45 protein-coding genes (2 of these 45 only partly in view) are annotated in these 57671 nt (G+C 37.8%); 22 read left to right on the forward strand and 23 right to left on the reverse strand.

The genetic code is table 11. The features are described 5' to 3' along the window. Window positions 1-1042, reverse strand: partial view of a DUF2339 domain-containing protein gene (locus tag QNI22_RS28420; RefSeq protein WP_314516126.1) — the start only. 1313 nt of this gene lie to the left of the window's left edge; the window shows 1042 of its 2355 coding nt (coding positions 1-1042); it begins with the start codon at window positions 1040-1042; its stop codon lies off the left edge, out of view. A 208-nt stretch (window positions 1043-1250) separates the two neighbouring features. On the opposite strand from QNI22_RS28420, the gene QNI22_RS28425 reads away from it, so the two are divergent. Both QNI22_RS28425 and QNI22_RS28430 read left to right on the forward strand, forming a co-directional pair. Further along, entirely contained in the window at window positions 1251-1979 is a 729-nt protein-coding gene (locus QNI22_RS28425) for a PrsW family intramembrane metalloprotease (RefSeq protein ID WP_313977112.1), read from the forward strand. 122 nt (window positions 1980-2101) lie between these two features. Further along, window positions 2102-2896 carry a lysophospholipid acyltransferase family protein gene (locus QNI22_RS28430; protein WP_314516130.1) on the forward strand — a complete coding sequence of 265 codons (795 nt, stop codon included), beginning with the start codon at window positions 2102-2104 and terminating at the stop codon, window positions 2894-2896. Between the two features lie 9 nt (window positions 2897-2905). On the opposite strand, the gene QNI22_RS28435 is transcribed toward QNI22_RS28430, so the two are convergent. Both QNI22_RS28435 and QNI22_RS28440 read right to left on the reverse strand, forming a co-directional pair. Continuing rightward, window positions 2906-3868 carry an aldose 1-epimerase gene (locus QNI22_RS28435; RefSeq protein WP_314516132.1) on the reverse strand — a complete coding sequence of 321 codons (963 nt, stop codon included), beginning with the start codon at window positions 3866-3868 and terminating at the stop codon, window positions 2906-2908. Window positions 3869-3954: 86 nt separating this feature from the next. Further along, window positions 3955-4722 (reverse strand): WecB/TagA/CpsF family glycosyltransferase, encoded by a 768-nt coding sequence (locus QNI22_RS28440; protein WP_314516133.1) that lies wholly within the window; start codon window positions 4720-4722, stop codon window positions 3955-3957. A 149-nt stretch (window positions 4723-4871) separates the two neighbouring features. Between QNI22_RS28440 and QNI22_RS28445 the strand changes: the two genes are divergently transcribed. The 3 genes from QNI22_RS28445 to QNI22_RS28455 all read left to right on the forward strand — a co-directional run bounded on the left by QNI22_RS28445 (window position 4872) and on the right by QNI22_RS28455 (window position 7773). Further along, entirely contained in the window at window positions 4872-5642 is a 771-nt protein-coding gene (locus QNI22_RS28445) for a YdcF family protein (protein ID WP_314516135.1), read from the forward strand. A 210-nt stretch (window positions 5643-5852) separates the two neighbouring features. Further along, on the forward strand, window positions 5853-6617 hold the full coding sequence (locus QNI22_RS28450) for an SDR family NAD(P)-dependent oxidoreductase (RefSeq protein ID WP_314516138.1): 765 nt from the start codon (window positions 5853-5855) through the stop codon (window positions 6615-6617). A gap of 184 nt (window positions 6618-6801) precedes the next feature. Further along, the gene (locus QNI22_RS28455; protein WP_314516139.1) at window positions 6802-7773 is read left to right on the forward strand and encodes a DUF4349 domain-containing protein; all 972 of its coding nucleotides are present in this window, start codon (window positions 6802-6804) and stop codon (window positions 7771-7773) included. Window positions 7774-7845: 72 nt separating this feature from the next. Here the strand turns inward: QNI22_RS28455 and QNI22_RS28460 are convergent, their stop codons facing one another. Together QNI22_RS28460 and gltB are read right to left on the reverse strand one after the other, a co-directional pair. Beyond that, window positions 7846-9348 (reverse strand): glutamate synthase subunit beta, encoded by a 1503-nt coding sequence (locus QNI22_RS28460; protein WP_314516141.1) that lies wholly within the window; start codon window positions 9346-9348, stop codon window positions 7846-7848. 116 nt (window positions 9349-9464) lie between these two features. After that, a complete protein-coding gene (gltB, locus tag QNI22_RS28465) occupies window positions 9465-14039 on the reverse strand; it encodes a glutamate synthase large subunit (RefSeq protein WP_314516266.1) in 4575 nt (1524 codons plus the stop codon). A gap of 1062 nt (window positions 14040-15101) precedes the next feature. On the opposite strand from gltB, the gene QNI22_RS28470 reads away from it, so the two are divergent. From QNI22_RS28470 to QNI22_RS28505, 8 genes are all read left to right on the forward strand, one after another. Continuing rightward, window positions 15102-16298 carry an outer membrane beta-barrel protein gene (locus QNI22_RS28470; RefSeq protein ID WP_314516142.1) on the forward strand — a complete coding sequence of 399 codons (1197 nt, stop codon included), beginning with the start codon at window positions 15102-15104 and terminating at the stop codon, window positions 16296-16298. Window positions 16299-16310: 12 nt separating this feature from the next. Then, window positions 16311-16904: a DUF4468 domain-containing protein gene (locus QNI22_RS28475; RefSeq protein ID WP_314516144.1), complete on the forward strand. Its 594-nt coding sequence runs from the start codon at window positions 16311-16313 to the stop codon at window positions 16902-16904. A gap of 294 nt (window positions 16905-17198) precedes the next feature. Beyond that, window positions 17199-18560, forward strand: coding sequence for an ammonium transporter (locus QNI22_RS28480; protein ID WP_314516147.1), 1362 nt, complete (start codon window positions 17199-17201; stop codon window positions 18558-18560). Between the two features lie 493 nt (window positions 18561-19053). Next, entirely contained in the window at window positions 19054-19791 is a 738-nt protein-coding gene (locus tag QNI22_RS28485; RefSeq protein WP_314516150.1) for a spheroidene monooxygenase, read from the forward strand. A gap of 26 nt (window positions 19792-19817) precedes the next feature. Next, window positions 19818-21350, forward strand: coding sequence for an FG-GAP repeat domain-containing protein (locus QNI22_RS28490; RefSeq protein ID WP_314516152.1), 1533 nt, complete (start codon window positions 19818-19820; stop codon window positions 21348-21350). A gap of 95 nt (window positions 21351-21445) precedes the next feature. Further along, window positions 21446-22099 carry a DedA family protein gene (locus QNI22_RS28495; protein WP_314516153.1) on the forward strand — a complete coding sequence of 218 codons (654 nt, stop codon included), beginning with the start codon at window positions 21446-21448 and terminating at the stop codon, window positions 22097-22099. 18 nt (window positions 22100-22117) lie between these two features. After that, the gene (locus QNI22_RS28500; protein ID WP_314516156.1) at window positions 22118-22882 is read left to right on the forward strand and encodes a shikimate dehydrogenase family protein; all 765 of its coding nucleotides are present in this window, start codon (window positions 22118-22120) and stop codon (window positions 22880-22882) included. Between the two features lie 129 nt (window positions 22883-23011). Then, window positions 23012-23920 (forward strand): glycosyltransferase family 2 protein, encoded by a 909-nt coding sequence (locus QNI22_RS28505; RefSeq protein ID WP_314516158.1) that lies wholly within the window; start codon window positions 23012-23014, stop codon window positions 23918-23920. Between the two features lies 1 nt (window position 23921). Here QNI22_RS28505 and pgeF read toward each other — a convergent pair whose 3' ends face one another. The 3 genes from pgeF to QNI22_RS28520 form a co-directional block, all read right to left on the reverse strand. Continuing rightward, entirely contained in the window at window positions 23922-24689 is a 768-nt protein-coding gene (gene pgeF, locus QNI22_RS28510; protein WP_314516160.1) for a peptidoglycan editing factor PgeF, read from the reverse strand. Window positions 24690-24759: 70 nt separating this feature from the next. Next, entirely contained in the window at window positions 24760-25476 is a 717-nt protein-coding gene (locus QNI22_RS28515; protein WP_314516163.1) for a LytR/AlgR family response regulator transcription factor, read from the reverse strand. Next, window positions 25473-26624, reverse strand: a complete 1152-nt coding sequence (locus tag QNI22_RS28520) for a sensor histidine kinase (protein WP_314516166.1) — start codon at window positions 26622-26624, stop codon at window positions 25473-25475. The genes QNI22_RS28515 and QNI22_RS28520 overlap by 4 nt, the downstream gene beginning before the upstream one ends. Window positions 26625-26885: 261 nt before the next feature. On the opposite strand from QNI22_RS28520, the gene QNI22_RS28525 reads away from it, so the two are divergent. Beyond that, on the forward strand, window positions 26886-27200 hold the full coding sequence (locus tag QNI22_RS28525) for a hypothetical protein (RefSeq protein WP_314516167.1): 315 nt from the start codon (window positions 26886-26888) through the stop codon (window positions 27198-27200). A gap of 80 nt (window positions 27201-27280) precedes the next feature. On the opposite strand, the gene gcvP is transcribed toward QNI22_RS28525, so the two are convergent. Beyond that, window positions 27281-30184 carry an aminomethyl-transferring glycine dehydrogenase gene (gcvP, locus tag QNI22_RS28530; RefSeq protein ID WP_314516170.1) on the reverse strand — a complete coding sequence of 968 codons (2904 nt, stop codon included), beginning with the start codon at window positions 30182-30184 and terminating at the stop codon, window positions 27281-27283. Window positions 30185-30576: 392 nt separating this feature from the next. On the opposite strand from gcvP, the gene QNI22_RS28535 reads away from it, so the two are divergent. The 3 genes from QNI22_RS28535 (at window position 30577) to QNI22_RS28545 (ending at window position 34379) form a co-directional block, all read left to right on the forward strand. Continuing rightward, a complete protein-coding gene (locus QNI22_RS28535) occupies window positions 30577-32163 on the forward strand; it encodes a M28 family peptidase (RefSeq protein WP_314516172.1) in 1587 nt (528 codons plus the stop codon). A 101-nt stretch (window positions 32164-32264) separates the two neighbouring features. Then, entirely contained in the window at window positions 32265-33068 is an 804-nt protein-coding gene (locus QNI22_RS28540; protein ID WP_314516175.1) for a tetratricopeptide repeat protein, read from the forward strand. Window positions 33069-33314: 246 nt separating this feature from the next. Continuing rightward, window positions 33315-34379, forward strand: coding sequence for a branched-chain amino acid aminotransferase (locus QNI22_RS28545; protein ID WP_314516177.1), 1065 nt, complete (start codon window positions 33315-33317; stop codon window positions 34377-34379). A 79-nt stretch (window positions 34380-34458) separates the two neighbouring features. On the opposite strand, the gene QNI22_RS28550 is transcribed toward QNI22_RS28545, so the two are convergent. From QNI22_RS28550 to QNI22_RS28595, 10 genes are all read right to left on the reverse strand, one after another. Then, window positions 34459-35277, reverse strand: a complete 819-nt coding sequence (locus QNI22_RS28550) for an ATP-binding cassette domain-containing protein (RefSeq protein WP_314516180.1) — start codon at window positions 35275-35277, stop codon at window positions 34459-34461. 43 nt (window positions 35278-35320) lie between these two features. Then, window positions 35321-36109, reverse strand: coding sequence for an ABC transporter permease (locus tag QNI22_RS28555; RefSeq protein WP_314516182.1), 789 nt, complete (start codon window positions 36107-36109; stop codon window positions 35321-35323). Window positions 36110-36231: 122 nt separating this feature from the next. Further along, on the reverse strand, window positions 36232-38019 hold the full coding sequence (locus tag QNI22_RS28560; protein ID WP_314516185.1) for an OmpA family protein: 1788 nt from the start codon (window positions 38017-38019) through the stop codon (window positions 36232-36234). Between the two features lie 134 nt (window positions 38020-38153). Next, a complete protein-coding gene (locus tag QNI22_RS28565) occupies window positions 38154-39185 on the reverse strand; it encodes a Ppx/GppA phosphatase family protein (protein WP_313976890.1) in 1032 nt (343 codons plus the stop codon). 119 nt (window positions 39186-39304) lie between these two features. After that, entirely contained in the window at window positions 39305-40324 is a 1020-nt protein-coding gene (locus QNI22_RS28570; RefSeq protein WP_314516189.1) for a hypothetical protein, read from the reverse strand. A gap of 137 nt (window positions 40325-40461) precedes the next feature. Beyond that, on the reverse strand, window positions 40462-41133 hold the full coding sequence (locus QNI22_RS28575) for a sister chromatid cohesion protein PDS5 (protein ID WP_314516191.1): 672 nt from the start codon (window positions 41131-41133) through the stop codon (window positions 40462-40464). A gap of 310 nt (window positions 41134-41443) precedes the next feature. Beyond that, a complete protein-coding gene (locus QNI22_RS28580; protein WP_314516193.1) occupies window positions 41444-41884 on the reverse strand; it encodes a PaaI family thioesterase in 441 nt (146 codons plus the stop codon). 38 nt (window positions 41885-41922) lie between these two features. Further along, window positions 41923-42483, reverse strand: a complete 561-nt coding sequence (locus tag QNI22_RS28585; protein WP_314516196.1) for a GNAT family N-acetyltransferase — start codon at window positions 42481-42483, stop codon at window positions 41923-41925. A 29-nt stretch (window positions 42484-42512) separates the two neighbouring features. Then, window positions 42513-43034, reverse strand: coding sequence for a hypothetical protein (locus tag QNI22_RS28590; protein ID WP_314516198.1), 522 nt, complete (start codon window positions 43032-43034; stop codon window positions 42513-42515). Window positions 43035-43342: 308 nt separating this feature from the next. Continuing rightward, a complete protein-coding gene (locus QNI22_RS28595; RefSeq protein WP_314516201.1) occupies window positions 43343-44305 on the reverse strand; it encodes a hydroxypyruvate isomerase family protein in 963 nt (320 codons plus the stop codon). Between the two features lie 297 nt (window positions 44306-44602). Here QNI22_RS28595 and QNI22_RS28600 point away from each other — a divergent pair, with 297 nt between their 5' ends. The 4 genes from QNI22_RS28600 to QNI22_RS28615 all read left to right on the forward strand — a co-directional run bounded on the left by QNI22_RS28600 (window position 44603) and on the right by QNI22_RS28615 (window position 50020). Then, window positions 44603-45556, forward strand: coding sequence for a PhoH family protein (locus tag QNI22_RS28600; RefSeq protein WP_314516204.1), 954 nt, complete (start codon window positions 44603-44605; stop codon window positions 45554-45556). A gap of 127 nt (window positions 45557-45683) precedes the next feature. Continuing rightward, window positions 45684-47006, forward strand: coding sequence for a M43 family zinc metalloprotease (locus QNI22_RS28605; RefSeq protein WP_314516205.1), 1323 nt, complete (start codon window positions 45684-45686; stop codon window positions 47004-47006). A gap of 262 nt (window positions 47007-47268) precedes the next feature. Beyond that, window positions 47269-48369, forward strand: coding sequence for a vWA domain-containing protein (locus QNI22_RS28610; protein ID WP_314516209.1), 1101 nt, complete (start codon window positions 47269-47271; stop codon window positions 48367-48369). Window positions 48370-48463: 94 nt separating this feature from the next. Continuing rightward, complete coding sequence (locus QNI22_RS28615; RefSeq protein ID WP_314516211.1) at window positions 48464-50020, forward strand: sigma 54-interacting transcriptional regulator; 1557 nt, start codon at window positions 48464-48466, stop codon at window positions 50018-50020. A gap of 61 nt (window positions 50021-50081) precedes the next feature. Here QNI22_RS28615 and QNI22_RS28620 read toward each other — a convergent pair whose 3' ends face one another. The 4 genes from QNI22_RS28620 to QNI22_RS28635 form a co-directional block, all read right to left on the reverse strand. Beyond that, entirely contained in the window at window positions 50082-50702 is a 621-nt protein-coding gene (locus QNI22_RS28620; RefSeq protein WP_314516214.1) for a sterol desaturase family protein, read from the reverse strand. Between the two features lie 138 nt (window positions 50703-50840). Continuing rightward, window positions 50841-51995 carry an N-acetyl-alpha-D-glucosaminyl L-malate synthase BshA gene (gene bshA, locus QNI22_RS28625; RefSeq protein ID WP_314516216.1) on the reverse strand — a complete coding sequence of 385 codons (1155 nt, stop codon included), beginning with the start codon at window positions 51993-51995 and terminating at the stop codon, window positions 50841-50843. A 996-nt stretch (window positions 51996-52991) separates the two neighbouring features. Then, the gene (locus QNI22_RS28630; RefSeq protein ID WP_314516219.1) at window positions 52992-53282 is read right to left on the reverse strand and encodes an Rdx family protein; all 291 of its coding nucleotides are present in this window, start codon (window positions 53280-53282) and stop codon (window positions 52992-52994) included. 11 nt (window positions 53283-53293) lie between these two features. After that, window positions 53294-56305, reverse strand: a complete 3012-nt coding sequence (locus QNI22_RS28635) for a serine hydrolase domain-containing protein (protein WP_314516221.1) — start codon at window positions 56303-56305, stop codon at window positions 53294-53296. 587 nt (window positions 56306-56892) lie between these two features. Here QNI22_RS28635 and mutL point away from each other — a divergent pair. Continuing rightward, window positions 56893-57671, forward strand: the start of a protein-coding gene (gene mutL, locus QNI22_RS28640) for a DNA mismatch repair endonuclease MutL (protein WP_314516223.1). Its footprint extends 1138 nt past the window's final position; the window shows 779 of its 1917 coding nt (coding positions 1-779); the start codon lies at window positions 56893-56895; its stop codon lies off the right edge, out of view.

Genomic DNA, 57671 nt, shown 5'->3' on the forward strand with positions numbered 1-57671 from the left:
AGATCAGTGTATTTGTGACAATAAAGAAGGAATTAGACTGTGGTATATTTTGATAAGGCAGTTGATAAAATACAAAGACTGCATAGAATATAAGAAAGAACATGCCTGGAAATCCAAGCGCTATAGCCAGATGTCTGTCAGGTGTAAAGGAAACGGCAAACCAGGTAATCACTATAATCCATGTGATGGCAAAGGCGGTTGTATTCATCCAGGACCATTTCTTGAAATAGGCTACAAATGCTACACCAATATTGACCATACCCATATACGTAAACAAAATCGCCACCTTGCCTGAGTTCTGACTGAGGAGCATAGGTACGGCATAGGCACCTACCAGACCAATAACACCTATTACCTGCTGATTATATAGAGTGGCAGCATATACAGTGAAAAATGTAATGGCTACCATCAGGGCAAATGCTAGTGCATGTGGAAGCAGTGCATAAAAATCGTAGGCAAAATAGGTAGTGAAATACAGCGTAGCTACGCCTCCACTTAATAAAACTGCACTATAAGCTGAGTATTTATTCTTCAGGCGATATGACAATCCTAAAAGGGCTAATCCGGCGAGATAGCCACCTGTAATGCGTCCAATAGGACCAACCATGTTATTGTCAATGGCATATTTTACAAAAATACCCAATCCGATAACCAGGATCAGTATCCCAATTTTATTGATGAGGTTCCCACCAATAAATGCTTCCAGACTTTCTTTTGATTGTTTGGGTGAGTTCTGAGATTGTTCCGGTGTGATACGGGGTTTGCTGTTAGGTGCCGTGATCTGCATTAAGGGAATAGCTTCAGGCTCGGTTTCTTTTTGAGTAAAGCGTGGTTCTTCTTCCAGGTTCTCCGGAGAGATCTCTAAAACAGGCGTTTTGTCCTCTACATGAGAAATTGGCTTTGTTCCATCTTGTAGACTTTGACTGATAAGGCTGGAAATATCTTTCTTTAAAAGTGCAATTTCTATCTGTTGTTGTGTCGCTACCTGGGTTAGTTTTTCCAGTCGTGATAGTAGTTGTGCTATCTTTTCTTCCTGATTCATAAGATGTATTGTATAATCAAAGTCAGATTATTCAAGTGGATATATTCAAAAAGACTTGGTTCTCAGAAGTAGTTTGCGGAAATTTTATTATTTTCATGTAATTTACCTAAAAAAACAGGAAGTCTTTTGTCCTGACAGACAAGAACAAATCTTTAGTACGCTAATATGGTATTCCTGTGTACATTTGCAGAAGTTACTTTCTACTCACATGACATTCATTTTGCTGGCATTAGCCATAGCGCCCGGATTGGCAATTGCGATCTTTATTTATGAGAAAGATAAGCTGGATAAAGAGCCATTACATTTGTTGGTAAAAACATTTGTTCTGGGTGTAGTAAGTGCATTGGTAGCTACCTTCATTCAGGCCTTTTTAGGACAGTTGCTGGGCTGGAATCTAGACGATATAAAAGATATTCCGGATACCTTCTCTAAAGCACTTCTAGTAGGTTTTACAGAAGAATGGTGTAAATATATGTGCTTGGTGTTTTTTGCCTATCGCAAAAAAGAGTTCAATGAACCTTTTGATGGAATTACTTATGGAGTAATGATTGCAATGGGTTTTGCTACATTTGAGAATATATTCTATGTAATAGAAGGTGGTTTTGAAGTTGCAATACTCAGAATGTTTACTGCTGTGCCTGCTCACGCTACTTTTGCCGTTGCTATGGGCTATTTTGTAGGCGCTGCAAAATTCAAGCATAATTATAACATCGGGTTATATAAAATGATAGGTTTAGCTAGTGCAACGTTATTACATGCTTCGTATGACTTTTTCTTCTTTGTCGAAAGCTATCCGATCATGGCTTTTGGAGGAATAATTTCTCTGCTTATTGGAATCTGGTTATCCATTCGTGCCATTCGTTTGCATAATTATAACTCACCATTTAATCACCAGCGGCATCCTGTAGAATCAGAAAAGCAGGAAGTCAATAGTTAACTAAACAACTTTAGCTTTTTGATAGATAGTATAAATCGTTTGTTAAATTTATCAGATGTGTCACCGATCGTCTCTTTAATGGGGTACAGGCTCTGTAACCATTTTTCCTCTAATAGCATACTATGGATTTTCTCAAAAGAGCAGTATTGAAAATATATCTTTTCTGGGCAGTTGCCACATTCTGTATTATTATGACACTCTCACTACCACTGGTTGTATTGCCATTTGTTTTGGGAGAGAAGCTGGGAGGACGTATATCTTATATTTTTCTAAAACTCTGGGGATATGGGTTCGGTCTTACCAGCTTTATCCGTTTTAAGACCATTAATCGCCATAAAATAGATCAGTCACAGCCATATATATATGTAGCCAATCATAATTCTTATTTGGATTCACCTGCATTTGTAACTGCCATACCAGGACAATGCCGTCCTTTAGGCAAAGCAGAAATGAAGAAGATTCCTGTTTTTGGATGGCTTTATCCGTATGTTGTAGTTGTAGTAGATCGAAGTAGTGTTGCCAGTCGCATTAAAAGTATGAATGCTCTGAAGGATAAGCTGAGACAGGGAATTTCTGTCTTTATATTTCCGGAAGGAAGTATGAACACTACAGACCAGCCTATGCTTCCTTTTTATGATGGTGCTTTCCGGCTGGCAATAGAAACACAGACGCCAGTACTTCCAATGGTAATTCTGAATAGCCGTAATTTATTACCCAGAATAAAATTTGAACTTCGTCCAGGTACTATTACAACTGTTTTTTTGGAACCTGTGCCTGTTGAGGGATTAACAATGAAGGACGTGGCTGTCTTAAAAGAAAGAGTTTATTGCCAGATGAAAGAAGCACTGGATTATTATAATGCTTATGGTGCAGAGGAGGATAATATTTTTCTGGAACCTAAAACATCTTTTGGATAGTCTGTATGTTTATTGTAAATGAACAGCAACATCACCTATCCACTCTCTACCAGGTTCTAGCACCAGTAAACCAATTTCGTTATTGAATACATTTGCCATACAGGTTTGTGGCTCTATAGCAATGCTGTTGCGATGTGAAGGGGTGAATACCTGTGTATAATTAAATCCGTGATGGCGGGATTGAGTAAGGCAGATTGTCAGATTTTGTAATTCATCATGGAGCAACGTCTTTGCCGATCCTTTGTATTGACCTCCTGTGAACCCATGATCAAACTGTTTGCCAGCTATCTGGTTTCCTCCTTTCTGAAATGCTGCTGCGGTAAATCCCTGCATTTGTTTGATTTTGCCTGTAGGGACAACAAACGCATCCAGTTCATAGTATTTTTTAGAAGGTAAAATAATTCGTAACTGATCTACTCGTGATCCGGTTTTGAAATAAGGATGCCATCCAAATCCCATAGGCATATTGGTTGGTCCTGTATTCTGGACACGAATGTCCATCCGGAATACATGATTAGAAAGAAGGGTATATTTTACAGTTAAGGTATAAGGGAATGGATAGCCTGTAAGTTGTCCTGTATAAGTGTATGCAAGTTCCAGAATGGCTCTGTCATTTTTGATATCTGTACGTATAATCTGAAAGGACTTATCTGCTACCAGACCATGTAAGGCACTCTTACGCATCAGTTCATTAATGGGTAGCTGATAGGCTTTTCCATCAAATGTATATATCCCATCTTTGATCCTGCCTGGAAAAGGAAACAGAAGAGAACTCTTATACCACATATTTCCGGGAAGGTCTTCTTCTGTAACACCATCAATAATAGAATAAGCATGGTCATTTAATGACAGTACGAGTTCCTGAATAAGTCCTCCATATTCAGGAAGTACAGCAATGGTTTCATTTGTTTGCTCATTCTTTAACAAATATCGCGTATATCCGGCAAAAGTATCCGTATGAATCGAAAACACTGATCTAGAATTTAATGTCAAAAAATTAGTGCACTCACAGATTTATTTTCTAGTGCAAAAGACAATAGAGCTTAGAGCCAAATTATTTATTTTTTAGCCATAATCTGCTTACTCAGAAGCCATATATAGGTGCTGTTTGTGACAAAGTAGCGTTTAAACATTCGTTTGGGTTCCTGGGCTAGTCTGTATAACCATTCAAGTGCTAGTTTTTGCATCCAGAAAGGAGCCCGTTTTCTTACCCCTGCATATACATCAAACGCGCCTCCTACACCCAGCAATACGGCATTGATCTTCTTATAGTTTTGAGACATCCAGGTCTCCTGTTTAGGACAACCTAGGGCTACCATAACCAGATTGGCACCAGAATCGTTAATCATTTGTGCATATTTCTCATTATTAGCTGCATTAAGAGATCCGAAAGGAGGGGAGAACATGCCCGCAATACGTAAATTGGGGTGATCTTTCTCGATTCGTTTTCTCATCGCGTCCAATGTTTCATTGGTTGTTCCAAAAAAATAAATAGACAATCCTTCTTTTTCACAATCAGCAATCAAAGAGGGTAACATGTCCATACCTGCTACTCTTTCCTGAGACACACCATATAATGATTTGAATGCTTTAGCCAGAGGTACTCCATCAGGAGCCACAATGTTTGCATTATTTACTATCTCTGCAAACGCAGGTGACCAATGCCCTTCAATGGTCATATGCACATTGGCATAGCATACATAGGAAGGTGTATGACTGCTTCCCAGGTCCAGAATTTCCCGGGTTGTTTCATCATAAGATAATTGGCTTACATCCAAGCTTATGATTCTTTTGCGATTGGCAGAAACGGTAACAGATGTGGTCATAGCTACTGAAGTATGGAATAATGTACGGTAAATTAAAGCAGACGTTCAATTTTTAATATACAGGCTCAGAAATAGATCAATACACGTTTTTACAATTAAAAATATAGTATTTTGCCAGAAAATCTATATTTCCATCTGAAAGGTTATACATGTTCTTCGTTCTATCCAAAAGTTTATTTTATATTTTAATGCCCATCACCTGGATTGTAGGTTTATTTCTCTACAGTTTTTGGACAAAGGTACCTCGACTAAAAAATCGAGCCATAAAAATAGCGTTTATTTTATTAATCCTATTTACCAACAATCTGATCGTTAATGAAGCTATACGTGCCTGGGAAATTTCTGTTACACCAATAGCAGATTTGGCACCTCATGATGTAGCTGTTGTTCTTACAGGCGTAACTGATACAGAGCGTGAGCCTCAGGATCGGGTCTATTTTGCCAAAGGAGCAGATCGTATTTTGCATCCTTTGCAATTGTACAAGATCGGAAAAATAAAATATTTCCTTATTAGTGGAGGCTCTGGTCAATTGGTAAACCGGAACAAGAATGAAAGTGAAGCAGAAGAATTGGCTTCCATACTAAAATTAGCCGGTGTGCCAGACAGCGTTGTTGTACTTGAAAATAAATCTCGTAATACACATGAAAATGCATTGTTTTCTGCAAAAGTGCTGGAAAAACGGTTCCCTGGTAAATCATATTTACTGGTAACTTCCGCTTTTCATATGAGACGTGCTAAGGGTTGTTTTGAGAAAGCCAATGTTCCTGTAACTGTATTTACTACTGACTTTTATAGCTCAGGACGTAAGTGGACTCCTGATTATTGGTTATTGCCTTCTGAAAGTGCTTTGGGAAAATGGTCAACGCTGTGGCATGAATGGATTGGATATATAAGTTATTGGGGAGCTGGTTATCTTTAACCATTGTAATGAGTAAAAAACGCTTATCAGAGTTCTGATACGTTTGGAGAGTAATCAGAGCTCTGATAAATTCTGTAACACCATCAGATTTCTTGTAGTTTGAGAAACTGTTCAGAGTTTTGATTGTCTTTTGTTTGATTGCATTGATGTAGTGCGCGTGTTTTGAGGATAAGTATCAGAAATCTGGCCAATAGATTAAAATAATATTTTATGCACGATTTTAGTAATCAGGTTGCCATTGTTACTGGAGCAGGAGTAGGTATTGGATTCGAAATAGCCCGACAACTAGCCTCTAACGGCGCAAAAGTTATTTTAAATGATATTGATGAGCATCTATGTATAAAAGCATCAGATGCTATTCAGGATACTGGAGGGATTTGTAAGCCATGTGGCGGTGATTCGAGTCAACTGGAAACAATTGAACGACTGGTACAAATAGCTAGTAAAGAATTTGGTCAATTAAATATTCTGATAGCCAATGCAGGTATTACCACCTTTGGGGACTTCCTGGAATATCAACCGAGTTCTTTGAAACGATTACTGGAAGTAAATTTATTTGGAACATTTTTTCTGACTCAGAAGGCAACTACTCAAATGATAGCTCAAGGCATGGGTGGACGTATTTTACTAATGTCCTCTGTTACGGCTCATCAGTCACACAAAAATCTGGCAGCTTATGGAATGACCAAGGCGGGGATAGAGATGCTAGCCAAAAATCTGGTTGTGGATCTTTCTCCACATCAGATTACCATCAATTGTATCGCACCAGGCGCCACCCTCACTGAACGCACACTGGAAGACAAAGAATATATAAATACATGGTCTCGCATTACACCTATGGGGCGACCGGGAACTGTACAGGATATAGCTGAGGCGGCTTTATTTTTGACTTCGTCTACTGCTGGACAAATTACAGGCCAGTGTCTTGTAATCGATGGTGGATGGTCTGCTCTAAGTCCTTCTCCTTATGAATAAAAAACAGAAACTGCATTTTTCGAAAAGATGCTGGTAAGTAGAAATATTGTGATCCTTTCTGAGGTTACCTTTCTATTGCCTCTGTATTAAAATCGTATTTCGCGATATACATGTTTTTCATCTGCATAGTACTAAATGGTATTATGTAAGTGTTTGAGTTTTAATTAACTTTTATTCACTACCTATGAAACAATCACTGTATTTCGCTTATTTAACTATCTTTCTTTCTGTTGGGTTTACCGCCTGTTCCTCTAAAAAAGAAAGAGATGATTCTTATGTCTCAGAATCCGCTGCTATGACAGATACCGTAGCTGTAGCTGCAAATGCATCTCCTCAACCAGAAGGAAATGCAAACTTTACACTTGATAGCAAAAATAATCTGGAAAAAACGGGACGAAAATTTATTCGTACTGCAGATGTAAAGTGTAAAGTGAAAAATGTTAGAAGTGCGACAAATCAGATAGAAGATCTGACTGCCAAATTCGACGGCTTCATTACCAATTCTAATCTCCAGTCGTCTGTTGATCGAACTGAGTCAGTTCCTGTCAGCTCTGATTCTACTCTAGAAGTAAAGACCTATACCGTTACCAATGATATAACTTTGCGTATACCTAATGCCAAGCTTGATAGCTTGATGCGTAGTTTGAATAGCTTGGTCGATTTTCTGGATTATAGAATAGTGAAAGCAGAAGATGCAGGATTTGATTTATTATCCAATCAGTTGCAACAGAAACGCTTGGAAAGTTATGAAAATCGGATGACTCAGAATATCGATAAACGAGGAAAAAAACTGGGTGAAAGTACGACGGCTGAGGAAGACCTGTTAGATAGGCAAAATCGACTCGATCAGTCAAGAGTTCATACTTTGGGCTTGGAGGATCAGATTGCGTATAGTACTGTTCATTTACAAATCTATCAGCGGGAGACTGTTTTTAGAGAAATTATTGTGAACCCTAACAATATAGAAAGCTATAAACCTGGTTTATTTGTCCGGCTCAAAGAATCTTTAGTCGATGGATGGTATATCTTCGAAGAGATAGTAATTTTCTTCTCCCGATTATGGTTTCTATTTGTGATAGGTGGGATAGCCTGGATACTATATCGTCGATATGGTAAAAAGAGCAGAGCGACTATAGCCGCACTGGAAAAATCCTGATACAAAACCTTCTCAAATAAAAAGAGCCATCCTATCATAGGATGGCTCTTTTTATTTGAGAAGGTTTATACATTAGGCAAAGTCAAATTTCTGTGCATTAAGCATTGAAACGGCTTTAGCTTCCAGTTCACTGTGACCCATCAGGTATTCGTCCACTGCACGAGCAGCCTCACGGCCTTCAGAGATTGCCCAAACTACCAGACTCTGTCCACGACGCATATCGCCAGCTGCAAAGACTTTTGCATTATTGGTTTGATAGTTCTGTGCTTTCACATTGCCTCTTTCATCGTATTCAACACCCAGTTCATTTAACATACCTTCTTGTTGTGGATGTAAAAAGCCCATGGCAAGCAATGCCAGTTCACAAGGAATCTCACGTTCACTACCTGCTACTTCAACAAATATAGAACGACCGTTTTCTACTTTCCACTCAAGATCTACTAGTTTGATTGCTTTCAGATTGCCATTCTCATCACCTACAAATTCTTTTGTCTGAATAGCCCAGTGCCGGTTACAACCTTCTTCATGTGAAGTAGAAGTACGCAACATCATTGGCCAGTGTGGCCAAGGTGTGCTTTCTGCCCGTTCTTTGGGAGGCATTGGCATCAATTCGATTTGTGTAACAGAGTTAGCTCCATGTCTGTTGGATGTACCTACACAGTCAGAACCTGTATCCCCACCACCAATTACAATTACATTTTTACCAGTTGCTAACAGTTCACCATTTTCGTAGTTAACACCCCGATGATCTACAGTTACCGGACGATTAGCTACTCGTTTGTTTTGCTGGCTAAGGAATTCCATTGCCGGATAAATACCTTTCAGATTACGTCCGGGAATTGGAAGATCTCTGGCTACAGTAGATCCACCAGAAAGCACTACTGCGTCAAACTCTTCCAATAAAGCTTTTGTACGTACGTTTACGCCTACATTGGCATTGGTTTTAAAAGTGATTCCTTCTGCCTCCATTACTTCCACACGGCGATCAATCACTTTTTTATCTAATTTAAAATCAGGGATACCGTATCGTAATAAGCCTCCTACTGCATCTGCTCTTTCAAATACAGTGACCAGATGACCTGCTTTATTGAGTTGGGCTGCTGCTGCCAAACCTGCAGGGCCAGAACCTATAACGGCTACTTTTTTGCCTGTGCGGAATTTAGGAAGATTTGGCTGAACATATCCTTTTTCAAACGCAGTCTCAATAATATAACGTTCGATCGCTTCAATTGTAACAGGAGGTTTATTAATACCTAATACACAGGATGATTCACAAGGTGCAGGGCAAATACGTCCTGTAAATTCAGGGAAATTATTGGTTGATGCCAGGATTTCATAAGCTAGAGCCCAATCTTGTGCATATACGGCATCATTAAATTCGGGAATAATATTTCCTAGCGGACATCCATTATGACAAAATGGAACTCCGCAATTCATACAACGGGCAGCCTGTTTTTCGGCTAATTCAGTAGAAAACGTTTTTTCAATTTCATTATAATCTTTTACACGCTCTTCTTTCTTGCGTTTTTCTGGCAGCTCTCTTGTAAACTCCAGGAATCCGGTCGGTTTTCCCATATCTATCGCTTATCTGTGTGAATAAATGACTGATTAATAGAATTATTGAATGTTTGGGGTATATCTGTCTTTACAACATATTGTTATAAAGACAGATAGTTGATTCTGGTAAACTATCAGACTTTTGCCAAAAAGTTTCCGTATACGATTTCCTTGTTCTGGATCTGTTCGGAAAGGCTGATATTTTTCTTTTCCAGTGCTTTTTTGAAGTCAGCAGGCATTACTTTTACAAACTGCTTGATAACATCATTCCAGCTTGTCAATACATCTTTGGCAACTTCTGATTTGGTAAATGTTGCATGATTTTCTACATACATCCGGATGATAGTTTCATCTTCTGGTGTAAGCCTTTCCAGATTTACCATCTCTTTATTAACCTTACTTTCAAAATCTCCGGCCTTATCCCAAACATAGGCTACACCACCACTCATTCCTGCTGCAAAGTTACGTCCAGTACTACCTAGGATAATTGCAACACCACCTGTCATATATTCACAGCCATGATCTCCAACACCTTCTACTATTGCTTTCACACCTGAGTTACGTACACAGAAGCGTTCACCAGCCATCCCTTTAATATAGGCTTCACCAGCTGTAGCTCCGTAAAATGCTACGTTTCCGATGATACTGTTTTCAGATGGAACAAAGGTTGCTTTACGATCAGGGTAGATAACAAGTCTTGCTCCTGATAATCCTTTCCCCACATAGTCATTAGCATCTCCTTCCAGTTCCAGAGTCAGTCCTTTGGCTCCAAAAGCACCAAAACTTTGTCCGGCGTGGCCTGTAAACTTATAATGGATGGTTTCGTTTGGTAATCCTTCTCCCAGATATTTCTTAGAAATTTCATTGGAAAGCATAGTACCTACTGCACGATCTATGTTTTGAATTTCAAATTCGCCTTTTACTGAAACTTTGTCTTCTATGGCAACTTTAGCCTGACGAATCAGTTCAAGATCCAGAATGGCATCAATGCCATGATCTTGTTCTTCCTGTTTGTACAAACCTACTTCCAGACTTACAGGTGCTTTATGCAGGATTGCGGCGAAATCCAGGTTTTTGTGTTTCCAATGACTGATATTATCACGTGGCTCCAGACGATCTACCTGCCCTACCATTTCATTTACTGTACGGAAACCAAGCTCTGCCATGATCTCACGTAGTTCCATTGCCAGGAATGTAAACATATTCACTACATGCTCAGGCTTACCAGTAAATAAAGCGCGTAATTCTTCATTTTGGGTAGCTACACCAACCGGACATGTATTTAAGTGACACTTACGCATCATGATACATCCGGCAGTTACTAATGCTGCTGTGGCTACACCAAACTCTTCTGCTCCAAGCAATGCTGCAATAGCCAGATCTCGACCTGTACGAATTTGTCCGTCAGCCTGAACTACGATACGGCTTCTGAGTTTATTTTTTACCAGCGTCTGATGTGTTTCCGCTAATCCAAGCTCCCATGGCAAACCAGCATGACGGATAGAACTTAGTGGAGATGCTCCTGTTCCTCCATCGTGTCCTGCAATCAGTACCACATCTGCATGTGCTTTAGCAACACCCGCAGCGATAGTTCCGACACCTGCCTCAGATACCAGTTTAACACTGATACGGGCATCACGATTCGAATTCTTTAAATCAAAGATCAGCTGTGCCAAATCTTCAATTGAGTAAATATCATGGTGTGGTGGTGGTGAAATCAGACCTACACCCGGAGTAGAGTGACGTGTACGTCCTATCCACTCATCTACTTTGTGTCCTGGTAACTGGCCCCCTTCACCTGGTTTTGCGCCTTGAGCCATTTTGATCTGCAATTCTTGTGCATTGCTTAGATAATAGCTTGTTACGCCAAAACGGCCTGAGGCTACCTGTTTAATCGCAGAGTTTAGCCAATCTCCATCGGGCTGTTTATCAAAACGGCGTTCGTCTTCTCCTCCTTCACCACTATTGCTCTTTCCTCCAATCCGGTTCATCGCAATAGCTAGTGTTGTATGAGCTTCCCATGAAATAGATCCAAAAGACATTGCTCCTGTCGCAAATCGCTTAAAGATGCTTTCAATAGGTTCCACTTCTTCAATGGGAATAGACTTGCCAGGTTTGAACTTCAGCATACCACGCAAAGTCAGAGCCTTTTGTGTTTGATCATCAATTAATTTTGAATATTTTTTAAATAATTGATAGTCATTACGTTTTGAGGATTCCTGTAATAAATGGATCGTTTGTGGGTTGAAAATATGTTGTTCTCCACGTTGTTTCCATTGATACACACCACCTACTTCCAAGCGTTGTGTTGGTATTGGGTCTGTTGGGAATGCCAGTTGATGACGAATCAATACTTCACGTGCAATATCATCCAGTTTTAAGCCACCAATACGTGAAACGGTACGGGTGAAATAAGTATCTATTACTTCTTTATGAATACCAAGCGCTTCAAAAATCTGAGCTCCCTGATAAGATTGTAATGTAGATATACCCATTTTGGCAAAGATTTTCAGTAATTCTTTACCAACAGATTTGATATAGTTTTTATGTAAATAATCTTCTTCCAGTTCAGTTTCTAGTCTACCTTTGCGTTTCATATCAGAGATAGTCTCAAAAGCAAGATATGGGTTGATACCAGATGCTCCATACCCAATCAGCGTAGCAAAGTGATGTGTTTCCCATACATCTCCAGCTTCTACAATGATTCCGACATTATCACGAAGTCCTTTACGAATCAGGTGATGATGCACAGCTGCAGTTGCTAGTAAAGAAGGAATCTGAGCATGACTGCTATCAAAGCTACGATCTGATAATATAATAATAGCAAATCCGTCCACTACAGCATCTTCTGCATATCTGCATAATCTTTCCAACCCTCTTTCCAATGCATCTGGCTGACCATCTGCTTTGAAATAAGTATAGATAGTTTTAGTCTGGAATCCTTTATGATCTATATAACGAATCTTCTCCAGATCCTGATTGGTTAGTACAGGTTGAGGCAGTTCCAGTGTATGGCAATGTTCTGGTGTCTCTGTCAATAGATTTCTGGAAACACCTACAAACGAAATCAGGGACATAACCATTCTCTCCCGGATCGGATCAATAGGAGGATTAGTTACCTGAGCAAACAATTGTTTGAAATAACTGGACAAATGCTGGCTTTGATCAGATAAAACGGCCAGAGGTGTATCCAGACCCATAGAACCTAATGCTTCAAGCCCAGTCATAGCCATTGGACCAATAACAAACTTAAGATCTTCAGATGTATAGCCAGCAGCAATTTGTCTTTTTAAAAGCGTCTTCTCATCCAGTGGACGGAATTTTCCTCCTGGTTCAGGCACATCAGCCAGTTTAATCTTATTCTGTTTCAACCATTCTCCGTATGGTTTACGTGAAGAAATCTGATCTTTTACTTCTTCATCTGATAAGATACGGCCTTGTTCCATATCTACAATAAACATACGGCCTGGTTGAAGGCGTCCTTTCTTAATTACTTTAGATTCATCCACTTCCAGAACACCTGTTTCAGATGCCATGATAACCATATCATCGTTGGTCACACAGAAACGGGAAGGGCGAAGACCATTACGGTCTAATGTAGCTCCCACAATCTTTCCGTCTGTGAATGTAATAGAGGCAGGACCATCCCAGGGTTCCATTAATGATGCGTGGTACTCGTAGAATGCTTTACGTACAGGGTCCATTTGTTCATTGCCATCCCAAGCTTCAGGTATAAGCATCATCATTACATGAGGTAATGAGCGACCTGTTAATACCAACATCTCAATTACATTGTCCAGGTTGGCAGAATCTGAGAAAGTTGGATTACAGATAGGGCGCAACATATCCAGTTCTTCTTTTGTAAAGAACTCCGAGAAAAATTCAGTTTCTGCTGCTGTAAACCAGGTTACGTTACCACGAACGGTATTGATCTCACCATTATGGGCAATATAACGGAATGGCTGAGCCAGTTTCCAGGATGGAAATGTATTAGTTGAAAAACGAGAGTGAAGCACAGTAAGGGCAGACACTACGTTTTCATTATGCAGATCTGGAAAATAAGGACGAACCTGACCAGTTGTAAGCTGTCCTTTATATACTATAGTTTTATAGGAAAGGGACGCAAAGTAAAAATCACCTTTCAGTCCCTGAACAGATTCATTAATAACACGTGTAGAGTAGTTACGCAATACAAATAGTTTACGTTCAAACTCATCTGGATTTGTGATATGTGGAGGTCTTTTGATAAAGACTTGTTCCATCTGTGGTTCTACTGCTAATGCACTCTCTCCAATATCACCATTCATGGTTGGGACAACACGATAACCGATCAGCTCAAGCTTTAATTGTTTAATCTTTCTGTTTAGAATAGTGCGGCATTCTTCACGTAGTTTTTCATCCTTCGGGAAAAAGACCATTCCTACTCCATATTCTCCATAAGGAGGAAGTGCCAGGCCAAGTTTTGTACATTCATCCAGAAAGAATTCGTGTGGAACCTGAATCAGAATTCCTGCTCCATCACCTGTGTTGGCTTCACATCCACATGCACCCCTATGTTCCATACGGGTTAGCATTTTTATACCATCTTCTACAATCTGGTGAGATTTGCGACCCTTGATATTAGCAATAAAGCCAATACCGCAGGCATCATGTTCAAAACTAGGATGATAGAGCCCCTCCGGCTGAAGTTGTTCGTGCTGATCGTTCATCATGATTTGACTTATTAAAATACAATTCTTTGTTAAAAAAGTATCCTCTGGAAAGTGGAAACCAAACGAAAGTTGGGTTATAAATAGTTAACCAACTTTAATTCTGAATGATTCCATTAGGGTAGGTGCTATATTTTGATGTTAAACTCTAACTCGGAATAAAATTTATTGATGAAATAGTTTAGAAAATTACATATAATATTTTGTTATGCAATGTGAGTAGCCTTTTTTTTGATCAGATTATTTGATTTTGATAATTTAAAATAAAAAAAGTTCAATTCTGTTCCTGCAATTTGGGTAGTATTAGCCTGTATTGATAGTGAATCTTGGGTGTATATACTTAATGGATATCACTTTTAACTTCCTTAAATTATTCATATTTATTGATTATCAACAAAATGATTAATAATTTTTTTTTTAATAACCGATTATTGAAATAATATTTTGCTAAAATAATAATATAGGTAAAAAAACTTATTAATGTATGGTTTGTGTTGATTGGCCTCCGATTTTTCTAGTTATTTCTCCTACTAGATCAGCTCAATGATAAAGGTTATTAGAAATAAAAACGTCTTGTATTTTTATTTTTGCTACTGATTTGCTACTGTAAAAATAGAATGTTATATGTTTTTTCTTTAAAGAGGTTAGTTTTTAGACATATTTTACTGATTTGGAACAAACAGACAGATGGTTGTGTAAAAGAGAGGATATGAGGTTGAATTTTTAAGTATAAATCCGAATTTATATGTATAAAACTTCAAATATGCTGCATTTTTATATGGTGTTTCTTTAGAAAAATAGTATTTTACATTGTTTTTGGTTAAAAAATTAACATATAATTTGTTTTTTTGATAAGATATTCTGAGTTTAGCATTCCCGCTGTGAGAAATAGTTAAGTATAAACTCCTAAAAGTTCTTTCAAAGTTTAATAGCATGAATACTCTTATTACATAGCAGATCTTACATCTACTTTTTGATCCTGCCTTTCCTTCATCATACAAACTCATAAATGATTTACACCCTTAACCCTTATTAAGTAATCAAATCGAACCTTTTACCGTTATGAGAAAAGTTGTACTTCTGGCTTTCGCCGTCACCACTCTGTTCTTTAATGCAAATGCACAAGATTCTACACCTGCAGCTACAGAGGAGGATAAAGGAAAGTTTACTTTTTCTGGCTACCTGGACTCCTACTACTTGGGTAATTTCAATAAGCCACTTTCACGCCTTAATACAGGTGCATCTGGTTTAGATGAAGGAGGTGTTACTGTTATAGGAGGAAATGCCCGTGCTTTTGATGCTGTTGCAGGACAATTTTCACTGGGGCTGGTACAAACAAAAGCTGTATACAGCAATAAGAAATCAGAGGCTGTTATTGACTTGACATTTGGCCCAAATGCTGACTTAGGTAACTATGGTAATTATGTTGGACCCCTAGGAGGTGGATCTACTGCTCTTGCTATCAAACAGGCTTACTTTACTTATAAAGCAACAGATAAGTTATCATTCACTGCTGGACAGTTTGGTACTCATATAGGATATGAAGTGATTGATGCTCCTATCAATTACAATTATTCCTTATCAAACTTATTCAATAATGGGCCTTTCTACCATATAGGCTTAAAAGGTACCTATGCTTTCTCTGATAAAGTTGCTTTAATGGCTGGTATTGTCAACAATATAGATAACCTGTATGATAACAATCGTGCAAAAGCCATCATAAGTCAATTATATGTACAACCTGTTTCTGGTTGGAATGTGTATCTGAACTGGATTGGTAGCAATGAAGCACCATCACAGACTACCGTTGATGGAGCTTATTATTCATTATTTGACCTTACTACATCTTACCAGATAACTGAGAAGTTCTTCCTGGGCCTAAATGCTGCCATGGGGAGTGAAAAAGGTGGCTCTGGGGATGACGCTAAAACCTGGGGTGGAGTAGCACTATATAGTAATGTTGCTATTTCAGATGTGTTTGGTTTAGGAGCTCGTTACGAATATTTCGATAACACCAGTGGTGTTAGAGCAGTAAGAAATGGATTAGGTGCTGGTACCACTGTTAACTCTGTAACTGTAACGGGAAACTTTACATTGGCTGATGGTCATTTGTTGATCAAACCTGAGTACAGATTAGATAGCTATCCTAAACTATCAGGTGGAGGAAATGAGCAACATCAGAAATTTGAGGATAGTGATGGTGTATTCAGTAAAAATACCCAATCAACTCTTACACTGGCATTCATCTACAAGTTCTAATAGTCACTTTGTATGAAATTGATTTCAGTACGTTTCTTTTGGCATCGTATTCTTTTGATCACTGGATTGAATATGATCCTTGGCTGGTCTTATGCTCAAAGCATACTTCCTGTCGAAAATAATAAGATTGTTTTTTATGAGGTTAATTCAACTGATTCAATTCCAAAAGAACTACTGCATCAGAATGCTTATAATTGGTTGGTTGCTCAGAAATTTAACTCAATAGTTGATTCATTAACTGCTGATGGCCATAAACTCACTGCGATAAGTGAGTATCCTGTTTATGCAACTGGCTATTTAACCAAAAGGCAAAATGGCTCAGTCTCCTATACAATTCAGATTGAAGTAAAAGAAAACAAATATCGGTATCGCTTAACAGACTTTGTTTTTCACTATTACCACGAAAACAGAAACTATCAGGTTGTGCCCACAGGAAAAGTGAAACCTTTAGAAGACGCAAAAGCTTCAGGATGGCAAAAAACCTGGGAGTCTAATAAAAAAGCAACATATGTTTTAGTCAATAATCTAGTTGCAGGCCTTAAGAAAGCCATGATATATAATCCAGTTCAGGAGAAAGTGGCAAAAGGTCCAATAAAAGAATGGTAATCGTAAGTAGATGTCCTTATAGTATATAACCTAATCTACCTTAATTACTATATTGATTAGTGTGTTTTTGAAATTTAACCTTTGTTTTTTAGGCGTTTATCGAAAAATAAGTGTAAATTTATCTATATGAGCCTTATTTTCGTTGGTGTTTTATCTAAAAACTAGTATATTTGTTAAGTATATCCTGAAAAAACAAGCCTGCCCTTAATCTTATTTAAGTAATAATAGTCAGCTACAGAAAACCAATTCTAAACTTAAAACCGTTAACTGTTTGTCAATTAAACACTTACTTGCATGAACCAAAAGTCCTATTTGCCGCTCATTATTTTACTTGTAGTGAGTTTCGCAGCAGTTTTCCTGCCTGCTGTCCCTACTGAAATCCTTACAAAAGGGACTTTCCCTGATGGAAAGCCTTGGGAAATAAGTGCTGGTGATACTGCCTGGATGCTTACAGCCACAGCTTTCGTTTTGTTGATGACCCCTGGCCTAGCTTATTTCTATGGTGGTATGGTAAATATGCGTAATGTTATTTCTACCATGCTTCAGAGCTTCGTATCTATGGGTGTAATCAGTGTTTTGTGGATTGTAGTTGGTTTTAGTTTGGCTTTTGGAGACTCTATTGGAGGATTTATTGGCGATCCTACTACCTTTTTTATGTTTAAAGGTGTTTTGGATGCAAAAGCCCCTTGGTCTCTGGCACCTACTATCCCATTAGCATTGTTTGCTTTCTTCCAATTAAAATTTGCTATTATTACACCTGCGCTTATCACTGGATCATTTGCAGAACGTGTGAATTTCAAAGGATATGTGCTTTTTATCGTATTATTTAGTTTGATTGTATATTCTCCACTTGCACATTGGACGTGGCACCCTGACGGTTTTTTATTTAAACTAGGTGTATTAGACTTTGCTGGTGGAACAGTTGTACACATGTCTGCTGGTTGGGCTGCATTGGCTGCTGCTATTTTCCTGAAAAAACGCAAATCTATGGTTGAAAATGAAGTTCATCCTCCTGCAAATATTCCATTTGTTCTCTTAGGTACTGGCTTACTTTGGTTTGGATGGTTTGGTTTTAACGCCGGATCTGCTGTAGGAGCAGGTACTTTAGCTGTTAGTGCATTTGCAACTACAAATATTGCTGCTGCTGCTGCTGGACTGTCTTGGGTATTGTTTGATGTAGCTAAAGGTAAAAAATTATCAGCTCTTGGTTTTTGTATTGGTGCTGTTGTTGGTCTGGTTGCAATCACCCCTGCTGCTGGTTTTGTAACAATTCCTACTAGTATCTTTATTGGTACTGCTGCTGGTATTATTAGTAACATAATTGCACATTGGAAGGCTAAGTCAGGAAAAATTGATGATACGTTGGATGTGTTTCCTTGCCATGGTGTTGGTGGTATGGTTGGTATGGTTATGACAGGTATTTTTGCAACTAGCGCAGTAAACTCTGCTGTTGTAGAAAATGGATTAGCATTTGGTGAAACAGCGCTATTCTTAAAACATATGCTGGCATTGGTAATTGTATCTGTTTTTGCATTTGTTGTATCTTATATATTGTTGGTTGTAACAAACGCAATCGTTCCACTACGAGTATCAGAAGAGGAAGAACGTTTAGGATTGGATGTAAGTCAACACGACGAAGTATTAATGGAAGCATAATCAATACTTGGTTATATAAAACAAAAGACCTTTCCAAACGGGAAGGTCTTTTGTTTTATACTATATATAAGTTATCCTAAATGTAAGTATGCGTTTTTATGCAAGCGGATTTCCTGTCTGCGCATAGTGCAAAGTAAAAATCTTTTCAGAAAGACAAGGAAGCCTCACTGACAGGTCTAGAGATTGAGTATTATTCATAGTAGTTTTGCTTTTGATCAAAATTCCGATCGCTTTGTGCAACTATTTGTGCAACTATTCGAATAGTGTTCACTTTTGTGTTTGACCAGAATTCTATTCGCTATTTTGTCTTGCGTATAACTCAATACAAAAAAATCTGATCAGAACTCACCACAAAGTTTTTTTCATCTCGAAGCTATTACACATTCAAGAAAGATGAATCACTAGCTAAAATGGGAGATGACTTAAGATTTAATAATACGATAGGCATACACTTTTAGGGAAAAGAAGCATAACAATAAACCTTCCAGATTCTATGGATTTTCGTTTTCTGATGCCTGCCAATAATTATCAGTCTGTAGTTGCTTTGTCTTTCTTTCAATTTCCAATTAATAAAAGGTGGTGGGCATTAGGACAAATGGGAAAATCCAGTTTGTTAACTTCAACTCCCAGAGGATTACTTTTCGGAAAAATGCTTGGTAGTGGTAAGGGAGGATTTAGCATGGTTCCGGATTTTACACGTTATGCTTTGCTCACAGTCTGGAGTACACTTGAAGATGCTACTTATTTTTTTCAATCAGGTTTATCCAAAGAATATTTATTAAATACCAGTGAAATCTATAGTCTTCTGTTATTGCCAACTCGCTCTCATGGGTCTTGGGATCGTAAAAATCCATTTGTCGAAACCTACACTATCAAAGATACTACACTGCCAGTTGTAGTGCTTACCCGAGCTACCATCTGTTGGTATCGATTACCAGAATTCTGGTCTAATGTACCCCGCGTACAGGCAATCATTCAAGACTCACCTGGCTTATTATTTTCCATTGGGGTAGGGGAGTTACCATTGATTCAACAAGCTACTATAAGTATTTGGGAGAATTCGGATGCTATAAAGGATTTTGCTTATCAGAAAACCTTTCACAAAGAAGTTGTACACAAGACCCGTACCCGAAACTGGTATAAAGAAGAGCTATTTGCAAGATTTCTCCCTTTAGCTACATATGGTACCTATCAGGGCAAAGATATTTTGGAATCATACTTTAAAAAGTGATATTTTTACATAAAAAAGTCACTTTCATGCGTTTTTTCTTTACACTCTCCCTTTATATCTTTCTACTAAGCAATAGTATCTTTTTTTATTCCTGTACTACACCTGAAACTTATCCAGGGGAGGCCGCGGATCGTGAATTAGCAGAAAAGTATTGCCAGTCATGTCACCAATTACCCACGCCTGATTTAGTAGATAAGAAGACATGGAAAGAGGCAGTCTTTCCCAAGATGGGGCCATTATTAGGTATTACGGGTTTTGAGGGAATACTTTATAAACAAGAGAAAGGTTTTCTCAACTCCTATTTATTTCCTGATAAACCTATTTTATCAGATGAGGAATGGCGGTCAGTAATGCGCTACTTCATTACATTGGCACCTGAAAAAATGCCTTCGCAGATTACACACACACCGATCCGGAAAACACTTTCACTTTTTCAGGTCCATACACCAAAATTTCCTTTTGAAAATCCAGTATTGTCATTGGTAAAGATAGATACTCTTCATAATAAACTATATTTTGGAGATGGAGAAAAAGGTATATTGTTTCATACTGACAAGTCCTTGAAAACATTTGCATTTACAAGGTTGGGTACTGGTCCTGTACAAATGGATAGTAGAAAGGAGGGTGCTAGGATATTATTAATGGGATCTTTTCATCCTTCTGATTTTAGAAACGGCGAACTAACATATCTCCAATCAGACTCATCGGTTGCCGATGCCATTATTACTGGTTTAAGCCGTCCAACACATGTTGCCTACCAGGATTTGAATGCAGATGGCAAAGAAGATATTGTCGTGTCTGGATTTGGCTATTATACAGGGTCTTTGAATTGGTATGAAAGAGTCAGACATCAATACATGGAACATATTTTAAATCCTTCTGCGGGAGCTATTCAATCTGCTATAAGCGACTTTAACAAAGATGGAAAACCAGACATAGTAGTACTTATGGCCCAGGGTAACGAGGGTTTTGACCTATATACAAACAAGGGAAATGGTGTTTTTTCACCTCCTGAGAGAATTATTCAGTTTCATCCGTCCTTTGGGTCTAATTCGTTTTCCTTGGTTGATTTTAACAATGATGGAGAATTAGACATTATGGCTACCAATGGCGATAATGGTGACTATAAGCAGATTCTAAAGCCTTATCATGGCCTAAGGATTTATTTAAATGATGGAGATAATCATTTTACCGAAAAGTATTTTTATCCTATTAATGGCATCACAAAAGCTGTCCCGGTAGACTTTGATCAGGATGGAGATTTAGATATTGCTACAATTGCTTACTTTCCAGATTATGAAAAACATCCGGAAGAGAGCTTCGTATACTTGGAGAATAAGGGAAACTTTCAGTTTGAGCCTTTCACTTTTCCTGAATTTGATTTCGGTCGCTGGCAAGTAATGGATACAGGTGATATAGATCAGGATGGAGATATAGACATTCTTTTAGGCTCTTGTGTACTCTCCATTTATCCTGTTCCAGAGAAATATACCCAAAAGTGGGATACTTTGAAGTATCCTGTGGTATGGCTGGAGAATAAAAAAATTTCAGGAAGATAACTATATAAAGGACTTTTTAAAGAAAGAATGCTCTGGAATACTTCTCTTTCAGGGCTTTTCTTATTTTTGTGACATTCTTTTACAAAATTTCTCTTATGGAAATCATAAAACAACTCATTGACTTTATTTTACATATAGATAAACACCTTGCTGAACTTATCTCTGACTATGGTACTCTTACCTATATTATCCTCTTTGTTATCATCTTTGTAGAAACAGGATTAGTCGTAATGCCCTTTCTACCAGGTGATTCATTATTATTTGCAGCGGGTGCATTTGCTGCGTTTTCTAACAATAAGGACCTTAATATTTACTATCTGCTGCCCTTATTATTTGTCGCTGCATTTTTAGGCGACACAGTGAACTACATAATAGGTAAATACATTGGTCCGAAAGCTTTTAGCGGGAAGATAAAATTCCTGAAGAAAGAATATCTGGATCAAACGCAGGCTTTTTTTGATAAGCATGGTGGTAAATCTATTATTTATGCACGCTTCGTTCCCATTGTTCGTACGTTTGCTCCATTTGTTGCGGGTGTAGGTAGCATGAACTATGGTAAATTTATTTCTTATAATATTATAGGCGGATTAATCTGGGTGATTGGTTTGACATTAGCAGGGTATTTCTTTGGTGGTATTTCTATTATTAAAGATAACTTCGAAAAGGTAATTATTCTGATTATTCTAATTTCAATCCTCCCTCCTGTAATAGAATATGTAAGACATCGATTTGTTAAAAAAGCTGCATAACTTCATAATTAAAGATACATGCGTATTTTCGGACTTATTGGTTATCCGTTAGGCCACTCATTTTCTAAGAAATACTTTACAGAAAAGTTTGCTAAAGAGCATATTACAGATGCTTCTTATGAACTATTTCCTTTAGAAGATATTAAACTGTTGCCTGGCCTTATCTCTTCCCAGCCTAACTTACGAGGACTGAATGTCACTATACCTTATAAAGAGCAGGTAATTCCTTATCTAACATCTATAGATCCAGCTGCTAAGCGTATTGGGGCTGTAAATGTGATTAAAATCGCACCTGATGGATCAACTACAGGTTATAATTCAGATTATTTTGGTTTTAAATTCACATTGGAAGGTTTTCTTAACGGAAATTATATTTCAGAAGGAAAGAGTCTCCGAAAATTAAAAGCACTTATTTTAGGAACGGGAGGGGCAAGCAAAGCTGTCAAGATCGCACTGGATGATATGGATATCGAAAATGTGTACATATCGAGACGGCCAGGTGAGAATATATTTGGTTATGATGATCTTACAGAAAAGATCGTGGGTAAGTATTTACTGATTATTAATACTACGCCTCTTGGAATGTATCCGGAAGTTGATGTCTTTCCTCCATTACCCTATGAATGGCTAACAGGCGATCATCTTTTGTATGATCTGGTATATAATCCGGAACAAACTATTTTTTTACAAAAAGGGTCTAAGCAAGGAGCAAAGACATTTGGAGGGTTACCTATGTTGTATGCACAGGCAGAGAAGTCGTGGGATATATGGACAACTAAGTAGTCAATTAGTTTGTTAAATGCTTCATAAAGGATCGATTGCCTATGAAGCTAAGGAGTTTTAGCTCGTTTTCTGATATAATGCTTATTTTTAGGTTATCAAGATACTGTGAGATAATCTATTCTTTATAAAATGGAAATTCACAACACTATTTTCTTCTCTATAATTATACCTACTTATAACCGTGCGAGTTTTTTACCCGCGACATTACAGTCATTACTGAAACAAACTTTTAAGGATTATGAAGTTATAGTAGTTGATGATGGCAGTACAGACAACACAGAAGAGGTGATGAAAGGGCTGACTGATGATCATATTCGTTATTATAAAAAAGAAAATGGAGAAAGAGCTGCCGCCAGAAATTTTGGAATTAAACAGGCGAGAGGACAGTATATAACATTTCTGGATTCTGATGATATCTTTTATGAGCAATGCCTTTCAAATGCATATGAAAGTATCTTAAAGTTTGAAAATCCTCCATTATTGCATGTTGCCTATGAAGTGACAGATAGGAATCTGAAATCTAAAGTGAAAGTAAATAATCTTGTCTCGGATGATATCTACGTATTGGTAAAAGGAAATCCTTTAAGTTGTATGGGGGTATTTCTTCGAAGAGATATTGCAAATACATACCAATTCACAGAAGACCGGGCTTTAGCTGGTTCTGAAGATTGGGAATTATGGTTACGTGTAGTTGCTAATGTAGGTATTAAAGTAGATAATCGAGTTTCGGCTGCATTGATAGATCACGATTCCCGAAGTGTAAAGCACTTCGTAGAAGGCAATCTTGTTGAAAGAAAAGAGTTGGCTCTGCGGTATGCCTTTGAGGACGAGACTGTTAAGAAGATATTTTCTCCGTATTGGAAAAAGATTAACTCATACTGTGATTCGTATATCGCATTGCATTTGGTGTTAGGACATCAGTACCGAAAAGGATTATCATTTTGGTTTACTTCACTTCTGGAATATCCGCTATCCCTATTTGAAAGGCGTTCAATGGCTATTGTTAAGTATTCCATTCTTGGGCTTTTAAAGCGATAACTTATCTATTAGTTCGCTGCCCAATCACAACAAACATTCTGCCTGATTTTTTACCTTCTTTACGATAAGAGAAATAATTATCATTATGTTCAACTGTACAGAAGGGAGAAACCTCAACTTGCTCTTTTGGAATACCTGCTTTTAGCAATTGAGAGAAATTTGCTTGTTTCAGATCTACAAAAAACTTATTTTTCTCAGAATCCCATCTTTTGTAATCAGATGTAAAATAATCTGCAACATCTGCATCGACTTCAAAGGCACATTCACTAATACAGGTACCAATATATGCAAAACAATTCACCGGATTTGTTCCAAAGTGTTGTGTCATTGTTTGCAGTGTTTTTGACACTATTTGTTTCATAGTTCCTTTCCATCCTGCATGAATGGCTGCAACTGCATTACTACTAGAGTCGTAAATTAGGATAGGTGTGCAGTCAGCTATGGAGACACCAACAAATACACCTGGTGAGTTTGTCACAATGGCATCATAGCCTTCGTAATTGCCAGGTTGGGTCGCCACCAATACTTTGTCATCATGAACCTGATAGGATAAGGCTATGTCTTCGGGTTGGAAGCCCAGGTTATTGAAAAAACGATTTCTGTTTTCAAGTACATTTTTCCTTTCATCACCTGAAGAAAGCCCTAAGTTAAGAGAAGTGAATGGTGCAGGACTGACACCTCCATGTCTTAGACTCTGAGCTGCAATAAGATGAGGAAATTTAGTAAATATCTCAGGTCGATAAGCTAGGGAGAGGGTTGGGACTGTCATTGAGTAATACCTGTTTTTGTCAAAGATACTGCTTTTACGAATTTTGGAAAGGGTAGTTGTAGATTCACAACTAAATTTGTGTTTTTAGAGCCTTTAAAATTTGATGACTATAAAGTCTGCCAATTGGTAACTCTTCAGAGCCTATAGTAATATGATTAGCTGTAAAGGCTTTGATTTTACTCAGAGATACAATAAACGAACGATGAATACGAAGAAAATTTGTTTCGGAAAGCATTTCTTCCAGTGCATTCATACTTTGTTTCACAACCAAAGGTTTGGAGTCATTGGTTGTAAAAATTTTGATATAATCCTTCAAGCTTTCTATATAAAGAATATCCTCTGTGAGAACTTTAACCATTTTCCTGTCTACACGAAAATAGAGAAAGGCATCTTTATTGGGTTGATATTTCTTTTCTTCTGAAGAAAAATTATTTTCCACTTTAGTAACCTTAGCTATTGCTTTCAGAAATCGTTCTAGTGAAATAGGTTTCATCAAATAATCCACAGCATCCAGTTCAAAACCTTCTACAGCATAATCACGATATGCAGTAGTAAAAATAACCTTGGGTGGATTTCGCAGGGTACGTAGAAAGTCTGTACCTAATAACTTAGGCATTTTGATATCCAGAAACATCAAATCTATATTTTTTTCCTGCAATACACTAAATGCCTGAATTGCATTATGACATTTAGCGATAACTTCAAGACCATCTACATTTCCTATATGTGATTCCAATACTTCCAGTGCTGGTGGTTCATCATCTACTAATAAACATTTTAGATTCATGCCCATTGGGTTTGTATCGTTTTGTACTGTTGACTGTTTTCTGTTTGTTTGGTTATATCATTTTGTAATTCCAGATTGAGTATCACCACAAAGATTTCATCCTGTTCTACTATTTTAAGGTCATATTGTTTAGGATAGATCAGTTCCATCCTTTTTTTTACATTTTGTAATCCAATGCCTCCTGTATAGGAACTTACCTGATTTTCTTCACTCTTGCTATTAATTAATTTCAGCCGCATTCGATTCTTATCAACAGATAAATCAAGACTAATCCATGCCTGATCTATTTGTTCACTGACGCCATGTTTGAATGCATTCTCTAGAAATGGCATAAGAAGTAAAGGCGCTATCATTTTACCTGTTATATCTCCAGTAAAGTTGAGAGATACATCTACATGTTCTCCATAACGCATTTGTTCCAGTTCAACATAATTTTGAATAATCTGTATTTCTTTTTCCAGAGAGACTTCCGCAACATTACAATCATATAACATATATCGTAACAAGCCAGACAATTTTACTACTACTTCTGGAGCATAATCTGACTTGGTAAGCGTAAGTGCATACAGATTATTTAATGTATTAAATAGAAAATGAGGATGCAACTGGGCTTTAAGTAGTTGGAGTTCTGCTGTTAGCTTTTCTTTTTCTACTTGTTGGAATGCGCTTTGTTTTAAATACCAATACTTGGAAAGCTTAATGGCCGCGGCAAATCCTGCTATCGTGATACCACCTCGTAATCCTGCCATCAGGCCAATTGATAAAGGAAAACGATGGGTCGGCCATCCTAAAATCGCTAAGTAACCATTTACTATATAAGACGATAAAAAAAAAGAAAAGAAACCTGATCCCAATATACAAAGGCATAGTCCAATCGCCAGGTGTATATATTTTCCTTTTAGCAAATAGGAGGGGATAAGCCAGTAAATGATAGAATAGCTCAGAGCAATATGGTTAAATGTAAATATAATGGCATTGGTAAAGGCCATTAACACGATCTTCCAGTAAGAGACTCCTTCCGGAATAACAGGCCTGTAGCTATAGATCACTGTACAAAAAAGGATGAATGCTATCCAGAATAGAATATGACGAGCAAGCCGATATCTCCATTGATTAGAGAAAACGAAGTCATAATTAAAGATGTACATGGACAAGGAATTTAGTTCGCATTATTAAAATTACAATTTCTGGCTTTACTATGTCTCTATGTTAGCTATTAGTCGACAAACAGCATAAAAACGTCTCTGAATGACATTTTTATGGATAAACGGTCTTGAAAGGTCTGTGGAAGTTATGTCTGTATGTAAGTCTGTTGTTGAGCGAATATTTCTGTTTCGTTTTTAGATAGAAAGTATCTTAGATCTATAAATCGGATGGAGATCATCTTTATATACTAAACAATTACAACTATGAAAAAAATTATTGTAAGTATCAGCCTGCTAATTGGTATTGGAATAGTGGGAGTCGCACCTGCACTCGGGCAAAGTTCTGGATATTGGGTGACAGAGTCGGATATTCACACAAAACAATATACCATTGTTCATTTTTATAATGATGCTAATGTGCAGATATATGAAGAAAAGCTGGATGGTGTATTTCTTAATCTTAAGCGCAAGAAGACAGTCCAGCAGTTAAATGCTGCATTAAATAAAGTGATGCAGAATTGGATTTCAAATCGCGAACTATCCAAAGAGGATCATTGGGTAGCTGCGATGATGAAATAATGATGAGAAACAATAAATAGAAAAGCACCTCTTATATGAGAGGTGCTTTTTTGTTATAAAACTATATGTTGAGATTATGCTTATAAAGCAGCTTGCTTTTCTGTTTCATCCAGATAGCTTTCAATAGGCTCACAGGCACAAACTAAATTCCGGTCGCCATAGGCACTATCAATACGGCTTACAGATGGCCAGAATTTGGCAGCTTTTACGTAAGGCAGAGGATATACAGCTTTTTCACGGCTATATGGACGATCCCAATTTTCTACCAATACAACACTTGCCGTGTGTGGAGCATGTTTCAGTACATTATTTTGCTTGTCTGCTTTTCCTTCTTCCACCTCTTTAATCTCTTCCCGAATGGCTATCATGGCATCACAGAAGCGGTCTAGTTCTTCTTTAGGCTCGCTTTCTGTAGGTTCAATCATCAGTGTTCCGGCAACAGGGAAAGAAACTGTAGGAGCATGGAAGCCATAATCCATCAATCGTTTGGCAATATCTTCCACCTCAATACCGACATTTTTGAAGGCTCTGCAATCAAGAATAAACTCATGGGCACAGCGTCCATTGATGTTGGTATATAAAATAGGATAATGCTTTTCCAGACGAGCTTTGATATAATTAGCATTCAGAATGGCTGCACTTGTTGCGTCTGTAAGCCCTTTTCCTCCCATCATAGCAATATATGCATATGAAATAGGCAGAATGGACGCACTACCCCATGGTGCTGCAGATACGGCATGAATGGCTTTTTCCCCACCAACAGGTACAACTGCATGTCCTGGAAGGAATGGAACCAAGTGAGCTGCAACTCCAATAGGACCCATACCAGGACCACCACCACCATGTGGAATACAGAATGTTTTATGCAGATTCAGATGGCATACATCTGCACCAATAGTTGCCGGACTTGTCAGACCTACCTGTGCATTCATATTCGCACCATCCATATAAACCTGTCCACCATATTGATGAATCAGATCGCAGATTTCACGAATGTTTTCTTCATACACCCCATGAGTAGACGGGTACGTCACCATCAGAGTTGATAATGTGTCTTTGTATTGTTCTGCTTTGGCTTTAAGGTCTGCAAAATCAATATATCCTTTCTCATCAGTCTTCACTACCACTACCTTCATTCCTGCCATTACCGCACTTGCCGGGTTGGTTCCATGGGCAGATGCAGGGATTAGGGCTACATCTCTGTGATCATCCCCACGGCTCAAGTGATAGGCACGAATAACCAATAAACCTGCGTATTCTCCCTGAGCACCAGAGTTTGGTTGCAAGGACATTGCTGTAAATCCTGTTACTGCACACAGCCAGTCATTAAGGTTTTTGAATAATTCCTGATATCCTTCTGTTTGATTAACAGGCGCAAATGGATGTAGATTTCCAAACTCAGGCCATGTTACAGGGATCATTTCTGTAGTAGCATTTAGTTTCATTGTGCAGCTACCCAGCGAAATCATGGAGTGAGTAAGAGATAAATCTTTATTCTCCAGATATTTCAAATACCGTAACATCTCATGCTCAGAATGATGAGTATTGAAAACAGGATGTGTCAGATATGCCGATTTGCGGGTTAATTTCTCAGGATATTGCAAAACGATTGAATCTGCAATAGGCGAGAGGTCAATATGGTTGGTTGCACCAGTACCTTCTGCCAGGACAGATATAAGTGTTTGCACATCAGAAACTGTGGTAGTTTCATCAAGAGATATAGAAATTTGATTGTTCGCACTGTAACGAAGGTTGATATGGTGTGCTTCTGCTACCTTACGTATGTTGCTTTGCTGAGGACTAGTGAAGGAAATAGTATCGAAGTAATGTTCATTAGTGATCGTGATACCGATTTTAGCAAGCCCTTTTGCTAACAATTGAGTTAAACCATGGGTACGTTCTGCAATTTGGCGAAGACCTTCAGATCCATGATAAACTGCATAACTACTTGCCATTACTGATAATAACACCTGAGCAGTACAGATATTGGAAGTTGCTTTTTCACGACGAATATGCTGTTCCCGTGTCTGCAGCGCCATCCGTAAGGCGCGATTTCCTTGGGCATCAACAGATACTCCAATAATCCGACCTGGAATTTGTCTTTTATATTCTTCACGAGTTGCAAAGAATCCAGCATGAGGTCCTCCATAACCCATAGGGACGCCAAAGCGTTGTGCAGAGCCTACTACAACATCAGCTCCCATTTCTCCTGGAGGTGTTAACAATGTCAGCGAAAGCAAATCTGCCGCAACAGTAACAAAAATATCCAGTTCGTGAGCTGCTGCAATAAAGCTTGTGTAATCAGACACAGAACCATTGGCTGCCGGATATTGTACTAATACGCCAAAAATATCAGGGTTAGACAGATCAATTGCTGTATAGTCTACTACCACTATTGAGATACCTAATGGTTCAGCTCTGGTAATCAACAGATCTATTGTTTGTGGAAAAACATCTGTCGATACTACAAATGTCTTTGCATTCTTACGGCTGCCTTTACGCATGCTGTATAACATATGTAAGGATTCCGCTGCGGCTGTTGCCTCATCCAGAAGGGATGCATTAGCAATTTCCATGCCTGTAAGATCTACAACTACTGTCTGAAAGTTTAACAGTGCTTCCAGACGACCTTGTGCTATCTCTGCCTGATAAGGAGTATAGGCTGTATACCAGCCTGGATTCTCCAGAATATTACGAAGCACAACTGGAGGAGTGATGGTATTGTAATAGCCTAAACCTATATAGGACTTATTAATCTGGTTCTTTTGTGCTAATTTTTTAAAGTCCTGCAAAAACTGATATTCAGATTGAGGGTCAGGTAGCTGGAGTGGTTTAGGCAGACGAATAGAGGCAGGAACGGTCTGTGAAATAAGTTCTTCTACGGAGCCTACTCCAATGGTTTTTAACATTTCTGCTTTTTGAACATCGTCTGGCCCGATGTGCCGGGAAGCAAAAGCTTCAGAATGGCGCAAATTGATTTTCATGGAATGTTGATGGGAAGTTTAATATAATACTTGCCGTTTTGTGTTTTTTTGAAGAACTGCTTTATATAAAATAAGGATGAGCGATTTGTGGCGCAAAGATACATAGAAAATAATTATACATATAACAGTTTCCTAATACTGAAGGGTTCAAGAAGTCATGTTTTTACGGACCTATTGAGAAAGTTGTAAAATGTATTTATAAAATACCATTATAAACTAACTGTAATTAAAGCCATTCTACTATTAATACTGTATGTAGAGAAGAAGTGATAGTTTTAAAGAATGATGAAGTCCTCAAATAGAAAAACTTTGAAATCCGTCAATTTAAACTGAACTTGCAGTTCTGATTTTAAGATTTTGGTAATTGAATATTTATCACTCAACAGTAACAAATGAAGAAAATTATTATTCTAACAACTTTCTTCATGAGTATCATGAAGCCAGTTGCTGCTCAAAAAAGTAATACAGATAAATCAGTAGAATACGCAAATACCATTACAGCTACTGATCTGGCTAAACACCTAAAGATTCTGGCTTCTGATAGTCTTCAGGGGCGCGAGACTGGAGAGCAAGGGCAAAAGATGGCAGCAGATTATATTGCAGAGCAATTTTTTAATGACCATTTGAAACCAGTAATGAAGCATGATGGTGAAGATAGTTATTTTCAGCATTTTGATCTGGTAAGAAAAAGTTGGGGTGAGGTATATATAGAAACAGGTACTAAGAGAAGAGAGTTTTTAAAAGATTTCTACTTACTTGGAGCATTATCTATTCCACAGGAAAAAAATGTAGAAGTAGTTTTTGGTGGTTATGGCATTGAATCTGAAAAATATTCGGATTACAAGAATATAAATGTCACAAATAAGGCCGTTCTAATCTTGAGTGGTGAACCTAAAAGTAAGAAAGGAAAGAGCTTAGTGACTGATAGCGATAAACCATCAGAGTGGGCTAGTGACTGGAGAAAGAAAGTAACGCTGGCAAGACAAAAAGGTGCTGCATATGTACTGGTAATACAACCTGATGAAATGAAGGTAGGTACATTCATTGCGAACTACAGAGGTTATCTGACCAATCCCCGTTTAATTCTGAAATATAAAGATACTCCTACACAAGGTGACGGAACTATATTTGTATCCAAAGAGATGGCAGTAGAGATATTGGGAGTTTCTGAGAAAGCATTGGCAAAGTGGCAACGTAAGATAGCCAGAAAGAAAACCCCTAAGTCGTTCGCCATTGCTAATGTTGCCCTGAAGTTTGAAAATAAAGAGCAGATTGTTCAGTCAGAAAACGTATTGGGTTTAGTAGAAGGGACAGATAAGAAAGACGAAATTGTTATTGTCACCGCTCACTATGACCATGTGGGTATTATTAATGGCGAGATTCATAACGGCGCAGATGATGATGGTAGTGGTACTGTGGCGGTGCTGGAAATAGCTCAGGCTTTTGCTGAGGCGAAGCGTAATGGAGATGGCCCTCGCCGGTCCATGTTATTTATGACTGTTGCCGGAGAAGAAAAAGGATTATTAGGTTCTGAGTACTATACAGATCATGCTGCACTTCCTTTGCAAAATACAGTGTGTGATTTGAATATAGACATGATTGGGCGAATTGATGAAGCACATACTGGAAATCCTGATTATGTATATCTGATCGGTTCTGATAAGCTTTCAAGTAAACTTCATGCTATAAGTGAAGAGATGAACCAAAAATACAGCAAGCTTGCTCTTGATTATAAGTACAATGATCCTTCTGATCCTAATCGATTTTACTATCGTTCAGACCATTATAACTTTGCTAGATACAAAGTCCCTGTAATTTTTTATTTCAATGGTACTCATGAAGATTACCATAGGCCAACAGATGACATTGAGAAAATTAATTTTGCAAAGATAGAAAAGATTGCCCGACTCGTTTTTCATACCGCATGGGAGGTTGCCAATCGTGAAGAGCGCATTAAAGTAGATAGTAACAAAAAATAAATGCAATAGTATAAAGAATAGGAAGCGTTCTCTTAAGGAAAAATAAAAGATCATGTTATACTGCATGATCTTTTATTTTTATAACATATAGAAGTTGATATATGAAATATATTGTTTCCTTTCTAGCAATCTTATCATTCTTCTCTTGCAATTCCACAAGAAAAGCTACTTCCCCTATTAACCAATATTATACGAATAATGTGGTTATAAATGAACAGAAGGATGTAACAATAAGTAAATCGTCAGGGGGCAAACTTATATTTGAAGGATCCAATAATCTGATTGAGGTAATTCAAAAAAATGTGACATTCTTTGATCAGTGCCATGATGTCATTATTATTCAAGGAAACAATAATAGCATAAAGTTATATAATACCAATATAGTGGACCTCAGAGGAAAAGGATCTGACACATGCATCATTGTGGGCAATCATCAAAAGTATATTGTAGACTTTGCTAATGCCATTCTTATTCAATCTAAACACATAAAGACAGATACTATAAAACTCAGTGAGCCGCTTTTTAAAATTGGAGAGTATAGTAATGACTTTCGGGAAAATGCAGACAGAGTTGTCACACTCAAGTATTTTAACGAACCTGTAAGCATTAAATACGCTTTTGACTACTTCACAGCTGAAATCAAATCGGGAAATATTCAGTTTTATTATGAATTAGCAGAGCTTTATTTGTATGGAATTGGCACAGAGATATCTACTGCCAAAGCAATAAATCTATATGAATATGCAGCCGTAAAAAATCATGTTCTTTCCATCCGTCAGCTTGGAGATATATATGCGAATGGTACATTTGATTATCCCAAAAACTTAAAGCTAGCCGTTTATTATTATAAAGTTGGTAGTCAGCTTGGCGATACATATTGTAAGGATATGTTATCCAATAAATAATTGATTAGTTGTTAAGTGCATAAACATATATTCTTGTCAAAGATATACCAGAACGGATTTTTGTTAAAAAACAAAATATTATTTTATTATAAGCAGAATAATAACTGTAAAATTCTAAAAACAAAATATTATTCGTTGCAAGCCTAAAGAACTTAAAAAATATACCGCGCTGAGTGAACAATTCCGCAGTGAAATCAGTATATTTGAAACATTCTCTATTTTTCATGTTTAAATAATAGACAGCGTATGGTTGACACGCTCGCATTTCCTATAGAAAAGACAACACAATCCAGGTTGTCACAGGTAGATTTTACCAATCTTGGTTTTGGTAAGTACTATTCCGATCATATGTTTATTGTGGAGTATGCAGAGGGAAAATGGCATAGCCCACGAATTATTCCTTATGGTGATCTAAGTCTTAGCCCTGCAACATCTGCTCTGCATTATGGGCAAGCTGTCTTTGAAGGACTCAAAGCCTATAAAAATGCAGAGGGAGAAGTCCTTATTTTCCGTCCGGATGCTAATGCACAACGGTTAAATGCATCTGCAGAACGTCTGGCTATGCCAGCACTTCCTGAAGATATTTTTATCAATGGTCTGCAGCAACTGTTGACACTTGATAAAGATTGGGTTCCGGCAGCAGCAGGACACTCTCTATATATTCGTCCATTTATGTTTGCTACTGACGCCTATACAGGTGTTCGTCCTTCTGAAACATATTACTTTATTATATTTACCTGCCCTGTAGGAGTATATTACAATAAGCCTGTTCGTGTAAAAGTAGAAACAGAATTTACCCGCGCAGCTAAGGGAGGTACAGGGGCAGCAAAAGCAGCGGGTAACTATGCAGCTTCTTTGCTACCGGCAACTCTGGCACAGAAAGCAGGCTATGATCAGCTTTTGTGGACAGATGCCAAAACGCACGAATACTTTGAAGAATCAGGAACGATGAACGTTATGTTTGTGATTGATGGCAAACTGATCACTCCAGCAACGTCTGACTCTATTCTGAAAGGCATTACACGTGACAGCGTATTAAAGGTAGCTCAAAAGTTAGGTATCCCTACGGAAGAGCGGGCAGTAAGTGTGAAAGAAGTTATTGACGCCGCGAAAAACGGAACGCTACAAGAAGCATTTGGTGTAGGAACAGCGGCAACTATCGCACCTATTGCAGTGATTGGGCATGAAGGAACTGACTATACGTTGCCAGCAGTAGAAAACAGAACAATTGCTCCTCGCATTCAAACTGCATTGGATGATATTAAAACCGGAAAAGCAGCAGATCCATTCGGATGGATTCTGAAAGTCTGATCCATTTGTTCTAATAAATAAAAACGCCTCTGATTTATTTAAGTCAGAGGCGTTTTTATTTACAAATATTGGATTAATTTTACAAATACAAGAAAAGATCTCTTACCTCATTAATTAAATCATTAAAGGCAGGTATTTTCTTGATATCAGGCTGCCATGCCAGTCCACGTTCAATCAAGTCAAATGTATGTTTGATCTTTGCTCCGGGAATAATGTTATTCTGGGCATCTCTGTCTCTCCCCATAATCCAGAGTGTATCAGATATAGCAGCGGTTGAAACAATGTCATGTGATACAATAATAATGGTATTATGCTCATGTGCGTTGGATATCTCACAAATCATCTCACTCACTTCATCCACCATATTGATGTCCAATCCTGAGAATGGCTCATCCATCAGTAAGAAGTTATCTGAGCACAACAATTGCTGAGCAATAGCTATACGTTGCTTCTGTCCACCTGATAACTGAGCCGGATACATATTTGTATGCTGTCTGAGATGAAACCGATCCAGCATCTCAAAAATCTTATCTTTTCGTTTTTGTGGATCTGAAATAGTTTTCTTTGCGGCAATCTCCAGATTGCCCATCACTGTTCTGTGATGAAAGAGAGGATAGTTTTGCTGCACAACTCCCATCCGGCCAGGAGCTACCAGCTTTTGAGCTTCCCCAACATATACTTCGCCAGAAGTAGGTTTCAGCAAACCTGCCATAATTTCAAACAATTTTGTCTTTCCTACACCTGAAGGTCCTAGAAAGCCTACTACTTGTCCCTGTGTCATACCGGGACGAACAATGTTTTTAATTTCAGCATTTACATTCTGGAGAATTATTTTATTATCCAGTGTAAGACTTACATTATCTATTTTTAAAATGCATTCATTCTTAGAGTATTCCATTTCCTGTCTGTCAAATATTTGTATGTAATCACGAGCAGAGTACTTATTTCTCTACAGTAAGTGAACTATAAGGCAAGAAAAATTCTTTCATTTGTCCAATTCCCCAATCCAGTAAAATACCTATCAGCAAGATGACAAACTGAATAGCAAAAACAGCATCCAGGTGTAAGTACTTTTGTTGATTGAGTAATAAAGGTCCAATCCCGCCCTCAGAACGAGAGATTCCTTCTACTAATGTTAGCATAGTCCAGCTAATGGCAAAAGTCTGGCGGATTACTTCAAAAACCTGATCCAGCCGTCCTAAAACTATTATCTCCCATACCACTTGCCACTCATTCATGCGCAATGTACGTGCATGATAAAATTCATACTTGGGCACTGATTGGATAATGGATACCATTGCAGTGACAAAAAATACAGTGATACCAAACACCATTAAAGATGTTTTCAGACTGCTGCTTCCACTCGTCATTTGGGTAAAAACAAACGACAAACCCACCAGTGTTAAGAAACGACCTTTTGAAATAAGGAAACCAATAGGTTTGAAAAATGGAATTACAGTAGCATAGGCAATCAGAAGCGAGATAACAATAGCAATACCCATAGCCTTGATACATAACCATGTACTCGTCCACAACTCATACGCCAGATTTTGTTCCTGAAATAAGCGTCCCAAGGCTTTTATAATCTCTACAGGAGTTGGAAAAATAGTTGACTTACTGGCAAACCAAATTACCAGGAATACAACCACTTGTAGTACAATCATTAGGGTAATAACAGACCTGTTATTCCTGGAATTAGGAATAAACAAAGGTTTTATTTGAGTAAGCATATTTTCAGATTTGTAATAGTGTATAACACAACACTGAAAGAGCAAAGAAGGAAGTATAGCTAGGAGGTTTAATGTATCCTATCTGAGAATAGAAGAATTTACTCAGATAGGATACTGAAATTTTATTTACCCATGACAATAGTCACACGGCGGTTTTTGGCTTTGTTCTCAGGCGAGTTGTTGGGTACTATGGGTTGAGTCTGCCCATGTGCAAAAACCTGTACACGTCCTTGTGGGAAGTTATTAGGAGATTTTTGTTCCATCCACTGTTTTACAGCAAAGGCACGTTCTTCAGACAGATTCATATTCTTACTAGGATCGCCAGTGTTATCTGTATGCCCATGAATTTCTACCCGCAAATTGTTAGCTACAACCAGATCATTAAACAATTCATTTAATGTTTTTTCAGTCTGAGGAGTAAAGGAGGCCTTTCCACTCTCAAACTCAATACTCCATGACTTCTCTGATACTTTCTCTTTAATATTTGCATCATTCGTGAATGCCACTGTTTCAGCAGCAGAAACATTGCTTCCAGCTTTAGCAATAACATCTTTCAGATAGCTTACTTCTATTACATCATCAGATTTAGGATAAGAAGGCATTAACTTTGGATAAAGTTTAGATGCTACCCCTCCAAACAAATCATATACAATCTTCACCACATTGGTACTTCCAGGGTTTAATCCGAAGATTTCTGCATTATCACCCAGGTTATGTACTGCAGATCCACCCAGGTCTACCACCAAACCCTGCTTATCTGCAGACTGTGTACCTTTATAATATTTTACCCAATACGCCTTATCGGCTTCATTATATACCTTAGCAGATAGTTCCCCCGCTTTATCCAATGCCGCAGAGTAAGACTTTACCTGATCTCCACCTTCTGCAATCCCTTCGATCATTTTTTCTACTGTTGGGCGATTATCTTCCATATATTTCTTAATACCAATCAATACACAAGGCATTTGGCTACGATACTCTTTAGTAGATACAATCGAAACCAGACCACCTTTTTTCTCAGCAATATTTACATCACCAGGAGTCCAGGTTGCTACCCCATTGACAGATACACGTTTCTTTTCTCCGGTGCGTTTGCCATTCTGGACTACTTCACGATCTTCTGAGTAGCCTGCAATGTATTTTTCAGCGGCATCCAAGTAGTTATCGGCTGCCACAAAGTTCATAGCGTCCGGATCATAAGTAGTTTCATCCGGATTGACACGAATGCCATTGTCCCCACACCATTTTACTACAATATTCCAGTCACCATCACGAAGTACAGCAGCCGTTAATCCGCCTTTAGCAGATTGAGGATTATCTCTCCAGGAAGGAAGACCCATAAACTTGTCTTCACCCAGCGATTTTCCACAAGTATATATAATCTGGGCACGGTAATCAGGACCTATCTTTTCCAGCTCGGGATTCACTCCGGACAAGAACGCCGCTGCCCCATCCCCCATAATAGTTACAAAGTGTGCTCCTTCTGGAGTACTCGGATTGCTTTTATATTCATTGGCAAATTTGATCAACGACGCCTGCATTTGGGGAACATCATCCTGACGAGTAATTTTCAGGTTTACTCCTTTTTTAGCCATAATAGACCCTTCTGTGGTCTCAGAACCTCCATTTGCCAGAATAGCTCCCATCTGTGCATTCCATGCCCACATGAGCCAGCGTACTTGTGGTGAGTTTAGATTAGCAGGTTTTTCTCCGGGTAGAGACATTGCTTGCACAGTACTGGAGGCGTTTTTAGGAGCCGTTGGCAAATCAACTTTACCAACATCCTGAGAGGTTGTTAGTTGTTTTGTCATTACATAGCCACTATCCATGATAAGCCATTTAAGGCCCCAAAGACCAGCCAGAATTAGGGCAACAATGGTAATTCTACCTAGAGGTGTTAAGCGTTTCATCTTGTATGAAAAGAGTTAAACAGTATAGATTATGTATAGGCAATAGATTTTTAAAATTCATCCGGTAAAAAACCCCAAACTTTTCAAAAAGAATGTGAAAAATTTGGGGTGAGGTTGTCATTTGTAATGATTTATTATTTGGTATTTGATAAAAGGAAACCTATAGTAAAGTTAGCATCCCAGTCAAATACAAATTGCTTGCATTCAGTGGCATCCGCAATAGCTTTATAGATATTTACACCAGCTTTATCTTTAGCTTCGCTAGGATTATAATCGCCAGGAGCCTTCAATACGGTATATCTTTCTTTTCCATTTCGTACTTCTTTGGCCAGTTTAAAAGGAGCACCTCCAATAATAAAGCATGTTTTTCGGTATCCTTCTGGCACTTGTTTCGCTTTTGCGACTATTTCATCATATACTTTCTGGTCATCAACGCCATTCTGAAAATATTTGGCACCATAGCTTTCCAGCGATTTAATTTTTCCGTTTTCTTTCCATGAGATTTTTGTATTGCCAGACCCGATATCTACTACAAAAGCTCTGTCTTCATATACTGGAGGCAGTACAGCCTGCAAACCCATAGTTCCTTCTTCTTCTGCTGTCACTACATTCACATAATAATTCAGACTTTTCAATTCCTTTGTGATCTTTTGGGTTACCTCTGCTTTAGCAGCTCCGGAACTTACCACAAAGTGAATATCTTTAGGACTTACCCCATAATCCAACATTGTACCAATGTATTTCTTTAAGCCACTTCGTATATCTTCCTGAGAAGCCATATTCTCAGTAACTAAACTATTCCCAAATTCAGCTTTCTCCAATTTCCAATTTTTGTCTGCATCTGCTTTCACAATAAAAGAATTAAATCCGCTTGCACCCATTTCTACGACACCTTTCAGCTTACCATTGGTAGGAGCAGGAGGCTCATAAGAAAACGAAGAAGCCCCAGAAGAAGCAGACGTTGCTTCAGTACTACCAGAAGATTCCGGCTCTTTTTCTGTTGCTGTTCCATCTGCAGGATTAGCATCAGAAGAAGTTTCTACCTGTTCTGTTTTTGTTCCACCTCCAATAATTCCTTTATTTTTTAATGCTATGTAGCCACCAGCAATAGCTGCAATGATGATAGCCACGATTGTAAATCTTCCAAAAGAAGTTAATTGAGCCATGTTAGGTTAAATTAGGTTTGCAATAGGATACTCAGAAATATAATAGTCTATTAATTTCTCTTTTAAAGAAAAGCCCTGCCCAAAACAAGACAGGGACGTTTTCTTTAAATTTCATTATCTTAATCAAATAATTTGTTATACTGATTGGTGTTATGAGGAGGACGGTTAACGGGTGCATCCAGATCAATATACTTGTTTGGATTGTTTCCTTCTGCAATAAGAACTTGCTTCTGGTCACCCAACAGGAAGGAAATACCTTCTTTTTCCCATTGATCCAACATTTCCAGACCTTTCTCTTCATATACACCATTTTGTAAGTCGATAGATTCCATGAAGTTGGCAGACAGTTCCATAAAACGTTCCATCTCCCCTACCTTACGGCTCACATCATCTGCAATAGCCTCCATTGCCTGATCAAACATTAATCGCTTATCTTTATCTCCAGAGATAATGTTAAGAGCAGATTTCATGGCAGAGTGACTATTTCGAATGGCTTCACGCTCTATTTTCTTTACCTGTACCTGATCTTCAATATCTTCCAACAGAATACCTGAGTTTTCAAACATTTTTGTTAAAACTCTGTACAGGATCTCCATCTTCTTATACAAATCCCCAAGCTTCATATTAGACTCCTGTAAACGACCTGCTTTACGGGTTTTCAGAATCATCTGAGCTTGACTACCTTTCTGTTTAGCTTTATTGGCAAGTGCCAGACTATCATTCATGGTTCGCTCATTCTGAGTCATCAGATCTTTCAGTTTCCGCATTTGCCCACGTAGACTCTGAATCTGACGATCCATTTTGCTCAGGTTTCCTCTCAGGCTATCAATATATGATTCCAGGATTCCAATAGGATCTATTTGAACAAACAAACCTGTAATAAACCGCATAATACTTTTGTATAAGTACCATACTAATGTCCGGAACTTCGGATCAAAAAGAATGTATAGCACTATCGCTAAGCCTGCTAACAGGAAAATAGTATACAATGTATTCTCAAGCAGTGTAATGATATAAGGAAGTGCTTTGTATAACAGATATCCTCCTCCTCCTATTATGGCTGCCATGAATAACTTTCCGGTTGTACCTTCTGGTTTTTCCCAAAATGATTTGGGTTTCATTGAGTCTAATGAGTTCATCGTTGAATGTGCTATTTTTACTATTAATGGATAAAATCCTGTCAGGTAACCTTATATACAGATAAAACTTGTTATTATCCAACTACCATCTCCAGATTGCAGATAATCAATACTTGAGATTATTACATTTCACTTTGTCATTTCAGGAATCGCTCAATATTGGCAATATCATTCTGAATTTGTCCCATTACAGCCTCAAGAGTAACATAGAAGTTGTTTTTGGTTGTTTCAATTTTGGTAGCAGCTTCAGTTATTACACTTTGGGCTTTATTCATTTCTTCCTGATGAGCAGTAATTTCTTCTGTTAGCTTCTTTATCTGCTCTGCTTTCTGTTGAATAAGAGTTTGCAAACGCTCTGCTTCCTTTTGCTTTGCAGTTACATTCAAATCTACCTGTTGTACAACAGCTTTATCAAAATTATCTTTTTCCCTCGATAATATTCCCTGATAAAATTTTGCACTATCTACCAGCTTTTCAACTGTTAATCCCATAGTCGCAGCGGTAGCATAGGCAGATTTATATCGTGTAGATTCATCAGGAATTATAGTAGCCAAAGTTTGTAATGAATTCTTAAACTCCAGAAAATCAAATCCTGGTTGATTATTATCTTCCAATGCTTTCAGCAAAGAGTCAAAGATTCGCTGATCAACTCCTCCGGGTATTGTTGGTGTATTCTGTGGTACTGGTGGAGGTGTTTGATTGGAAGTTGTTTTTTGTTGTGTCGCCTGTGGTTGCTGCTGAACAGACTGATTGTCTGTACTGGTTTCATCTACAATAAAAAGCGACTTAATATTCTTGAATACACTCATACAATTTTTTCGCGTTTATAGGAATAGCTCTTATCCTTTCGGAATCTACTTGGTAAATATAAAGAAATGCTATTGAATGCATTTACAACGTTTTTCTTAAATACCTGACATTAAGGTAAATATTCTTTATTTGAAAAACAAAGGTGGGGAAAGTTATACTATTTATACTACAAATAAAGCATTTAGACTTTGCCAATTTGTAAAATTTGTCTTATAGCGGATGTAAGTTCAGAGTTAATCAGGATAAAACAACCCTATAATCAGCCTAATGTATGTGATTGCTTTTATGAATAGTATTTACACAAAAAATTTACAGACTTGTTTTGATTGAAGTAGCGACAAAATTAGAGGTTCCTTTTGCAAGTAATTTATTCTGCTCATTAGTCAGTTGGCATTCTACATTAATTAATGTTTTCCCATTGCGTACAACTCTGGTCTTTGCATAAATGGTTTCTCCTTCTTTAGCATTATCCAGAAAATCGACAGTAAGACTAACCGTTACATACACAAATTCCTTTCCTAATGCATAGACTGTCATACCCATTACATCATCAATAATAGCAGAGGCGGCCCCACCATGCAATATTCCCAAAGGATTGGTCATATCTTTACGTACCACAAACGAGACTGTCATTTCACCTTCCTTTACATCCACAAAAGTTCCATTAAGCCAGTTTCCTAAACTGGCAGAAGATTTTTCGACAGACTTTCCTATCTGAGACTGAAAGTATTCGAGGATAGAATCAGGCATAAAGTATTGATTAAAATCCGGAGTTTATAGATTGGAATTTATTTACGTATATTCCACACAACAACAGCCCAGTTTTCATCATTGGGAGCTGTATATTCATGAATGGATTCAAAACCCACTCTACGATGAGCATTCATAGAACGTTGATTACGGGTAGCCACCTCTGTAACGCATAGTTCATAGCGATCTTTTAATTGTTCTTTCTGTCCCAGATAAAGCTGGTCAAAAAGTCCCTGCCCACGATATTGTTCATCAATACAGATTTGTCCCATTACATAATAGTGGTAATCTGATAATACCTTATTCGAAAGATATATCTGAGACAACATGGCAAACATAGGCTCCAGCACAGGAATAGATTGTCTAAACTCTTTGAGCATAACCAGGGCATAGCCAACGATCTTTTCTCCATCTCTGGCTACAATCTGTGGTTCTGCCTGATTCATCTGTTTTAGCAGATCAAATGTATGTTCTACCGTTACGAAGCCCTGACTTTCGATGGTCTGAGGAGAGTTATTCCGGGCAAGATTTTTATGTTGAAGCTTTAGTAATTGCTCAATTTCATCATCTGTGCTTAACGTGGTGATGATAACAGACATAAGGTTAACTATGTATTGGTTTTGATGGTTTATTTTTCATCCTCTACTTCATCTTCTGGCTCTTTCTCAAGTTGCTTGGCATCAAATCGCCATTTGCCTCTTACATTGTATCTGTTATGCATCAACAGCCGTGTCCCATAAATACCTGCCTGAACCAAGCCAGAACCAAAAAATGCAGCACCCAAAGGGAAGACCCATGCACCCTGAAAGATTCCCGCAAATAAAATCACTCCACCCACTGTAGCAGAAATCATCCCCAACGCAAACTTCAGGCCTCTCCCATTCTCACTAACAACAGCCAGACTGTCTATGATTACAGAATGCCCATTGGTAAGGAAAGTATTTTTGGTAATCTGCGTTATAACACCCGTTTCAAAGAATGAAGAATTGTTCAATCGAAAAGTTATGCGATCTCCTACAAAAAAATATTTTTCCAATCGTTTGTTCTTGCGTTTAGTCAGTACTAATGCATCCTGTGCATCTGCAATCTGAGCAAATGCACATACACAAAAGAGACTAAATGTAATTATGTATCTGGGATGTAAAGGCATAATTGTATAGGAAAGAATATGGTGTTTCTAGAGTAAAGCGAATTCTATAGTTTTACAAGTTGGCTTGATTCCTTGAATTTATATGTGAGTTTTATGAAACAGAACTCAATTATACAAATTTTCAGGATTAACCGAGTTTTTAGGCAAGATTTATAAATGAAATCTATATACAAAGTTTGTAATGTACAATAACAAACCATATCACAATAATAGCCAATCAGAAATCTTCTAATTAGCTATTATTGTGATATGGTAAGATTTTAATAAGAATTAACCCGGCAGATTAAACTTCTTATTTGTGATTGCTCTCATTTCTTTCCTTTTGTCTTCCCACTTGTAGCTGCTGCTGGTTTAGGTAAGAAGCTATCTGTTTCAACATACGCATTAAATAAAGCGATTTCACCTTCTTTTCCAGGTTTTGCATTACCATGTTCCATACCTAATATTCCCTGCCAGCCTTTTTCGTGAATATGTTTAAAAATATTCTTATAGTTCATCTCGCCAGATGTAGGCTCTTTACGTCCTGGATTGTCACCAATCTGCAAATAGCCTATCTCTGACCATGTACGATCTAAGTTTGTAATAACATCACCTTCATTACGCTGCATATGATACATATCAAACAATATCTTGCAGGCTGGACTATTTACTGCACGACAAATCATATAGGTCTGATCAGAGTTTCTTAGAAATAATTCAGGCGTATCACTCAATGGTTCTAATACCATAGTTAATCCATGAGGTGCCAATATTTCAGATCCCTGGCGTAGTGCATCAATCACATTGCCGGTCTGAATACCTATTGGGATATGTCTTTCAAAAAATCCAGGTACTACAGTCATCCACTTGGCATTACATCTTTTGGCTACTTCTACTGCTGTCCGGCAAGTTTTTAGAAATGTATCTTTAAATTCCTGTTTGCCTGTTGTCAAAGAGATTTTCCAGTTATCACCTCCATCTATTACAAACACCCCCATAGTCATCCCATATTTCGCTAATGTCTCACCAATCTTTGTCTGTATCTCTGGTGTACGTCCCATCATGCCGTTATCCTCTATGGCAGTGAATCCAAGTTCTGACATTACCTTAAGCTGATCAAACAAATCTTTGCCTGCCAGGTTTTCAAACATACCAAAATGAGGAGCATATTTTAGATTGAATTTATTTTTAGCTGGAAGAGGATTGTCATCACCGGCAACTTGTGCAGGAATATTTATTCCGGCTACTCCCGCAACAGCCAGACTTTTTTTAACAAAATCACGACGAATCATAAGTGAAAGAAAAATAAGTGGTGTGTAATTTTTGTGAGTAAAAATAGTATGTTTTTGATAAATGCCATGAGTAGAACAAAAGATTTGAGTAATAGAGTGAAGTAATTATGTTTCCTCTTTATGCTATTTTGTGCAAATCTTCCAATTACTAGCCTGAACAAAACAGTCTTTATGTCTGTTCATATAAATGTCAGTTGAAAATAAATAACGATTTCTGTATTTTTACAGACCAACCCAAATTAATACCATTTTATAAGCTAATATTCATTTTTCATTCACTCAAAGTACTAGAAGCGTTTGGTAGAAAAAGTAATCACATTAGAAGATGTTTCCCTGATTGATTTTTTAGGGGTAGAAAATTCAAATATCAAAGAAGTAGCTGCGGCATTTCCCAATAGCCGTATTATTTCAAGAGGTAATGAAATTCGCATCAAGGGTACTACACCCGAAATCATTAAGATCAGCGATATTCTGAATGCTTTACTTGAGCACTATCATAAATTTGGTAATATTACTCAGGAAAGCATCCAAAACTATATTCGTCAGGAAGAAGATGTAGTTGTTCCTAGTCTGGCTCTTGATAATGATATTCTGGTGTATGGTACCAAAGGACTGATCATCAAGGCCAAGACTGCCAATCAAAAGAAATTGGTAGCAACTGTAATGGAACATGATCTGGTTTTTGCATTGGGACCGGCAGGGACTGGTAAGACATATATATCAGTAGCTATGGCTGTCAGGGCTTTGAAAAATAAAGAGGTAAGAAAAATTATCATTACCCGGCCAGCAGTAGAAGCAGGTGAAAATTTAGGTTTTTTGCCCGGAGATCTCAAAGAAAAAATAGATCCGTATCTCCGACCTATTTATGACGCACTCGATGATATGATACCACCAGAGAAATTGAAACAATATCTGGAGAATCGTGTGATTGAGATTGCACCATTAGCTTATATGCGTGGACGTACACTGCATGATGCCTTTATCCTACTTGACGAAGCTCAGAATACAACACCTATGCAGATCAAAATGTTTTTGACACGTATGGGACCTAATTCGAAAGTGATTATCACAGGAGATCAATCACAGGTAGACTTGCCTAATCGTCAGAAGTCTGGATTAAGCGAGGCATTACATATATTGCGCAATGTATCTGGAATTGGATTTGTAGAACTCGATACACGGGATGTGGTTCGTCATAGACTGGTAAAAGCCATTATTGATGCCTATGATAAGGCTGAAAAGTCTATTTAATTACACTATCTTATACTTTTGAAGTAGTTACACTGTTGTTTAGTTCTTCCAGAATGATTAACATGGTAAATCATTCTGGAAGTATATTTATGTCCCGAATTTACTATATACTCTTATCCTATTTTTTATGAGACCATGGGGTTGGTTTTCCATTGCTTTCTGTATAGTATTTTATTTATCAGAAAAATCAATTGCTCAGACTACTATACAGAGATGTGCTACCACCTCATATGATTCATTATTAAAAGCAAAAAATCCTGTTTATCGTAAAAGCAGAGAGCGGTTTGAAGAAATACTTCGACAATACCAGACATCTGGGAGATCTTCTCGTATTAGTGCGAATACACTTACTATACCTGTGGTTGTCCATGTGGTACATAACAATCAGAATGGCATTATTGGTGGGATAAATAACTCTAATATTTCTGATGATCAGATCCATGAGCAAATCAGAGTATTGAATGAAGATTATCGAAAAAAGGAAAATACAAATGGATTCAATACAAATCCCGTAGGAGCAGATGTTAATATCCAATTTGTACTCGCCAGTGCTGACCCGAATGGTATGGTAACTAATGGTATTATTCGCACTTATTCTTCGAAGCCAGGTTTTAATCCTGAAAGTGAAGAGGACCGACATGTATTAGCTACAATCTCTGGTTGGCCTACAGATCGGTATCTCAACATTTGGGTTACTACACTTTCTGGTAATACAATTGGATATGCTCAATTTCCCGATGGTACAGGATTAGCTGGTCTGGATGCAGAAAATGGCTATGAAGATAGTGATGGTGTATTTATTCATTATGGAGCCTTTGGGGTAGGGCCTTATGTCTCTAGTTCTATATATGATCTTGGTAGAACTACAACCCATGAAATTGGTCATTGGCTAGGGTTATTACATACATGGGGCGATACGTATTGTGGTACAGATTATATTGATGATACTCCTGTTGCTGCCAGCGCCAATAACAGTTCCTCATTGAACTGTGTCAGCGTCTATTCTAATTGTACTGGCACTCAAACCCGAAATATGACTGAAAACTACATGGATTATTCTCCAGATCTGTGTATGAATATATTTACGCAAGGGCAGAAAGACCGTATCTGGCTGACACTGGATCTTAGTCCCCGTAGAAAGAAACTTGTTGAGTATGTACAAACAGAGAACCAACTCCCTGAATCTGACAAACTCACTATACGCAACAGTTATCCCAACCCTCTTAGTCACGATAACCGGAATTTGCGTTTAGAAGTTTTACTAAAAGGAACGCAAGATATAACAGTGGACATACTAAATCGTTTGGGTGGTATTGTAAAAACATCTCAGTATCCTCAAATAGCTAGTAGCAATATAGGCATTGATCTTACTACTATGGCGCAGGGAATTTATCTGGTGCGTGTACGTACTGCAAATGAAGAGAAGGCAACAAAGGTAGTTGTGTATTAACGACCTTTTTACTTTGTTATTGATACAATCTACTATTGCTATAAACTTTTCTGTACCAATCTGAGTTATTCCTTTACTCACTCACTATAGATTAAAGATTTTTTACATCCAAACTGAAAGCTGACAGGCCTTTTCTCTACAAGGTCTCACAATAGCTTATTTTCATAAGACAGGTTATCAAAAAACATAAAAAAACAGTATCTTTCTAAAAGACAGTCTATTGTCTAATATTTCTACTAAACTTTCAACCAATATATAAGCTATGCTTGGCTACCGCTTTTCTAAATATACACCTCCACCAAATGAGGGAAAACCAAGTTTTGAAAATCTTTTAAAAATGTTTATGCAATTACTAACTATTACAGCTGGTGATGTGCAGGAAGCATTGGATTGGATGAACAGTCTTGATCGACAATATGGGATTACTGATGATGACTATGGCATGGGAAATTTTATTCAGGACTTGAAAGACAAAGGATACATCACAGATGAAACACCCGATGGTCAATTTGTCATTACAGCTAAAAGTGAACAATCCATCCGGCAAAGTGCATTAGAGGAAATATTTGGTAAACTCAAAAAGAATAAAACAGGTAATCATCATACTCCCTTTCAGGGAACTGGAGATGAACTTGGTTCTGATATTCGCGATTATGAGTTTGGTGATTCTGTTGAACAGATATCCATGCTGGAATCTATCAAAAATGCCCAAATCAATCATGGATATACAGAAGACTTCTTTCTTACAGAGAGAGATCTCGAAGTTGTAGATACAGAATTTAAATCACAGACTTCTACTGTGCTGATGATCGATATCTCCCATTCTATGATTTTATATGGGGAGGATCGTATTACACCTGCCAAGAAAGTAGCGATGGCTTTGGCAGAACTAATTACAACCAAGTATCCTAAAGACACACTGGATATTATTGTATTTGGAAACGACGCATGGCAAGTAACGATTAAAGATCTTCCTTACCTGCAAGTAGGCCCATATCATACAAATACTGTGGCTGGTCTGGAACTCGCGATGGACTTACTGCGTCGTCGAAAAAACAAGAATAAACAAATCTTCATGATAACAGATGGTAAACCCACTTGTTTAAAGGAAGGCATTCGTTATTATAAAAATAGCTTCGGTTTGGATAAAAAAATTCTCAATAAAACATTAACACTTGCTGCACAATGTCGTAGACTGAAAATTCCGATTACCACCTTTATGGTAGCATCAGATCCATATCTGCAACAGTTTGTTCGTGAGTTTACTCAGGTAAATCAGGGACGCGCTTATTATAGTAGTCTCAAGGGGTTAGGAAATATGCTATTTGAAGATTTTCAACGCAATAGAAGAAAGACATTTTAAACAAACACTTTCTGATGTATATGGAATCACTACTTTGTCTCCATTTTACTTTTTTTCCGGAAAGAGTTCTAAACCGTAAAACAACGACAGCTAAATGAACTACAATCAACTAACATCCGACCAGAAACTAAAAATTAAAAACATAGCAGAATTAAAAGCTGCTGGATATGAACCGAAATCAATCAAACAGGAGCTGAGAGATAATCTAATACAGAGACTACGGAAAAAAGAAGAAGTGTTTTCAGGAATATGGGGATATGAAGAAACAGTTATTCCTGATATTGAGCGGGCAATTCTTTCCATGCATCATATCAATTTATTGGGTTTACGAGGACAGGCCAAAACACGTATAGCCCGACTGATGGTAAATTTGTTGGACGAATACATTCCTGTTGTCAAAGGGTCTGAATTGAATGATGATCCTTTACAACCTCTCTCACGGTTTGCCAAAGATCTGGTTGCTGAACACGGAGACAACACTCCTGTAGAATGGCTGCATCGAAATGATCGATATACAGAAAAGTTAGCTACACCTGATGTATCTGTAGCAGATTTAATTGGAGATGCCGATCCTATCAAAGCAGCAACATTGAAGCTACCCTATTCAGACGAACGTGTAATTCACTTTGGTCTAATACCTCGTTCTCATCGCGGAATTTTTGTTATAAACGAGTTGCCTGACCTTCAGGCTCGTATTCAGGTATCTCTGTTTAATATTTTACAAGAAGGCGATATTCAGATCAGAGGTTTTAAGATACGGTTGCCCTTGGATATTCAATTTGTCTTTACTGCAAATCCTGAAGATTATACCAACAGGGGAAGTATAGTCACACCATTAAAAGACCGTATTGACAGCCAGATCATCACTCACTATCCTAAAAATAGTGAAATAGGTAAACGAATCACGAAACAGGAGGCGGTTGTTAAAAAGGGACAGGATTCTTTGGTGAAAATGCACGAGATCATGGCAGATCTGATAGAGCAGGTAGCAATTGAAGCTCGCAGTAGTGAATATGTTGATGCGAAGAGTGGGGTTTCTGCACGTCTCACTATTTCTGCCTATGAAAATTTATTAAGTGCTGCTGAACGTCGGGCATTAGTAAATGGAGAAAAGCAAACACTTGTTCGGATTGGTGATTTGTGGGGAGTAGTTCCTGCCATTACAGGTAAGGTAGAATTGGTATATGAAGGCGAACAAGAAGGACCACAAATTGTAGCCCAGAACCTTATAGGCAAAGCTATTCGTACTTTATTCCTAAATTATTTTCCAGATCCTGAAAAAACAAAGAAACAAAAAAGCAATGGCTCAAATCCGTATCGTAGTATTACAGATTGGTTTGGAGAAGGAAATACCATTGATCTGATGAATGATATGTCAAATCAGGAATACCGTAATTCTCTACTTGGTGTAAAAGGATTACGTGAACTGGTAAAAGAACGTCATAGTGGTCTTGAAGAAACTGAACAATTGTTTATGATGGAGTTTGCTTTACATGGTCTAGCCGAATACTCTCAGATTAGCAAAAATGGCTTAACTGCTGGCTTACAGTTTAAGGATCTCTTAAGTAGTATGTTTAGCGGATCCAACTTTGGGAAAGACGATTTTGACGACGATGACGAAGATTATGGCGGTAAAAAAAGAAGGTTTTAAAAAAAAGAGCTCACGTCAAACGTGAGCTCTTTTTTATGTTTATAATCTTTATTTCAATTTTTCAAGGCATTGTTCCAAAGATATAGTCCCATAATGGTGAAGATACTCCAAATGCCTTATGGCCATCTTTGTAATGATGCATGCTATGATGAATCCACAACTGACGAAACATGTTTTTAGGAGGTGCATACGCATGAGTAATATAGTGCACAAATAAATAACCAGCGTAGCCCATTACAAAACCAGGTAAAAAGGCAAATGCATACTTATTCATAATTAAATATGTAATACCCAATAGAAGTGTTGCAATGGTAATACTAATAATGGGAGGCATTGCCAAACGTTCTTTATCTTTTGGATATTCATGATGTACACCATGCATAGTATACTGAAGTTTAGCTCTTGTTGCAGTATGTGTACTCATATGGAATACATATCGATGCATCAAATACTCGACCAGGGTAAAAAGAATGAGGCCACTAAAAAACAAAACCCCAATTACAAGATAAGGTAATTGAGCCATTGTAAATGCGTACATAAGCAATCCTATTGAAAATAGAACAAAAATCGAAATAGGGATTGAAATATGTGTGCGGGTTAAACGCTCTAGAACTGGGTTTTCAAAAAGTTGTTTTCTACCTGAATTTTTGGGTTTAGGAGTAGTTTGTTGGTTTGTTTCCATATGCTCAGTGGTTAAAGGGATGTTAATAATAAAAATAGATACTAACACCAAAAAAATAATGCCTCATTACTAAGGACAACTAGGTCTTCAATAATGATTTATTATTTTCTGGCAAAATATTTAATTATTACGAATAAATTATTTACTGATAGTAAGAAGGTTAGCCGACTTACTTTCTTCCACAATACGTTGGTAATAAGATTCATATTTTGGCAAAATTGTCGAGATATCAAATTCTGCTGCTCTTTCTTTCGCTTGTTTTTTAAAAGTGGGAAGGTTCTCATCTTTTAAAACAAACAATGCATTTTTAACCATATCATCTATATCACCGACTGGACTCAGAAACCCGGAAACCCCATTTACATTTAGTTCAGGCAAGCCTCCTGCATTGGATGAAATTACAGGTATTTCACAGGCCATTGCTTCTAGTGCTGCCAATCCAAAGCTCTCTTTTTCAGATGGCATAATAAACAGATCAGAAACAGAAAGAACTTCTTCTACTGCATCAAGTTTACCCAGAAAGCGCACTGCATCTGCGATATCCAGTTGGCGACACATTCTTTCGATTCCAGCACGTTCCGGACCATCACCTACCAGTAATAGTTTACTGGGTATTTGTTTATGTACTTCGGCAAACACTTTTACAACATCTTCAATACGCTTTACTTTCCGAAAATTAGAAGTATGAATCAGGATTTTTTCATTATTGGGAGCAATTGCCATTTTAAAATGCTCTTTCTTCTGTTTCTTAAAACGTTCCAAGTCAATAAAGTTTGGAATTACTTCGATCTCACGCGTGATTTCAAACTGTTGGTAGGTTGATTTCTTAAGGTCATCCGACACTGCGGTTACTCCATCTGACTGATTGATACTAAATGTAACAACAGGTTCAAAGGACGCGTCTTTCCCAACAAGTGTAATATCCGTTCCATGCAATGTAGTAACTACCGGTATATGAATGCCATATGTTTTCAGGATTTGCTTAGCCATATAAGCAGCAGAAGCATGTGGAATAGCATAGTGAACATGTAAAAGATCCAGTTGCTCATAACGCACTACATTTACCATTTTACTGGCCAATGCTAACTCATAAGGTGCATACTGAAATAATGGATAGGTAGGAATCGATACCTCATGATAAAAAACATTCTCATTAAAGAAGTCCAGCCTGGCAGGCTGAGTATAGGTAATAAAGTGTACTTGATGACCTTCTTTGGCTAATGCTTTGCCTAGTTCTGTAGCAACGACACCACTTCCTCCGAAGGTAGGATAACAGACGATTCCGATTTTCATTTGAAAAAAATAGAAAATATACTTAAAAGGACAACGATTAAAGAAAAAAAAAGTTCGATTAGTTATATTATGTTTTATTAATCTTGTGAATTTGAGTCTATTGCCTACTGTTTATGATAGTAAATACCTCTACAGAAGTAAAAGCTATATACCTTTAGTGAAGATAAGTGAATAGAGATTAATAGCAAGTTTCTATTTATTGGTTTGCCTAGCATGAACATCTACAGAATAAAGCCCCATTTATATCACTCAGAGATTTCTAGAAAAAGTTAGAAAAAGAATGTAACTACCTTCAGTGAAGGTCTCTGCTTTGCGCATAGTTCATGGCTAAAGATTCTTTGATAGTGGCAAGGCATCCCTACCTATCATTTAACAGTTTGCGTTTTGTTCACTGTATTTTCTCTTTTGACCAGAACGCCGGTCATTTTTATCGGTGCGCATAGTTCACTGCACAGAAGTTCTTGCGCATAACTCACGGCAAGACTGGAACTCACCACAAGCAACTACAAGTATAGAGGTATATCCCGCTTATGGCGGGATATACGCAACGTGTTGCCCTTATCTTTTTCATTTCTGAAAGTTTTAGGGAAAATCTTTTTTTCCTATTGAAAAGATCTTCCCGCCATTGTCGGGACAGGCATGACAAGATTGGCGACCTTTAGAGTTTAGAATATATTTTTATCTCAGAAAGCAAGCATGGCTCTATTTGCCACATCTGTCCCGCCCTGGCGGGAAGTTTCTTTCAGAAGGACAGAGAAGAGGGATCCTTTTAGAAGAATAGGGATGATGTTTTTTCTTTATTAAGACATTTTATTTCCAGAAAAGTTATGGGACAAGATAAGTGTTTCGTTTGCCGTTAACTAACCACAAAAAAGAAAGTAAAACAGAGCGCCGGAATAGCACCTATTTACAATTGGAGATGAGTCAAATAAAAAATACCATGCATAAATATACATGGTATTTAATACTATAATAATACTATAAATATGATCAAAATTATGGTTTGATACTTTTGGAATCTGAGTGTCCAAGAGATTTCTCAGGAAATGCTTTGTCGCGAATGAGTTGTTTAAGTTCTTTAGGCTCAGGAAAATGACCAGCTTGTTTTCTGTCAAAGATCACTTCATCATTCAAAAAAACAAGATATCTTCCTGCTATTTCTCCTGGACGTAATGTTACCTGTCCAAGATCTTCTGAGAAAGTTGTAAGTAATTCCTGTGCCATCCAGGCTGCACGTAACAGCCAACCACATTTAGGACAATATTCTATTGTTACAGATGGTTTCATAAAGAACAATTCTATTGTTTAATACTGGCTGTCTGAATCTGGTAATTGGAAATAGATTTATATATCCAATCCTGAATTCGTTTCCGAATACCATATCTAGCCAGTTTATTATTATCTGGATTAGGATATACACGATTAGAAAGAAATATGTATACCAGATTTTCATCAGGATCAACCCACACAATTGTACCTGTAAAGCCTGTATGACCAAAAGAATTTTTAGAAGCAAATTCTGATACACTGCCTCCACCATCATTTCTGGGTCTATCCCATCCTAATCCTCTTCGATTGCCTTTGTTATAAGATCTGGTGAAAGTAGGTAATGTGTTATCCTGGAAATACCGCCTTCCTCCATAATAACCCTTTTGAAGATTCATCTGCATAAGTATGGCCAAATCATTTGCAGTACCAAATAACCCTGCATGGCCAGCCACTCCTCCCATCATAGCAGCCCCTTGATCATGAACAGTTCCCCGAATTAGACTACGACGAAAATATACATCTCTTTCTGTTGGTGCTATACATTCCTGTCCATAAGTACAGAGAGGGTTAAACAACAACTCATCCGCTCCCAATGGATCATAGAAGTTTTGCTTTAAAAACTGATCAATAGGCTGATTTAGTAACCGTTCTGCTATTTTATGCAGAATATAGAAACTCACATCACTATACTCAAAATTATATTTTTCCTGAAAAGCTGGCTTATGCAGCAAACGTGATCCAATAGTCCATTTCCAAATGGAGTCTCTCATAGACGTTGTTCCATACATTCCAGGTGTAACCTCTACATTAAACTTATCCGATTTCTCAGGGCTATAGTATTCTGGTAACCACCCCTGGCGGGTAATTGTACGATCCCAGTGTGACTGAAAAGCGACCAAACCTGCCTGATGCATTAATACATCTCTAACCAGAATATTTTCTTTGTTTGTCCCAGCCAACTCTGGCAGATAAGCAGATACTTTCTGATTAACATCTAATATTCCTCTTTCATGTAAAAACATGATAGCCTGTAAAGTTGCGGATACTTTTGTGACAGAAGCAAGGTCATAGATAGTATGCTTACTTACAGGCTCCAAGGTATCATAGGTCATATACCCGTAAGCCTTATCAAAAATCACCTTTCCATCTTTGGCTACTAATACCTGGCATCCGGGCATTGTATGATCTTCAATGGCACGTAAACATATTTTGTCTATTATTTCTAAAGTTTCGCCTTTCATGCCAACCCGTTCAGGGACTGAATATCCCAGTCTGGCAATGGAGGTTGTAATAACCCCTGTTCCAACCTTCAACGCCTCACTTGCAGTTACAGGTAAACGACCATTAGCACCCAATGCACCAAATAAAACCTGAGGGACCAGACGTCTGGTAATCTCATTATCTTCATATGCACAAAGCAGTGTATTTACTTTCTCAAAGTATTTAAGACTATAGGGTGTTCCAAAAACCGCTAATACTACATTGGTTTTTGTCCGAAGCCGTTCTATCAGACTTCGAGAAGAGGCACGTATACCGTAAGCTTGTCCTGGCAGATTATTCAGATCATGCAAACTGATAATAACAACTTTGTATTGGCTTAGTCGTTTAATCATCTTTTGTAGTGCAACTTCAGAGGTATCTTTATCTGCAATAGCATAATTGGCAACAGTAGTATAATTGCCAATTATTTCCTGGAAAGTATTTCCTTTTGGCAAACCAATGGATACACACGCAAACGTTGTTGTATCCAGATGGACTAAAGGCACCAGTATATTCGTATTTTTAACAACTGTAATTGCCTGTTCATATAATTCTTCATTAATTGCCTGAATCTCTGGCTTATTTAAATCGCTATTCAGTGATTCGGTTTCTATGGGTTTACGAGCATGTAATCCTGTCCAGTATTTAGTAGCAAGTATCTTTTTTACGCGGACGTCTACATCGTTCTGCAATGAATTTTTTCCCTTTAATGCTTTCTTTACTCTGGCAACCGCTTCCGGCACGTTTTCAGGAAATAATAAGACGTCATTTCCTGCCTGAATTGCCATTGCTTCAATATCCCCAGGCTTGTAAAGCTTAGTTACAGCTTTCATATTCAAGGCATCGGTAAACACCAATCCAGGAAATCCAATCTGTTCTTTTAATAAGTCAGTCACTACTGATTTAGACAAAGTGGAAGGAATAATCTTTCCCTTTTCAAAAGATGGAACAGCCAAATGCCCCACCATTAAACCGCGTAGTGTATCCTGAATAAGACGTCTGAAGGGAAATAGTTCCTGTTGCTCCAGTTGATCTAATGTCTTATTTAAAATAGGCAGCGACTGATGAGAGTCTGCATCAGTGTCTCCATGTCCGGGAAAATGCTTTGCTACAGCTAAAACACTATTACTCTGAAATCCTCGCATATACGCAACCCCTTTAGCAGCAACATTCAGTTTATCTTCTCCAAAAGACCGATAACCAATAACAGGATTGCGTGGATTACTATTGATATCTACAACAGGTGCAAAATTAATCTGTACTCCTAGTCTTTTACATTGGCGAGCCACTTCAGCACTCATACGAAGAATTGCTTCGTTGCTGCGTATCGCACCCAACGTCATAGCATATGGAAACCTTACTGTACTATCTAAGCGCATGGAAAGTCCCCACTCAGCATCCATCCCTATGAGAAGGGGTACTTTTGCTAAAGATTGATAGTGGTTAGTAAGTTGAGCTTGTTCCAAGGGGGTTCCCTGAAAAAAGATAATCCCACCTATGTGATAGGTATTAATCAGTGTCTCAATGCCTTTGATATCAGCTTTTGCACTATCTGAATAAGCTGCTACCATGAACAATTGTCCTAAACGTTCATCAGGCGTGAGTGCATTAAATACGCTATCTACCCATTGGCGTTCTTTCTCGCTATAGGGAATCTGTGGCTTTATAGTTTCTTTCCGAACTGTTGTTGCAGAGAACAAGATCAGTGAAGAAAACAATATGGCGACTAAGATCTTTTTCAGGAAAACAGGCTTTAATGCCTTCACTTTAAGGAAATTCAAATCCAATGATGCGGTTCTTGGTAATGTAATCAGCACGACAGTTCTGAAATTGTAAACGGTGAATGGATAAGAAAGTTTCGGCTGAAAGCAGTATTCTTATGATTTATGAAAAAGTTGTATAAGTGAATCCTCATTTTATATCCTTTCTGCAGTTATGTGTCTGGCATTCAGATTAGCGATAAACAAGAGGATATTCTACAAAGTTTTTATAAAATCTTTGAATTATTAACGCAAAAGTAGCGTTTTTCAGTGAAAACTCTATACGCTTCGTATAGGTATGTATGTAAAATGTCAATAAAACAAGTAAATCTTCACTAGTTGAGCGCTTTTTTCTAGAGAAACTCATTTTCAACAGATAGTCAGATACATACATATAGCTGTGCACTGAACTTTTAACTTCTTTTTTTACTCCCGAAAAATATGCGCATTTTTGCATTATAGTTATGAAATAGCAGATGACAATAAAATGTATGAGCTATTTTAAAAGATAAATGTATTGAAGATCTGTAGAATAAGTGCCATCAGGTCAGACAGTTTGTCAATCGAAAAAATGTGATTCTGCCACGTCTTTTTTATGTACTATCTTTATGAATGATATCATTAAACTGCTACCCGACTCTATTGCTAATCAAATAGCTGCCGGAGAAGTAGTACAACGCCCTGCATCAGTAGTAAAAGAATTATTGGAGAATGCGATTGATGCGCAGGCAAAACATATCCAGCTAATTGTAAAAGATGCAGGGAGAACTTCGATTCAAGTTATCGATGATGGGATTGGCATGACTGAGACAGACGCCCGCATGTGTTTTGAGCGTCACGCTACCTCTAAGATCCGGCAAGCCAATGATCTGTTTGCAATCCGAACTATGGGGTTTCGCGGAGAAGCAATGGCGTCTATTGCTGCAGTAGCACAAGTTGAATTGCGTACCCGGCAAGCTCAGGCAGAGATTGGAACCATGATACGTATTGAAGCCTCCGAACTAAAAGCTCAGGAGCCGGTTAGTACACCTGTAGGCACTCATATTCTTGTAAAAAATCTGTTTTTCAATGTTCCTGCCCGTCGTAATTTCCTTCGGTCAAATGCAGTTGAAATGCGGCATATTCTGGATGAATTTCAACATGTAGCTTTGGCACACCCTGAAATTTCTTTTACAATGTATCAGAATGATCTTGAGACATACAACTTACCTTCAGGCAAATTAAGTCAGCGAATTGTTAATCTATTTGGAAAATCATACAGAGATCAGCTGATTTCCTGTCAGGAAGGTACAGACTATGTAACTATTACAGGATACATAGGAAAGCCTGAGTTTTCCAAAAAGACTCGAGGAGAACAGTTCTTTTTTGTTAATAAACGTTTTATCAA

The sequence above is a fragment of the Xanthocytophaga agilis genome (genome assembly GCF_030068605.1).
In the GTDB taxonomy this organism is placed as follows: Bacteria; Bacteroidota; Bacteroidia; order Cytophagales; family 172606-1; genus Xanthocytophaga; species Xanthocytophaga agilis.

What these genes read in the sequence shown, in the direction of transcription:
- QNI22_RS28425 (WP_313977112.1), top strand. Translation starts at nt 1,251, where the DNA reads ATGACATTCATTTTGCTGGCATTAGCCATAGCGCCCGGATTGGCAATT.
- QNI22_RS28430 (WP_314516130.1), top strand. Translation starts at nt 2,102, where the DNA reads ATGGATTTTCTCAAAAGAGCAGTATTGAAAATATATCTTTTCTGGGCA.
- QNI22_RS28440 (WP_314516133.1), bottom strand. Translation starts at nt 4,722, where the DNA reads ATGACCACATCTGTTACCGTTTCTGCCAATCGCAAAAGAATCATAAGC.
- QNI22_RS28445 (WP_314516135.1), top strand. Translation starts at nt 4,872, where the DNA reads ATGTTCTTCGTTCTATCCAAAAGTTTATTTTATATTTTAATGCCCATC.
- QNI22_RS28450 (WP_314516138.1), top strand. Translation starts at nt 5,853, where the DNA reads ATGCACGATTTTAGTAATCAGGTTGCCATTGTTACTGGAGCAGGAGTA.
- QNI22_RS28455 (WP_314516139.1), top strand. Translation starts at nt 6,802, where the DNA reads ATGAAACAATCACTGTATTTCGCTTATTTAACTATCTTTCTTTCTGTT.
- QNI22_RS28460 (WP_314516141.1), bottom strand. Translation starts at nt 9,348, where the DNA reads ATGGGAAAACCGACCGGATTCCTGGAGTTTACAAGAGAGCTGCCAGAA.
- gltB (WP_314516266.1), bottom strand. Translation starts at nt 14,039, where the DNA reads ATGAACGATCAGCACGAACAACTTCAGCCGGAGGGGCTCTATCATCCT.
- QNI22_RS28470 (WP_314516142.1), top strand. Translation starts at nt 15,102, where the DNA reads ATGAGAAAAGTTGTACTTCTGGCTTTCGCCGTCACCACTCTGTTCTTT.
- QNI22_RS28475 (WP_314516144.1), top strand. Translation starts at nt 16,311, where the DNA reads ATGAAATTGATTTCAGTACGTTTCTTTTGGCATCGTATTCTTTTGATC.
- QNI22_RS28480 (WP_314516147.1), top strand. Translation starts at nt 17,199, where the DNA reads ATGAACCAAAAGTCCTATTTGCCGCTCATTATTTTACTTGTAGTGAGT.
- QNI22_RS28485 (WP_314516150.1), top strand. Translation starts at nt 19,054, where the DNA reads ATGGATTTTCGTTTTCTGATGCCTGCCAATAATTATCAGTCTGTAGTT.
- QNI22_RS28490 (WP_314516152.1), top strand. Translation starts at nt 19,818, where the DNA reads ATGCGTTTTTTCTTTACACTCTCCCTTTATATCTTTCTACTAAGCAAT.
- QNI22_RS28495 (WP_314516153.1), top strand. Translation starts at nt 21,446, where the DNA reads ATGGAAATCATAAAACAACTCATTGACTTTATTTTACATATAGATAAA.
- QNI22_RS28500 (WP_314516156.1), top strand. Translation starts at nt 22,118, where the DNA reads ATGCGTATTTTCGGACTTATTGGTTATCCGTTAGGCCACTCATTTTCT.
- QNI22_RS28505 (WP_314516158.1), top strand. Translation starts at nt 23,012, where the DNA reads ATGGAAATTCACAACACTATTTTCTTCTCTATAATTATACCTACTTAT.
- pgeF (WP_314516160.1), bottom strand. Translation starts at nt 24,689, where the DNA reads ATGACAGTCCCAACCCTCTCCCTAGCTTATCGACCTGAGATATTTACT.
- QNI22_RS28515 (WP_314516163.1), bottom strand. Translation starts at nt 25,476, where the DNA reads ATGAATCTAAAATGTTTATTAGTAGATGATGAACCACCAGCACTGGAA.
- QNI22_RS28520 (WP_314516166.1), bottom strand. Translation starts at nt 26,624, where the DNA reads ATGTACATCTTTAATTATGACTTCGTTTTCTCTAATCAATGGAGATAT.
- QNI22_RS28525 (WP_314516167.1), top strand. Translation starts at nt 26,886, where the DNA reads ATGAAAAAAATTATTGTAAGTATCAGCCTGCTAATTGGTATTGGAATA.
- gcvP (WP_314516170.1), bottom strand. Translation starts at nt 30,184, where the DNA reads ATGAAAATCAATTTGCGCCATTCTGAAGCTTTTGCTTCCCGGCACATC.
- QNI22_RS28535 (WP_314516172.1), top strand. Translation starts at nt 30,577, where the DNA reads ATGAAGAAAATTATTATTCTAACAACTTTCTTCATGAGTATCATGAAG.
- QNI22_RS28540 (WP_314516175.1), top strand. Translation starts at nt 32,265, where the DNA reads ATGAAATATATTGTTTCCTTTCTAGCAATCTTATCATTCTTCTCTTGC.
- QNI22_RS28545 (WP_314516177.1), top strand. Translation starts at nt 33,315, where the DNA reads ATGGTTGACACGCTCGCATTTCCTATAGAAAAGACAACACAATCCAGG.
- QNI22_RS28550 (WP_314516180.1), bottom strand. Translation starts at nt 35,277, where the DNA reads ATGGAATACTCTAAGAATGAATGCATTTTAAAAATAGATAATGTAAGT.
- QNI22_RS28555 (WP_314516182.1), bottom strand. Translation starts at nt 36,109, where the DNA reads ATGCTTACTCAAATAAAACCTTTGTTTATTCCTAATTCCAGGAATAAC.
- QNI22_RS28560 (WP_314516185.1), bottom strand. Translation starts at nt 38,019, where the DNA reads ATGAAACGCTTAACACCTCTAGGTAGAATTACCATTGTTGCCCTAATT.
- QNI22_RS28565 (WP_313976890.1), bottom strand. Translation starts at nt 39,185, where the DNA reads ATGGCTCAATTAACTTCTTTTGGAAGATTTACAATCGTGGCTATCATC.
- QNI22_RS28570 (WP_314516189.1), bottom strand. Translation starts at nt 40,324, where the DNA reads ATGAACTCATTAGACTCAATGAAACCCAAATCATTTTGGGAAAAACCA.
- QNI22_RS28575 (WP_314516191.1), bottom strand. Translation starts at nt 41,133, where the DNA reads ATGAGTGTATTCAAGAATATTAAGTCGCTTTTTATTGTAGATGAAACC.
- QNI22_RS28580 (WP_314516193.1), bottom strand. Translation starts at nt 41,884, where the DNA reads ATGCCTGATTCTATCCTCGAATACTTTCAGTCTCAGATAGGAAAGTCT.
- QNI22_RS28585 (WP_314516196.1), bottom strand. Translation starts at nt 42,483, where the DNA reads ATGTCTGTTATCATCACCACGTTAAGCACAGATGATGAAATTGAGCAA.
- QNI22_RS28590 (WP_314516198.1), bottom strand. Translation starts at nt 43,034, where the DNA reads ATGCCTTTACATCCCAGATACATAATTACATTTAGTCTCTTTTGTGTA.
- QNI22_RS28595 (WP_314516201.1), bottom strand. Translation starts at nt 44,305, where the DNA reads ATGATTCGTCGTGATTTTGTTAAAAAAAGTCTGGCTGTTGCGGGAGTA.
- QNI22_RS28605 (WP_314516205.1), top strand. Translation starts at nt 45,684, where the DNA reads ATGAGACCATGGGGTTGGTTTTCCATTGCTTTCTGTATAGTATTTTAT.
- QNI22_RS28610 (WP_314516209.1), top strand. Translation starts at nt 47,269, where the DNA reads ATGCTTGGCTACCGCTTTTCTAAATATACACCTCCACCAAATGAGGGA.
- QNI22_RS28615 (WP_314516211.1), top strand. Translation starts at nt 48,464, where the DNA reads ATGAACTACAATCAACTAACATCCGACCAGAAACTAAAAATTAAAAAC.
- QNI22_RS28620 (WP_314516214.1), bottom strand. Translation starts at nt 50,702, where the DNA reads ATGGAAACAAACCAACAAACTACTCCTAAACCCAAAAATTCAGGTAGA.
- bshA (WP_314516216.1), bottom strand. Translation starts at nt 51,995, where the DNA reads ATGAAAATCGGAATCGTCTGTTATCCTACCTTCGGAGGAAGTGGTGTC.
- QNI22_RS28630 (WP_314516219.1), bottom strand. Translation starts at nt 53,282, where the DNA reads ATGAAACCATCTGTAACAATAGAATATTGTCCTAAATGTGGTTGGCTG.